A 56,534-nucleotide genomic window follows, 5' to 3' on the forward strand; every position below is an offset into this window, starting at 1 on the left:
GGACCGCCGGGGCGGCGACGGGCGGCTTCGGCGCGTCCACCGGCGGGGTCGGAGCGGCGGGGGTGGGCGGGAGGCTCTTTCTCAGGTCGGCGAGGGCCGTGTCGATCTTCGCCCTGAAGGCGGCCACGTCCGCCTCGGGGAGCTTGCCGTCGGAGGACTTGAAGACGGCGGCCAGCAGATCGGTCACGGGTTGCAACACCCCGGCGACCGTGCCGAGTTGCTGAACCTGCGCGAGCAGCGGATCGGTGCCGGCGATCGACTTCGACCCGGCCCCGGCCGGCGCCGCGACCGGTGGGCGCGCGGGGGCGTCGGCGGCGGTCGCGAGGCCGGGGGAGGCGACCAGCAGGGCGGTGCAGAGGACGGCGGGGACGGCGTGGCGGGTGAAGCGCGTGGAGCGGCGCAACGGATCTCTCCTGTCCGGCGGGGACCTACGGGCGACATGGGACGTGTCCCGGTCCACGTAGCGGCACCCCGCCGGACCCCGCAACCGCAGCGCGTCCACCACTCCCGGGGACACGCCGCGCAACCGGCGTACGCACCGCCCCGACCAGCGCCGATACCGTCACCCCCAGGCGATGCACCGTCAGATGCGCCGGCCCGTCGGCGCCCTCCGGGCCTCCTCAGTCACCGCCCCCGCCACCACCACCGCCGTCCCCGCCGCCGCAGGAGTGGCCGCCGTCCTGGCCGTCGCCCGACCCGTCGTGCCGGTCCTCCGCCCGGTCCAGGGCCTTGCCCATCCGGACGAGGGCCCGGCCCAGGCCGGCCGGCGGGGGCTGCGCCTGCGTGAAGGCCCGGCGCAGCAGCCTGTCCGGCAGCACGGGCGGCCCGTCGAAGACGTACGGCGGCCAGGCGCGGCTGCGCCGGGCCCGCGCCACCAGGCGCCGCCCGGCGGGGGTGGGCCGGTTCGGCCGGACGCGCCCCAGCAGCCGGGCCGCGCGCAGGTCCTGCCCGATCCGGGCCACCTCGGGTCCCCGGGCCAGTTCCGCCAGCACCATCGCCAGGCTCGCCCCGCGCGGGCAGAGCTCCGTCAGGGCCCGCTCCACGGGAACGCTCCCGGTGTCCGCCGGCGCCTCGGCCCGGACCCGGGATCCCGTGACCCGCACGAGGCCCCGCTCCCGCAGCCGCAGCAGCGCGACCTCGGCCACCCGGTGCGGCCCGCCCGCCAGCCGGGCCAGCCCGTAGACGTCCACCCCGGGCCCGTCCGCCCCGTACGCGTCCACCCCGTACCCGTCCGCCCCGTACGCGCTCCATCCCATTCCCCTTGCCCTCGCCATCCCCGTCGCCTCCCCGTTCCCGCTCCCCCGGCGTACGCGCGCCGTGTGCGGGAGATGTCCCGGTGGCGGTCGAGCCAATCCCGCAGGGCCGTATTCAGAGCGGGATCTGAGCTTGCGCCCCGACCCGCGTACCGTTCCGGATCCGCCCCGCAACGTCCCGGGACGTCCGTATAGGGTCCCGGTATGACTGGCTGGACCGCGCCGAGCGCGATCGAGAGAGAACTGCACGGGGCCAAGGAGCGCGGCGACTGGTCCGGCTACCTCGACGCCCTCGCCCGCGCGGAGCTGTTCATCCCGCAGTCCCGCGCCCGGGTCGACGCCGATCCGGGCCAGGCCCGCTTCCACCCGTCCCCCCACGACGGCAGCCTCGCCGTCTGGACGCGGGGCATGCTGCCCGCACCCGACGCCGACACCGTCTTCCTGCGCCAGAGCCTCGCCTGGTTCGCGAACGCCTGGGACGAGCGGGACCCGGCCCACCTCGCCGTGAACCCGGGAACGCCCGCCGAGGCGTACCTCACCACCACGCCGGCCGACCGCGCCCGCTGGCGGGCCCACTGGGACGCCGCCACCACCTGGGGTCCGGAGCCCGGCGGCGTGCACGCCCTGCACACCGGCGGACCGCTGCACGGACCCGTCGCGCACGGACTGGCCGTGGGGGCCCATCTCGCCGTCCTCAACGGGGAGTTCTGGAACGCCCTCGGCTACCACGGCAAGGGCTACACCCGCGAGCGCGAGCGCCTGCGCGGCTCCTGGGGGATCACGGACGCCTCGGGCTGGTTCGACGTGCTGCGGCGCATGCAGAACGCCGAGGTGGTCAGCCCCGTCTGGGAGTTCGCCCTGCGCGTGCGCCGGACGCTCGCCTCCGACTTCGCCGGCCCCGTCGACGTCGAGCACTGGCGGCACGCCGTCGAGTACGGGCTGCGCCGCAGCGCCGAGCAGGCCGTCGAGCCGAAGCTCACCCCGGAGGGCGTGACCATCGCCGAACCGCGTCCCGTCGCCGAGCTCGAAGGGGAGATAGCCGGCGTGCAGCGGCTGATCGGCCGGATCGCCCGCTACGAGCAGCGCTTCCGCGCCGACGGGCTGCTCCCCGAGGGCGGGTGGGTGCGTTCCGTCGCGGGCTGGGACCACGGCCGCGCCTCGCAGATGGCCCGTTGGGGCCTGGGCGCCCGCTACTGCACCGTCGAGGACACCGAGCGGGCCGTCCTCAGGGCGGGCGAGGCGGCACGCGGCAGCTACCGGTCGTGGGCGGAACTCTCCGCCGGATACCTGCTCGGGCGCTGCCTGCACTTCGACGAGGAGGAGTTCGGCGAGTGGTACGCGTCCTCGCTCGCCACGCACCTGACGCTGACCACCGACCCGGCGAGCCCCTGGCTCAACATTCCCTGGCGGTGACCGCCGCCCCCGGGTGAAGCCCGTCGGGCGCCCCGCCTGTTGCTACGGCAGTGCCGCGCGCACCTCCGACCAGGCGTCGACGGCCTCCGCCAAGGGGTCGTCGGCGGGCAGGAAGGGGCGTACGAGGACCATCCACGCGATCAGGCTCTTGATGCGGCGCAGGTGCAGGATCCGCCCGGGCGGCAGGTCGCGCCAGCCGACGGCCAGTGCGGCGGCCTCCCCCGGGGTGAGGTCGATCAGCTCCAGCAGTTCCCGGCACAGGGCCGCCGGGTCACCGCCGGGCCCGGGCCCGAACCGGCGGATCAGGTAGCTGTGCACGGCGGCCAGCTCCGAGGCCCGGGCGAGGTCGGGCGCGCCCTCCGCCTCGGCGCAGCGGTAGCCGGCGGCCAGCGCGATCCGGCCCCAGCGCAGCCGGACCCCGTCGGGCAGGTCCTCGTCCTGCATCCGTGCGCCGGCCAGGGCGCGCAGGGTGCGGGGGTGCGGTTCGTCCAGCAGCGGCGGTCCGGTGGCCAGCCAGGCCTCCAGTTCCGCCAGGGCGTGCCCGTCGGGCGGCACGGAGGTGAGCACCTGGCCGCGGGTGAGCAGCGCGACCATGGGCCCCGTGAGGTGGACCCGTGCGACACGACCGCCGCCGACGGAGGGGACGGTCAGTCCGGCGGCCTCTATCCGGCGCAGCCCGAGGCGCGCTTCCCCGGCGGCGTACACCTGCCCGGGGCGGGCGGCGCCGCCGAGGCACCGTACGAGGCACACGCCGCCCGTGACGTCGGCCCGCTCGACGGAGTACACCTGCAACTCGGTGATGGGCACGCGGACCCCCTTTCCCGGGCGGAGGCTACCGCGTCGGGGCCGCGTGTTCACGCGGTCGCCGGGGTCACGCCCCGGCGGGCTGCTCCAGCACGAGGCGGATCTCGGTGACCTCGTAGCCGCCCCGGTCGAAGGCGGCGGCCATCGGGACGTTCACCACGTCGGTGGTCGCGGTGACGCGCTCGGCGCCCGCCGCGGCGTGGAAGCGGGTGATCTCGCCGAGGACCTCGTCGATCAGGCCCTTGCCGCGCTGCTCGGGGACGACGCCGAGGTAGCCGACGTTGCGGTGGTACGGGGTCGCGGAGGGGATCGCCATCCCGGCGAGGGTGCCGTCGGGGAGGTGGGCCAGGCGCCACCAGGAGCGTTCGCCGGGGCAGTCGAGGTAGTAGGCGAAGTCGGCGCGGGCGAACTCCTCCTCGGTCATGGTGGCGAGTTCCTGCTGGGTGTTCAGGTCGAGGCTGCCGCGGGAGAGCCGGGCGAAGACGTCGAGGAACTCCTCGTCGGTGCCCTCGCGGAAGACGAGGCGGCCGGTGGCCTCGGGGGTTCCGGCGGCGGGGGTCCACTCGTAGCGCAGCCGCTCGACCTCCTGCGTCAGGCCGGCCCGCCGGGTGGCCTCCCGGCGCCAGGCGACGGCCTCGACGAGCGCCGGGTCGGAGCGCCAGTCGCGGGGCAGGGAGATGTTGTGCAGGGGGGCCTTGCCGAAGGCGGCGTGTCCGGCGGCCAGCAGGCCGGCGGTGAGCGCGGCCGGGTCGGCGACGTCCGCGCGGACCTGGAGGCAGTCGAGCGCGACGGGCCGTTCGCTGTCGGCCCGCCCCCACCAGAGGGCGCGGGCGAGGACCTCGCCGTCCTCGTCCTCGGCGAACCAGGTCCACTCGGGGCGGAACCGTCCGGCCGCGCGTTCCTCGCGGATGCGGTCGGGGGTGAGCGGCGGGACCGGGCCGTGGGCCGTGAAGGCGAGGGCGCGGTCGAGGTCTGCGGGGTCTGCTGTGGCAGCGCGGAATGTCATCGGGGTGATGATCACACGGTGGATGTACCCCCACCAGGGGTTTTACGTACGGGCCGGGGCCGGCCCGCGGACGCGCCGGGGGCCGGCCTCCCGTGGGGAGGACCGGCCCTCGGCGGATCGGTGCGCGCCCGGTCTACGACCAGGTGATGAGCCGGCGCGGGTGTTCCAGGACCGCCGCGATGTCGGCCAGGAAGCGGGAGCCGAGCTCGCCGTCGATCAGACGGTGGTCGAACGACAGCGCCAGGGTGGTGACCTGACGGGCCTTCACCTTGCCCTTGTGGACCCACGGCTGGAGCTTGATCGCGCCGACCGCGAGGATCGCGGACTCGCCGGGGTTGATGATGGGCGTACCGGTGTCGACGCCGAAGACGCCGACGTTGGTGATGGTGATCGTGCCCTGCTGCATGTCGGCCGGTGAGGTCTTGCCGTCGCGGGCCGTGGCGACCAGCGACGAAAGTGCCTCGGAGAGCTCCGGCAGCGTCTTGGCGTGCGCGTCCTTGATGTTCGGGACGATCAGGCCGCGCGGGGTCGCCGCGGCGATCCCGAGGTTGACGTAGTGCTTGAGCACGATCTCCTGGGCCGCCTCGTCCCAGGACGCGTTGACGTCCGGGTTGCGGCGGATCGCCACGAGGACGGCCTTGGCGATGAGGAGCAGCGGGTTGATCCGCAGGCCGGCCAGGTCGGGATCGGCCTTGAGCTCGGTGACCAGCTTCATCGTCCGGGTCACGTCGAGGGTGATGAACTCGGTGACGTGCGGGGCGGTGAAGGCGGAGCCGACCATGGCCTGGGCGGTGACCTTGCGGACGCCCTTGACCGGGACACGGGTCTCGCGGGCGGAGGCGTCCACGACGACCGCGACGGCGGGGGCCGGCGCGACCGGCGCCGCGGGGGCGGCCACGGGTGCCGGGGCCACGGCCTGCGGGGTGATCGCCGCGGCGGCCGCGGCGTGCACGTCCTCGCGGGTCACGACGCCGCCCTCACCGGTGGCGACCACCGTGGCCAGGTCGATGCCGAGGTCCTTGGCGAGCTTGCGCACGGGCGGCTTGGCCAGCGGGCGCTCACCCGTCGGCTGCGCCGGTACGGCGACGGCCACGGCCACCGCGGCGGGAGCCGCCGGGGCCGGAGCGGTGCCGTTGCGCGCGGGCGCGCCCTCGGCGGCCTTGCGCGGGCGCCGCTTGGTGGAGGCCGTGGACACGCCGTACCCGACGAGGACGGGCTGGCGCGCCGCGGGCTCCGGCTCGGCGGCCGCGGCGGCCTCCGAGCCCGTCGCGACGGCGGCGGCCACGGGGGCCTCGGCGACCGGGGCCACCTCGTCCGCACCCGTCTCGGCGCCGGTCCGCACCGAGATGATGACCTGGCCGACGTCGACCGTGGTCCCCTCCTCGAAGAGGAGGGCGTGCACGACCCCGTCGAAGGGGATCGGCAGCTCCACGGCCGCCTTCGCCGTCTCGACCTCGCAGACGACCTGCCCGTCGGTGACGGTGTCACCGGGCTGGACGTACCACTTGAGGATCTCGGCTTCGGTGAGGCCCTCGCCCACGTCGGGCATCTTGAATTCGCGGATCGTCATCGGGGCTCTCCTCAGTACGCCAGGGAGCGGTCGACGGCGTCGAGCACCCTGTCCAGGCCGGGCAGGTACTCGTCCTCCAGGCGGGCCGGCGGATACGGCGCGTGGAAGCCGCCGACGCGCAGGACCGGCGCTTCGAGGTGGTAGAAGCAGCGCTCCGTGATGCGGGCGGCGATCTCGGAACCCATGCCGAGGAACACCGGCGCCTCGTGGACGACCACGAGCCGGCGGGTGCGCTCGACGGAGGCCTGGAGCCCGTCGAAGTCGACCGGGGACATCGACCGCAGGTCCACGACCTCGACCGACTTGCCCTCCTCGGCGGCCGCCGCGGCGGCCTCAAGACAGACCTTCACCATGGGCCCGTAGGCGGCCAGGGTGATGTCGGTGCCGGAGCGGGCGACGCGCGCCTTGTGGAGCTCGCCGGGGATGGCCTCGACATCGACCTCGGCCTTGTCCCAGTAGCGCCGCTTCGGCTCGAAGAAGATCACCGGGTCGTCGCTGAGGATGGCCTGCTGGAGCATCCAGTAGGCGTCGCTCGCGTTCGACGGCGAGACCACCTTGAGGCCCGGGACGTGCGCGAACAGCGCCTCGGGGGACTCGCTGTGGTGCTCGACGGCACCGATGCCGCCCGCGTACGGGATGCGGATGACGACCGGCATCTTGATCTTGCCGAGGGCGCGGGCGTGCATCTTCGCGAGCTGCGTGACGATCTGGTCGTACGCGGGGAAGACGAACCCGTCGAACTGGATCTCCACGACCGGCCGGTAGCCGCGCAGGGCCAGGCCGATGGCGGTGCCGACGATGCCCGACTCGGCGAGCGGGGTGTCGATGACCCGCTCCTCGCCGAAGTCCTTCTGGAGTCCGTCGGTGATGCGGAAGACGCCGCCGAGCTTGCCGACGTCCTCACCCATGATCAGGACCTTGGGGTCCGTCTCCAGGGCCTTGCGCAGCGACTCGTTGAGCGCCTTCGCGATCGACATCTTTTCGATGGCCATGGTGGTCACTCCCCACCCTCGAAGGACGCGAGGTACGAGGCGAACTGCGCCCGCTCCTCGTCGACGAGCGCGTGCCCGTCCGCGTAGACGTTCTCGAAGATCGCCATCGTGTCGGGGTCGGGCATGGCCCGTACGACCTCGCGCACGCGCTTGCCGAGGACCTCGCTCTCCGCCTCCAGCTCCTCGAAGAACGCCTCGTCGGCGCCCCCGGAGGCCAGCAGGTGGGCCTTGAGGCGCAGGATCGGGTCCTTCGCCTCCCAGGCCGCGGTCTCCTCGTCGCGCCGGTACTTCGTCGGGTCGTCCGAGGTGGTGTGCGCGCCCATGCGGTACGTGAACGCCTCGACCAGGGTCGGGCCCTCGCCGCGGCGCGCCCGGTCCAGCGCCCAGCGGGTGACCGCGAGGCAGGCCAGGACGTCGTTGCCGTCGACGCGGACGCCCGGGAAGCCGAAGCCCTGGGCGCGCTGGTAGAGCGGCACGCGCATCTGGCGCTCGGTGGGCTCGGAGATCGCCCACTGGTTGTTCTGGCAGAAGAACACGACCGGCGAGTTGTAGACGGCCGAGAACGTGAAGGCCTCCGCGACGTCGCCCTGGCTGGACGCGCCGTCGCCGAAGTAGGCGATGACCGCGGAGTCGGCGCCGTCCTTGGCCACGCCCATGGCGTAGCCGGTCGCGTGGAGGGTCTGCGAGCCGATGACGATCGTGTACAGGTGGAAGTTGTTGATCGTCGGGTCCCAGCCGCCGTGGTTCACACCGCGGAACATGCCGAGCAGGTTGGTCGGGTCAACCCCGCGGCACCAGGCCACGCCGTGCTCGCGGTAGGTCGGGAAGACGTAGTCGTCGTCCCGCAGGGCCCGGCCGGAGCCGATCTGCGCCGCTTCCTGGCCGAGCAGCGAGGCCCACAGGCCCAGCTCGCCCTGGCGCTGGAGGGCGGTCGCCTCACCGTCGAAGCGGCGGGTCAGGACCATGTCGCGGTAGAGCCCGCGCAGGTCGTCGGTGGTGATGTCCGCGACGAAGGGCGCGAACTCCGCGAGGTCCGGATGGTCCGCGACCTCGACCCGTTCTCCTTCGGGCGTCAGCAGTTGTACGAGCTGAGGCTCGGCGTCGTGCGGCTGTGCGGTGGCGGCGGCGGTCTTGCGGGCGCTCGCCGCGCCGGCTGCCCGCTTGGTGCCGCTGCTGCGTCGCGGCTTGCGCGCGGCAGTGCTCTCCACGGTCACGTGTGCTCCTCCGTCGGTCCGGCACCCGGGTTCTCCGGGGTCCAGTGCGGCTCACCTGCATCTGTACCCGCGCACGGGGTGGGTGCGCGTCGAGTACGGGATTCAGGCGTGACAGGTGCCCCGGCGAGTGCCCTGCGCAATGCACGTTACCCAGTGCGCCGTATAACCGCGAAACCCCGTTTGACCTGCGATTTTGCTTGGATATCCAAGTAAATCGGCGGGAGCGCGAACAACCACTGGTCACAGCCTTGCAGGGGGCCGGAACAACGGCACGTTATCCCGGGTAACTCCGGCAGGGAAGGGGTGAGTGTGTGAAACTGACTTCGTGCGCGAAGACGGAAAAATCAAGGTATTCCTCCTGGACGACCACGAAGTGGTACGTCGGGGTGTTCATGAGCTGTTGTCGGTCGAAGACGACATCGAGATCGTCGGCGAGGCCGGTACCGCCGCGGACGCGCTGGTGCGCATCCCGGCGACCCGCCCCGACGTCGCCGTCCTCGACGTGCGGCTCCCGGACGGCAGCGGCGTCGAGGTGTGCCGGGAGGTGCGCTCGCAGAACGAGGACATCAAGTGCCTGATGCTGACCTCGTTCGCCGATGACGAGGCCCTGTTCGACGCGATCATGGCCGGCGCCTCCGGTTACGTCCTCAAGGCGATCCGCGGCAACGAGCTCCTGAGCGCCGTACGGGACGTGGCGGCCGGGAAGTCGCTCCTGGACCCCGTGGCGACCGCGCGGGTGCTGGAGCGGCTGCGCGACGGCAAGAACGGCAAAGGCGACGACCGGCTCTCCAACCTCACCGACCAGGAACGCAAGATCCTCGACCTGATCGGCGAGGGCCTGACCAACCGGGTGATCGGCGAGCGGCTGCACCTGGCCGAGAAGACGATCAAGAACTACGTCTCCAGCCTGCTCTCGAAGCTGGGCATGGAACGCCGCTCCCAGGCCGCCGCGTACGTGGCCCGCCTCCAGGCGGAGAAGCGCGCCTAGGACCTGCCGTCGCCGCGTGCGCCCCACGCCCCTGCCATGACGCACCGTGACGACCCCCCTCGGGGTTCGGGGGCGCTCGGGGGGGCGCCCGACACGGCCGGCGCTGCCCGGGGCGCGCCCGGCCCATTCGGGACCAACGTCCCCGATCATCGGGGCGGGATCCTCTTTCCCGACGCCCTGTCGGTGTCGGAGAGTGGTCGCATGTCCCCAGAGGAACTCCACGCCATCGAACTGTTGCGCCGCGTGCCCTACGGCCGGGTCGCCACCAGCATGCGCGCGCTGCCCTTCCTCGCGCTCGCCCGCCACATCGTGGTGAACGGCAAGGTCGTCCTGAGAATGCACGCCGGTTTCGGCTATCACCAGGCCTGCAACGGGAGTGTCGTTTCGTACGGGGCGGACAACTTCAATTCCCCCGACGACCGTCTGTGGTCGGTGCAGTTCACCGGAACCGCACAGATCGTCGAACCGACCAACGCGGAACTGGAACTATTCGGTCCGGGCCCGCATTTCGTGGACGGGGCGGTCTTCGACCCGGTCTACATGCGCATCGAACCGCAACTCGTCACCGTGCACACCCTGGCCGGGAACATGAGCCGGCAGGAACGGCAGTACCAACACGCACTGTGATCATCGGACGGAACGACCCGCATCGCGGCGGGTACGCGAAGGGCCCGGCGGAAGCAATTCCGCCGGGCCCTTCCCGGTTCCGGTACTCGCCTACTCGACCGGGTTCGCCGGGCCCCCCGTGACGGGGTCGGACGGCTCCTTCGTCGGGGGCTCCTTCGTCGGAGGCTCCTTCGTCGGGGGCTCCTTCGTCGGGGACGACGGATCCACCGACGGGCTCTTGCTCTCCGACGCGCTCGGGCTCGTACTGGCGCTCGCCGTCGGGCCCGTGCTCGGCGTGAACTTGTTGCTCTTGGTCGGGTTCGGCGCGTACGTCTCCTCGTACGTCTTCGAGGTCGACGGGGCCGAGGGGCTCGACTCGGGCTCCGGACTGGTTTCGCCCGACTTGCTCTCCGAGGCCTTCGGCGAGCTCTGGTTCGTGGTCGGGGTCTTGTCCTTGTCGCTGCCGTTGCCGCTCCAGGTCTTGACCGCGTACGCCATCCCGCCCGCGATGGCGAGCACCGCGAGGAGGGCGAACAGGATCATCTTCCAGCGCCCGCCGCCGCGCGGCCGTTCGTCGTAGCCGCCGTAGCCGCCCTGCCCGCCGCCCGGACCACCGGGACCGCCGCCACCGGGGAACGCGGAGCCGTCGTCCGGGTTCAGCGGCGGCACCATAGGCTGCTGGAACTGCGAGGTGGTGGAGTGCGGGGAGTACTGGCCGCCGTTGCCGTTCGGCTGCATCGCGGTGGTGGAAGAGCCGGGCTGGCCGTGCGGGAGGGACATGGTGACCGGACCGGTGTTCCAGGTACCGGTGTTCGCGCCCTGGTCCTGGAGCATCCGGAGCGCGTACTGGACGAGCCCGCGCATCTCCTCGGCGCTCTGGAACCGGTCGTCCGGGTCCTTCGCGAGCGACCGCATGACCAGGCCGTCGAGTTCCTTCGGGATCGAACCGCCCTCGGGCAGCTGCGAAGGCGGCACCGGGGCGTCCTGCACGTGCTGGTAGACCACCGACAGCGGGGTCTCCCCTGTGAAGGGGGGCCGCAGCGCGAGGAGTTCGTAGAGCAGGCAACCGGTCGCGTACAGGTCGCTGCGGTGGTCCACGGCCTTGCCGAGGGCCTGCTCGGGCGACAGGTACTGCGGGGTGCCCATGACCATGCCGGTCTGGGTCATCGTCGACTGCGCGCCGTGCAGGGCGCGGGCGATGCCGAAGTCCATCACCTTCACCGCGCCGGTGTTGGTGATGATGACGTTCGCGGGCTTGATGTCACGGTGCACGATGCCGTGCTGGTGCGAGTAGGCGAGGGCTTCCAGCACGCCCGAGACGATGATCAGGGCCTGCTCGGGGCCGGGGGCCTCGGCGCTGATCAGCAGGTCGCGGATCGTGCGGCCCTCGACGAGCTCCATCACGATGTAGGGGACGACGTTCGGTCCGACCCGGTCCTCGCCCGAGTCGTACACGGCGACCACGGCGTGGTGGTTGAGACCGGCGACCGACTGGGCCTCGCGCGTGAACCGGGCCTTGGACACCGGGTCCTCGGCGAGGTCGGCGCGCAGCAGCTTCACGGCGACGGTGCGGCCCAGGCGCACGTCCTCGGCGGCGAACACCTCGGCCATGCCGCCGCGGCCCAGGCGGTGGGTCAGCCGGTACCGGCCGTCCCCGACGATGCCGCCCGCGCCCCAATGTTCAGGACCGTCAGCCATCCCGGCGCCGTTTCCCTCGGGTTCGGGTGCCATCAGTCCTCGCCGTCGTCTCTCTCGTCCGCTCTAGCGGTGGGCCTCTATCGGGTCCTCATCGGGTGCTCCGACGAACGCTACAGCCTCGGAACCGGTCGCCGTTCGGACAAAGGCACCCCGTCGCCCCGCGGTCACGGAACGGGTACCTGGCTTGACGTGTGCTTGCCCTCCGGCAGACTGGGCGCCACGCGCGCTCAGCCGGACGCGTGGGGACGCAGCCCGAGGGGAAGCAACAGTCATGAGCCAGGACGGCACACAGGGCCGGTACGCAGGCGGCTCTCTGGCCGGTGGCCGTTACCAGCTAAGGGATTTGCTGGGTGAGGGCGGCATGGCGTCGGTCTACCTCGCGTACGACTCCGCCCTCGACCGGCAGGTTGCGATCAAGACCCTGCACAGCGAACTGGGGCGTGAGGCGTCCTTCCGCGAGCGGTTCCGCCGTGAGGCGCAGGCTGTTGCGAAACTGTCGCACACCAATATCGTCTCGGTCTTCGACACCGGCGAGGGCGAGGTCGTCTTCGGCGGGTCCTCCGGCGGCGACAGCACCGTGATGCCCTACATCGTCATGGAATACGTGGAAGGTCAGCCTCTGGGCTCCGCCCTGGAGTCGGACATCCGCCAGTACGGCGCCATGCCCGCGGAGAGGGCGCTGAAGGTGACGGCCGACGTCCTGGCCGCGCTGGAGACCAGCCACGAGATGGGCCTGGTCCACCGCGACATCAAGCCCGGCAACGTGATGATGACCAAGCGCGGCGTCGTCAAGGTGATGGACTTCGGCATCGCCCGCGCCATGCAGTCGGGCGTCACGTCGATGACGCAGACCGGCATGGTCGTCGGCACCCCGCAGTACCTCTCCCCGGAGCAGGCGCTGGGCCGTGGCGTGGACGCGCGTTCCGACCTGTATTCGGTCGGCATCATGCTCTTCCAACTGCTGACCGGACGGATCCCCTTCGACGCGGACTCGCCGCTGGCCATCGCGTACGCGCACGTGCAGGAGGAGCCGGTGGCTCCGTCGACCATCAACCGGTCGGTCACCCCCGCGATGGACGCGCTGGTCGCCCGAGCGCTGAAGAAGAACCCGAACGAGCGCTACCCCACGGCCGCCGCCATGCGCGACGACCTGCTGCGGGTGCTGTCGGCAGGGCAGACGGGAGCGCCGGCGATCGTGCCCGGCACCGTCACCGGGGGCAGCGGCGCGGGCGTGGGCTCCGCCGTGTTCCCGCCCGTCGACTCCGGGTTCCAGGCCCCGCCGCCGCAGTCGCTCCAGCAGCCCTACCAGGCCCCGCACACCCCGACGCCGTCCCCGTACGCGCCGACGCCCGCACCGCAGCACCACCAGGGCGGGTACGCCTACCCGCACACGCCGCCGCCGGCCCAGCAGCAGTACGCCCCGCAGACCCCGGCGCCGTTCACCATCTCCCCGTCGCACACGGGCGGCGCGGGTCCGGCCGGTTCCGCCGGCGGCAGGCGGAACACCCCCGTGGTGGTCGGCGCGATCGTCGTGGCCCTGCTGGCCGTCGGCGGTTTGATCGCGGCGATCTCGATGAACGGCAAGGACGAGGACCCGCAGGCCGGCCCGGGGCCGTCCGCGTCCACCTCCGCTTCCGCGTCCGGCACCGCCAAGGCGGGCTTCAAGGGGCCGGACACCTCGCGCACGATCGACGTCGAGAAGTGCAAGAAGCCGACGAAGTCCTACAAGGACGCGAACAAGGTCATCGCGCCGGACCTGCGGTACAAGAACCTCCGCTCGGTCAAGGAGTGCCTCCAGGCCGCCGGCTGGCGCTACGACATCGAGATGCGGGACGAGGCCGTCTTCGGCCAGGACACCGTCCTGGAGCAGCTGCCCGCGGCCGGTGACGACGTGGCGAAGGACGACACGGAGTTCAAGCTGATCGTCTCCAGCGGCAACCCGCAGTAGGAGAGGCCGTTCCCGGGCCTCCCGGACGGCCCCGCGCGACACACCCGGCATCCCGGGCCACCCCGATGGGCGGCCCGGGATGCCGCTTTTGCCCCACTATGTAAATCTGAGCACGGACCTGCCGCCGTGCGGCCGGTCGCTCCGCCGCTCCGTTCGCCCGTCCGCACGTCCGCCTGCTCGCCCCACCGCATCGCCCTCGGTCTTCCGCATCACCGGATCTCGGTCCTCCGCATCACCGTCCTCGGTCTTCCGCATCACCGGATCCCGGTCTCCGCTTCCACGGTCACCCGGAACGGGAGGGGCCACCCGTGACTCAACGCCTGCGCGTCCCGCACTGGGCGGCCGGAGCGGCGGTCGCCGCCGCGCTGCTGGTCACGGCGCCCGCGAGCGCCGCCCCCGGCGCCCCCGCGGCCGCGGTCACCGCCCGGACGACGGACGTGCCGGGAGGACCCTCCACGGAACTCGCCGGCAGCGCCGCGGGCGAGGGTCGGCAACGTCCCGGGCGACCCGCCGCCGAGCCGGCCTCCGTCGAACCGGCCCGGGCCCCGCGTCCGGCACGACCGGCCCACCCCGTGCGACCGGCCCGCCCCGAGCACCCCGTACGACCCGTGGAGCCGGCCGTTCCGCCCGAGGTGGCCCCCGAGCCGCAGCCGCACGCCGTACCGAGCACGCCCTCCTCCGTCACCGCGATCGGCACCGGGCCGAACGAGCGGGCCGCGGATCTGGCCGCCCACATACTGCCGCTCGGCACCGGGTTGGCCCTGATGGGACTGGGGCTCGGCTTCATGGGGATGCGGCTGCGGCGCGACCGCTGACCCTCGCCCCACCCCGCCCCCACGGCCTGCGAACCCCGGCCGGCCCGGCGCCGGCCCGTTCCCGGGATTCTTGCGATCGGGGGCATACTCGGTATACATACTGAGTATGTCGATTCGCCACGGGCTGCTCGCCCTGCTGGAACGGGGCCCCCGCTACGGCTCCCAACTGCGCTCCGAGTTCGAATCCCGCACCGGCTCCACCTGGCCGCTCAACGTCGGGCAGGTGTACACCACGCTCGCCCGCCTGGAGCGCGACGGACTCGTCGCCCCCGGCGGCGAGGACGCGGCCGGACACACCCTCTACGTGATCACCGACACCGGGAGCGCCGAACTGCGCCAGTGGTACGAGCGCCCCGTCGACCGCACCAACCCGCCCCGCGACGAGCTGTCCATCAAGCTCGCCATGGCCGTCGGCGCCCCCGGCGTGGACATCCGCGCCGTGATCCAGTCCCAGCGGCACGCCACCGTCCAGGCCATGCAGGACTACACCCGGCTCAAGGCCCGCGCCCTCGGCGCCATCGAAAGCGGGCAGGCCGACGAACGCGACGACCTCGCCTGGCTGCTGGTACTGGAGCAGCTGATCTTCCAGACCGAGGCCGAGGCGCGCTGGCTCGACCACTCCGAGGCACGGCTCGTACGGCTCGCCGCCCAAGCCCGCCGGACACCCGCCGAGCCCGCCCCACCCCGGGCCACCGCCACCGAGCCCACAGCCGGCGCCACCGCCGGCCGGCCCCGCACCGCCCGACCGCGGCGGGGCTGACCACCGTTCCAAGGGGGAACCCCTCATGCCCGACCAGCACCACGAACGACCCGTGCTCCAGCTCGACCGGCTCGTCCGCACCCACGGCAGCGGCGCCACCGAGGTGCACGCCCTGCGCGGGATCGACCTCAGCGTCCACCCCGGCGAACTCGTCGCCGTGATGGGCCCGTCAGGATCCGGAAAATCCACCCTGCTCACCCTCGCGGGCGGCCTCGACACACCCACCAGCGGCCGGGTCGTCGTCGAGGGCGTCGACATCACCACCGCGAGCCGCAAGCAGCTCGCGGCGCTGCGCCGGCGCAGCATCGGCTACGTCTTCCAGGACTACAACCTCATACCGGCCCTCACCGCGGCCGAGAACGTGGCGCTGCCCCTCGAACTCGACGGGATGTCCGCCCGCAGGGCCCGCTCCGCCTCGGTGGCCGCGTTGGAGGAGATGGGCCTCGCGCAGCTCGCCCACCGCTTCCCCGACGAGATGTCCGGCGGCCAGCAACAGCGCGTCGCCATCGCCCGCGCCCTGGTCGGGGACCGCCGACTGGTGCTCGCCGACGAGCCCACCGGCGCCCTCGACTCCGAGACCGGCGAGTCCGTCCTCGCCCTGCTGCGCAACCGCTGCGACGCGGGCGCGGCCGGCATCCTCGTCACGCACGAACCCCGCTTCGCCGCCTGGGCGGACCGCGTCGTCTTCCTGCGCGACGGCACCGTCGTCGACGAGACCCTGCGCAGCGGCGCCGACTCGCTGCTCACGGAGCGGACGGCCGGCCTGTGACCTCCCCGTTCAGCTCCTGGTACCACCCCTGGGCCGCGGCCCTGCGCATCGCCCGCCGCGACGCCTGGCGCGCCAAGGGCCGCAGCGCCCTCGTCCTGTCGATGATCGCCCTGCCGATCATCGGCGTGAGCGCCGCGGACCTCACCCTGCGCAGCGGCGAACTCTCGCCCGAACAGACGCTGACCCGGCAGCTCGGCGCCGCCGACGCCCGGATCGGCGAGGCCCACCTCGACGCCCCCCTGTTCCAGCACCCGGACGGCGAGCGCTACGCACCGGTCGGCGGCTACGACGCCTACCGGCCGGGCAAGCAGCCCGACCTGCCCCCGCTGAAGTCCACGGTCCCGGCGGGCGCCAGGGCCGTCGAGGACACCTCCGGCCACTCCAAGGTGCACACCGCGCACGGCATCCTCGCCACCGACCTGCGCGAGCTGGACGTCCACGATCCGGTGACCCGGGGCATCGTCGTCCTCGACCGCGGCCGGTTGCCCGACGGGCCCGGGGAGATCGTCGCCACCAACGCCTTCCTGAAGGCCTCCGGGCTGTACGTCGGCTCCTCGGTCACCCCGCGCGGTTCACCGGTCGCGTACAAGGTCGTGGGGGCGTACGAGCTCCCGTCCTCGCTGAAGGCCGTGGAACTGCTCGCCCTCCCCGGCACCCTGCTCACCCCGCTGGACAGGGCCCTGCAGTCCACCGGGGCGCCCGGGGTGTCGGCCCGGACCTCGTACCTGGTCTCCGTCGGCGGCGATGGTTTCACGTGGAACATGGTCAAGAAGGCCAACACCAAGGGCGCGCTCGTGCTCTCCCGCGCCGTGTCCCTGAACCCGCCCGCCGACTCCGACGTCCCGCTGTTCCGGCAGGAACCGAAGGAACGGTTCGAGCAGCCCGGATCGGGGGGCAGCGTCACCGAGCGGGCCGTCCTGGCCACCGTCGTCGGCCTGACCATGCTGGAGGTGTGCCTGCTCGCCGGTCCCGCCTTCGCGGTCGGCGCCCGGCGCTCGCGCCGCCAGCTGGGGCTGCTCGGCGCGAACGGCGGCGACCGACGGCACATCCGGGCCGTCGTGCTCTCCGGTGGCCTCGTGATCGGCGCCGCCGCGGCCGTCATCGGCACCGCGATCGGCGTGGCCCTCACCGTCGGGCTGAGGCCCGTACTGGAGGAGCAGCTCGGGGCCCGTTTCGGCGGCTTCGACGTCCGCCCGCTGGAGCTCCTCGGGATCGCCCTGCTCGCCGTGCTGACCGGCCTCCTCGCGGCGATCGTGCCCGCCGTCACCGCGTCCCGGCAAACCGTCCTGGCCTCGCTGACCGGCCGCCGCGGCGTCCGACGCGCCAACCGGGTACTGCCCGTCATCGGCCTCGTCGCCGTGGTCGGGGGCGCCGCGCTCGTCCTGTACGGAGCGAACCAGCGGGTCAGTGCCACCGTCGTCGCCGGCGGCAGCGCCATCGCCGAGCTGGGCGTCGTCGCCCTCACGCCGGTACTCGTCGGTCTGTTCGGGCGGCTCGGGCGATGGCTGCCGCTCTCTCCGCGCCTCGCGCTGCGCGACGCCGTCCGCAACCGGGGGCGCACCGCGCCGGCCGTGGCCGCCGTGCTGGCCGCCGTCGCCGGGACCGTCGCGGTCTCCACGTACGAGCACAGCCGTGACATCCAGGCCAGGCACGAGTACGTCGCCCAACTCCCGGCCGCCGCGGGCACGCTGACCGCCGGTGACAACAGCGGACACAAGGACGTCCCGGCCCTGCGCGAGACCCTCACCAGGACGCTGCCGGTCTCCGTGAGGGCCGACGTGGACCGGTTCGTGGTCGGCAACCCGAACTGCGAGAGGAGCGCCTCCGACCCGGGCTGCGGAAGTGTCGAACTCATCACCCCGAAGGAGCAGCGCTGCCCGCTCTTCGAAGCCCCGGGCGGGAGCGACTCCTTCACCCCCGAGCAGGCCCGTGAGCTGCGCAAGGACCCGCGCTGCGCACCGAGGAAGTTCTTCTCGTCCACCGATGTCGTCGTCGCCGACGAGAAACTGATGACCGTGCTCGCGGTCACCGACCCCGCGTCCACCACCGCCCTCAGGAACGGCCGGGCCGTCTCCTTCGACCCGCGCGACGTGAAGGACGGAAAGGTCACCCTGCGGGTCGTCACCGACCAGGCCGCCGCCGACGAGGCGTCCGCGAAGAACGCCGAAATCCCCGGCCAGGACAAGCCGCTCGCCGTGCACACGGCCCCCCGCCCGGACGAGGGCTGGGGCATCCGGCTGGTCGTACCGCCGGCCGCCGCCAAGGCGGCGGGGCTCGCCACCGCCCCCGTCGGCGCCTACTTCAGCCTCGACGGCCCCGCCACCGGCGAGCAACGGCAGAAGCTCGACGGGGAGATCGACCGGATGGGCGCCGACGCCCACCTCAGCATCGAGGAGGGCTACAAGACGGAGAGCACCCTCGGCGTGCTCGTCCTCACCGTCTTCGCGGGCCTGGTCACCATCGGCGCGGCCGGCATCGCGACCGGCCTCGCCCAGGCCGACGCCGAGGCCGACCTCAAGACGCTCGCGGCGGTCGGCGCGGCCCCGCGCGTGCGGCGCACCCTGAGCGGCTTCCAGTGCGGGGTGGTCGCCCTGATGGGCGTGGTCCTGGGATCCGCCGCCGGGATCCTGCCGGCGGTCGGACTGCGGCTCACCCAGGAACGCGAGCAGGAACGCCTGATCCGGCGCGGCGTCGAAATGGGCTACGCCACGCTGAAGGACACCGAGCTGTACGTGCCGATCGCCGTGCCCTGGGCCACGCTGGCCGCACTGCTGATCCTGGTGCCGCTGGGAGCGGCCCTGCTCGCCGCACTGGTCACCCGGTCGAGCGGCGCGCTGGCCCGCCGGGAAGCGGGCTGACACCGGTGGCGGGGGCCGGGCGATGTTCCGGCCCCCGTACAGGGTGGATCACGCTCTCGCGGGGGCACACCGTGTGAGTACGCAGGTGTGCGAGAGAATGACGGCATGGAGATGCCGAGGAGTGAACGGTCGCAGGACAGCCCCCCGAACGTCCTGATCGTGGGACAGGACGGGATGGCGGTCGGCGGCGCCGATGACGAGTCGCGCGAGGTCCCGGTGACGGAGATGGTCGAACAGCCCGCCAAGGTCATGCGGATCGGCAGCATGATCAAGCAACTCCTGGAAGAGGTACGTGCCGCACCTCTCGACGAGGCGAGCCGGGTCCGGCTCAAGGACATCCACGCCGCCTCGGTCAAGGAGCTCGAAGACGGCCTCGCCCCCGAGTTGGTCGAGGAACTGGAGCGCCTGTCCCTGCCGTTCACCGAGGAGGCCATTCCCTCCGAGGCGGAACTGCGGATCGCTCAGGCGCAGTTGGTGGGCTGGTTGGAGGGTCTCTTCCACGGGATCCAGACGGCCCTGTTCGCGCAGCAGATGGCGGCGCGGGCCCAGTTGGAGCAGATGCGCCGCGCTCTGCCGCCCGGCGGTTCGCACGAGGACGACGAGGACGGCCCGCACGGCGCGGTCCGCTCCGGCCCCTACCTCTGACCTCCGACGAGCACCGAGCACCACACCGGCGGGGCCGGGGCGACCGCGCCCCGGCCCCGCCGCCGTTCCGGGCCCGGCCCCGGGCGGCCCCGGGCGGCCCCGGGCGGGCCCGGGCCGCCGCGCCGCCCGTGGGTGGGACCGGTAAGGGCGCCGTAAGCAGGGGCGGACGGGGTGGCGCGGGGCCCGCATACTCGGGGCATGAGCTACGACGCGATCGTCCTCGCCGGCGGCGCCGCGCGCCGCCTCGGCGGGGCCGACAAGCCCGGCCTGCGCGTCGGCGGCCGGGCCCTGCTGGACCGGGTCCTCGACGCGTGCGCCGAGGCCGGGACCACCGTCGTGGTCGGCGACCGACGGGCGACGTCCCGCCCGGTGCGCTGGGCCCGCGAGGACCCGCCCGGCGGCGGCCCGGTGGCCGCGCTGGACGCCGGGTTGCGGGCCACGACGGCCGAGCTGGTCCTGGTGCTCTCCGCCGACCTGCCCTTCCTCGACCGGGACACCGTCCGTGCGCTGCTGGCCGCCGACGGGGCCGACGGGGCGCTGCTCCGGGACCCCGACGGGCGGAACCAGCCGTTGGTCGCGGCCTACCGGGCCGAGCCGCTGCGCCGCGAGATCGCCCTGCTGGCCACCGAGCACGGCGGCCTGTCCGGGCTGCCGCTGCGCGCGCTGACCGGCGAGCTCGATCTGACGTCCGTCCCCGCCGCTGCGCCACTCGCCTCCTTCGACTGCGACACCTGGGAGGACCTGGCGGCGGCCCGCGCCCGGATCAGGGAGCATGGGACCGTGCTGGAGCAATGGATCAACGCCGCCAAGAACGAGCTCGGCATCGACGTCGACGTCGACGTCACGGCCCTGCTCGACCTCGCCCGTGACGCCGCCCACGGCGTCGCCCGACCCGCGGCTCCGCTGACGACCTTCCTCGTCGGCTACGCGGCCGCCCGCGCCGAGGCGCAGGGCGCCGACCCGGCGCAGGCCGTCCTCGACGCCTGCCACCGGACCGCCGAGCTGGCCCTGCGCTGGGCCGAGGAGGCGCAGCCCGCCGATCCCCAGGAGAGCGGCTCAGGATGACCCGTACCGACGCCGACGGCGCCCTGGACGAAGCCCTTGCCCTGGTCAGCCGCGATGCCCGGGCCCACGCCGCGGAGGGCCACCGGGCCACGGCCTGGCCGCAGGCCCGGACGGTGGCCGTCCGGGCCGGCTCCGGCGTACGCGGCAGCAGCCACCGGGTCACGCTCCCGGACGCACTGGGCGAGGTGCTGGAGGCCCCCCTGGAGGCCCTGAGCGACCTGCCCTCCTTCGACACCTCCGCCATGGACGGATGGGCCGTCGCCGGCCCCGGCCCCTGGCGGATGCGCGCCGGTGGGGTCCTGGCCGGGACGGAGCCGCCGGCGGCCCTCGCGGACGGCGAGGCCGTCCGGATCGCCACGGGCGCCCGGATCCCGGCGGACACCAGCGCCGTGATCCGCAGCGAGCACGTCCGCGAGGCCGGCGCCCAGTTGTACGCCGAGCGACCCGTCGGCACCGGCCAGGACATCCGCCCGCGCGGCCAGGAGTGCCGCTCCGGGGACCTGTTGCTGCCCGTCGGTTCCCTCGTCACCCCGGCCGTCCTCGGCCTGGCCGCGGCGGCCGGGTACGACGAGCTGGTCACCCGGCCCCGACCCCGCGTGGAGATCCTCGTCCTCGGCGACGAACTGCTGGCCGAGGGCCGCCCCCACGACGGCCTGATCCGCGACGCCCTCGGACCCATGCTCGGTCCCTGGCTGACCCGGCTCGGCGCGCAGGTCACCGGCACGCGCCGGCTCGGGGACGACCCGGCCGGCGCGGAAGCCCTGTACGAGGCCGTCACCGGCTCCACCGCGGACCTCTTGATCACCACCGGCGGCACCGCCTCCGGGCCCGTCGACCACGTGCACCCCGTGCTGGCCCGTGCCGGCGCCGAACTGCTCGTGGACGGGGTCGCCGTGCGCCCCGGGCACCCGATGCTCCTGGCCCGCATCGGCGACCGGGCGCAGGGGCGCCACGTCGTCGGCCTGCCCGGGAACCCGCTGGCCGCCGTGTCCGGGCTGCTGACCCTCGCCGAGCCCCTGCTGCGCGCCCTCGCGGGCCGCCGGCAGCGGCCGCGCTACACGGTGCCGGTGCAGGGGGACGTGCCCGGCCACCCGCACGACACCCGGCTCGTGCCGGTGCTGCTGACCGACGAACATGCCGTGCCGCTGCGGTACAACGGCCCGGCGATGCTGCGCGGCGTGGCCGCCGCCGACGCGCTGGCCGTCGTACCGCCGCACGGCGCACGATCCGGGCAGGACCTCGAAATCCTCGACCTGCCCTGGGCTTCGGGGGGATGTTTCACGTGAAACTTCACGGCCAGGACGCCATGGCGCGCGGCGCGGACGAGAAGCTCGTCTCGCGCCGCATCAAGCTGCCCAAACGCGTCGTCGAGAAGCCGCTGCGGCAGGTGAGCCGGCGGCTGCTGATGGCCCTGTTCGTCCTGTGCCTGACGGTCCTGATCGTCTGGCTCGACCGCGACGGGTACCACGACAACGCGAACGGATCGGTCGATCTCCTCGACTGCGTCTACTACGCGACCGTCACCCTGTCCACGACGGGATACGGCGACATCGTCCCGTACAGCGACACCGCGCGGCTGGTCAACATCCTGCTGATCACCCCGCTGCGGGTGCTGTTCCTGATCATCCTGGTCGGCACCACCCTGGAAGTGCTCACGGAACGCACCAGGGAAGAATGGCGGCTGAGTCGCTGGAGGAAGAACTTGCGTGAGCACACGGTCGTCGTCGGCTTCGGTACGAAGGGCCGCTCGGCGCTGCAGACGCTGCTGGCCACCGGCCTCAGCAGGGAACAGGTCGTCATCGTCGACCCCAGCGCCAAGGTCATCGACATCGCCAACGCGGAGGGGTTCACGGGCGTGGTCGGCGACGCCACCCGCTCGGACGTCCTGCTGCGGGCGGAGATCCAGAAGGCCCGTCAGATCGTCATCGCCACCCAGCGGGACGACACGGCGGTCCTCGTGACGCTGACGGCACGCCAGCTCAACCGGGGCGCGAAGATCGTCGCGGCGGTCCGCGAGGAGGAGAACGCGCCGCTGCTGAAGCAGTCCGGCGCGGACGCGGTCATCACCAGCGCGAGCGCGGCCGGACGGCTCCTCGGGCTGTCCGTGCTCAGCCCGAGCGCGGGCACCGTGATGGAGGACCTCATCCAGCAGGGCAGCGGCCTCGACCTGATCGAACGGCCCGTCAACAAGTCCGAGGTGGGCCGGAGCGTGCGGGAGACCGACGACCTGGTGGTGAGCGTGCTGCGCGGCCACCGCCTGCTCGCCTACGACGACCCGCACGCGAGCCCGCTGCAGTTGACCGACCGGGTCATCACCATCGTGCGTGCCACGCGCCCGCTCTCGCCGCAGGCCACGCTCGGCCCGGCGGAGTAGGACGGCGGCGGGTCGGCTCGGGTCCTCGCCGTCCGCGGCCGGCGCCGGCGCGGCGGCCCGTTGGCGTGCCGGTCCACGTGCTGGGCCGCGCGGGCGGGTTCGCGTAGCCTCCGGGCCATGCATGCGATCACGATCGAGCAGCCCGGTGGCCCCGAGGCCCTCGTCTGGGCCGACGTACCCGATCCGGTGGCCGGCGAGGGGGAGGTGCTCGTCGAGGTCGCGGCGAGCGCCGTGAACCGCGCCGACGTCCTCCAGCGACAAGGTTTCTACGATCCGCCGCCCGGCGCCTCGCCCCACCCCGGCCTGGAGTGTTCCGGCCGCATCGCCGCCGTCGGGCCGGGAGTGTCCGGCTGGTCGGTCGGCGACGAGGTGTGCGCGCTGCTGTCCGGTGGTGGGTACGCGCAGCGGGTGGCCGTGCCGGCCGGGCAGCTCCTGCCGGTGCCGGAGGGCATCGACCTGGTGAGCGCCGCCGCGCTGCCGGAGGTCGTCGCGACGGTGTGGTCCAACGTGTTCATGGTCGCCGGGCTGCGTCCCGGCGAGACCCTGCTCGTCCACGGCGGCTCCAGCGGGATCGGCACGATGGCGATCCAGCTCGGCAAGGCGGTCGGCGCACGGGTCGCGGTGACCGCGGGCGGCAAGGAGAAGCTGGCGCGCTGCGCGGAGCTCGGCGCGGACGTCCTGATCGACTACCGCGAGCAGGACTTCGTGGAGGAGCTGCGGTCCGCGACGGGCGGTGCCGGGGCGGACGTGATCCTCGACATCATGGGCGCGAAGTACCTGGCGCGGAACCTGGACGCGCTCGCCGTCAACGGGCGGCTCGCCGTGATCGGGATGCAGGGCGGGGTGAAGGCCGAACTGAACCTCGGCATCCTGCTCGCCAAGCGGGCCGCGATCACCGCCACCTCGCTGCGGACCCGCCCCCTGGAGGAGAAGGCCGCCATCATCGCGGCCGTACGGGAGCACGTGTGGCCGCTGGTGGCTGCGGGACGGGTGCGTCCCGTGGTGCACGCGACGTACCCGATGGCCGAGGCCGCGGAGGCCCACCGGGTGCTGGAGTCCAGCGCCCACGTCGGCAAGCTGCTGCTGACCGTGTAGCCCCCCACGGCCGGGCGGGAAACGGGGTTCACGGCCGGGCGGGGTGGGGGTCCCGCCCGGCCGTGGTTCCCGGGGCCGCCGCCCCGGGAGTTCTTCGCCCGCCGCTGCGGCGGGTCGTACCCGCCGGATCCTGCCGGGACCGCGGGGTACGACACCGCGGCCCCGGCCGCCGGGATCCGGACGGGCGGTTCAGAGGCTGCGGAGCAGCACCGCCGGGTTCTCCACGCAGTCGGCGACGTACCGCAGGAAGCCGCCCGCCGTGCCGCCGTCGCAGACCCGGTGGTCGAAGGTCAGCGACAGCTGGACGACCTTGCGCACGGCCAGCTCCCCCTGGTGCACCCACGGCTTGGGGATGATCCGGCCCACGCCGAGCATCGCGGCCTCGGGGTGGTTGATGATCGGCGTGGAGCCGTCGACCCCGAACACCCCGTAGTTGTTGAGAGTGAACGTCCCGCCCGTGAGGTCGGACGGCGCCAGCTTGCCCGCCCGGGCGAGCTCGGTCAGCCGGGCGAACTCGGCCGACAGGGACTCCGGGCTGCGGTCCTGCGCGTCCCGGACCACCGGGACCATGAGCCCGCGCCCGGTCTGCGCGGCGAAGCCGAGGTGCACGGCCGGGAGCCGGACGATCTCGTTCGCCGCGAGGTCGACGGTGGAGTTGAGTTCCGGGTACTTGGCGAGCGCGGCCGTACAGATCCGGGCGAGCAGCGCGAGGACCGAGATCTTCGGGCCGTCCACGGCGTTCATCGCGGCCCGGGCCGCCATCAGTTCGGTGGCGTCCGCGTCGACCCAGCAGGTGGCCTCGGGGATCTCGCGGCGGCTGCGCGAGAGCTTCTCGGCGACGACCCCGCGCAGCCCCTTGAGCGGGATCCGCTCGCCCTGGGCGGCGGGACGGGGCGCCGCGTCGGACGCCGCGGGCACATGCTCCGGGGCGACCGCCGCGGAGGCGCCCGCGAGGGCCGCCTCGACGTCGGCCCGCAGGATCAGGCCCTCCGGGCCGGAGCCGTGCAGCGCCCGCAGGTCGAGCCCGTTGTCCCGGGCCAGCTTGCGCACCAGCGGCGAGATCACCGGAACGGGCCCGACGGCCACGGGAGCCGCAGGGGCCACGGCCGCCGGAGCGGCAACGGCCACGGCGGCAGGGGCGGCCGGGACCGCGGCCGACGCCGTGCCCGCCGGCCGGACCCGGCGGCGCCGCGCCGGCCGGGAGTGGTCCGTGCCGTAGCCGACCAGGACGTTGCCCGACCCGGAAGCCGTCTCCGCCGGCTCGGGCTCCGGCATGGTGCCCGAGCCGACCGCCACCGTGATCAGCGGGGCCCCGACCGGGAGCTCCGTGCCCTCCTCACCGAAGCGCGCGGTGACCACGCCCCCGTACGGGCAGGGGACCTCGACCATCGCCTTGGCGGTCTCGACCTCGACGACGGGCTGGTCGATCTCGACCACGTCGCCCACGGCCACCAGCCAGCGGACGATCTCCGCCTCGGTCAGCCCCTCCCCGAGGTCGGGCAGCTTGAACTCCAGTACCTGCGGCATCAGTTCTCCCACTGCAGGCGGGCCACGGTGTCCAGGATCCGGTCCACACCGGGCAGGTGGTGCTTCTCCAGCATCGGCGGCGGGTACGGGATGTCGAAGCCCGTCACGCGCAGCACGGGCGCCTCCAGGTGGTGGAAGCAGCGCTCCGTCACGCGGGCGGCGATCTCCGCGCCCGGTCCGCCGAAGCCGCCGGCCTCGTGGACCACGACCGCGCGCCCGGTACGGCGCACGGAGGCCACGACCGTCTCCTCGTCGAACGGGACGAGCGAGCGCAGGTCCACGACCTCCAGGTCCCAGCCCTCCTCGCGGGCCGCCTCGGCCGCCTCCAGACAGACCGGCAGCGACGGCCCGTAGGTGATCAGCGTGGCGCTCGTGCCCGCCCGGCGGACCAGCGCCTTGCCGATCCCGGGGACCTCGTCCGGGGCGTCCGGCGACCACGGCGACTTCGACCAGTACAGCCGCTTGGGCTCCAGGAAGACCACCGGGTCGTCGCTCGCGATCGACGCGCGCAGCAGCCCGTACGCGTCCTCGACCGTCGCCGGGGTGACGACCGTCAGGCCGGGCGTGGCGACGTAGTACGCCTCGGAGGAGTCGCAGTGGTGCTCGACGCCGCCGATGCCACCGCCGTACGGGACGCGGATGGTGATCGGCAGCGGCATCGCGCCCCGGGTGCGGTTGCGCATCTTCGCCACGTGCGAGATGAGCTGCTCGAAGGCCGGGTACGCGAACGCGTCGAACTGCATCTCCACGACCGGCCGCAGCCCGTACATGGCCATGCCGACCGCGGTGCCGAGGATCCCGGCCTCCGCGAGCGGGGTGTCCGTCACGCGGTCCTCGCCGAACTCCTTCACGAGGCCGTCCGTGATCCGGAAGACCCCGCCCAGCGCCCCGACGTCCTCGCCCATGACGTGGACCGTCGGGTCCTCGGCCATCGCGTCGCGCATGGCCCGGGTGAGGGCCTGCGCCATCGTCGCGGGCTTCACCGCCCGCTGTGCCACCGTGCTCACGCCTCTTCCTCGGCTTCCAGTTCGGCGCGCAGCAGGTCGGCCTGCTCGCGCAGTCGTCCGGTCTGCTCCGCGTAGACGTGCGCGAAGAGGTCCATCGGGTCCACGACCGGTTCGGCGTTCATCCGCTCGCGCAGGTTCGCGGCCATCTCCTCGGCCGCGTCGCGCGCTTCCCGGATGCCGTCCTCGTCGAGGATCCCGCGGGCGGTGAGCTCGCGCTCCAGCAGTTCGACCGGGTCGTGCGCCTTCCAGGCCTCCACCTCGGCGTCGGTGCGGTAGCGGGTCGCGTCGTCGGCGTTCGTGTGGGCCTCCATCCGGTACGTGACGGCCTCGATGAGGGTCGGGCCGCCGCCGGTGCGGGCGCGCTGGACGGCCTCGGTGAGGACCTCGTGCATGGCCGCGACGTCGTTCCCGTCGACCAGCCGGCCGGGCATCCCGTAGCCGACGGCCTTGTGGGCCAGCGTCGGCGCCGCGGTCTGCTTGGCGAGCGGGACGGAGATGGCGAAGCCGTTGTTCTGGACCAGGAAGACCACCGGGGCCTGCCAGACGGCCGCGAAGTTCAGCGCCTCGTGGAAGTCGCCCTCGCTGGTGCCGCCGTCACCGACCATGGCCAGCGCGACGACCTCGTCCCCGCGCAGCCGGGCGGCGTGGGCGACGCCCACCGCGTGCGGCAGCTGGGTGGCGAGGGGGGTGCACAGCGGGGCTATCCGGTACTCGCGCGGGTCGTAGCCGGTGTGCCAGTCGCCCCGCAGCAACGTGAGGGCCTGTACGGGGTCCAGCCCGCGCGCCACGGCCGCCAGGGTGTCCCGGTAGCTCGGGAAGAGCCAGTCCTGCTCCTCCAGGACCAGGGCGGCCGCGATCTCGCAGGCCTCCTGGCCGACGGTGGACGGGTACACGGCGAGACGGCCCTGCCGGGTCAGCGCGGTGGCCTGCGCGTTGTAGCGGCGGCCTCGCACGAGTTCGGCGTAGTACCGGCGCATCAGCACCGGATCGAGGCGGTCGGCCGCCTCGGTGCCCAGCACCCGGTACGGCTCGGGGTCCGGAAGCAGCGCGGCTGCGTCCGTACGGGGCCTCCAGGCGGGCGGCGGGGTTGCACGGTGGGACGCACCGGCACCGGGCAGCTCTTGGACCGTCATGGCGGCGTACACCTCCTCGTGGGAAGCGGGCAGGGAGTGCCCCGGATGTGAGGCCCCTCACCAACCGATTGTTCGGTTGCCCGGGCAATTTGGCTACAGGCGGCTCCAGGCTGTGGACAAACTGGCGCCGGGGCCGTGGGATGGGTGCAGGACGTCCAGGAGAGGGAGGCATCGGGCAATGCCGGATGAACAAATGGCCGGAGCGGGTTCGACGCCGGTCCCGCCGGGGGCGGCCCCCGGCGCCCCTCCGGTGCCTCCCCGCCCCCTGGATCCGATCGACCGGTCGATCATGCGGCTGCTCCAGGCGGACGGCCGGGCCTCCATACGCTCGGTGGCCGAGCAGGTCCACGTGTCGCGGGCCAACGCCTACGCCCGCATCAACCGGCTCATCGACGACGGGGTGATCCGCGGGTTCACGGCCCGGGTGAACCACGAGAGGGCCGGTCAGGGCGCCTCCGCCTACATCACCCTGAAGATCGTCCAGAACTCGTGGCGGACGGTGCGCGAACAACTGCGCGAGCTGCCCGGCGCGGCGCACATCGCGCTGGTCAGCGGGGATTTCGACGTACTGCTGCTCGTCCACACCCCGGACAACCGGACCCTGCGCGAGCTGGTGCTGACGCGCCTCCAGTCCATCCCGGAGGTCCTCTCCACGCGCACGCTGCTGGTCTTCGAGGAGACGGACCTCCTCGACCCGGGGCCGGCCGCCGGCCCGGCCCTCGCGGAGGAGTGAACCGCCCGCCCCGCCCGCCCACCGGTACGACTGGTCCGACCGGGTGGTGCGAGGGGGCGGCCGGGTGGCGAGAGGGGCGGCCGAGCGCACGAACGCGCCCCCGGGGGATCCCCGGGGGCGCGTTCGTGTCCGGGGACGGCTCGTCGCCGCCGCGGCCCTACGGAGTCGCGCGGAGCCCGTCGAAGGCCATGTGGACCACCGCGTCGGCGAGCTGCCCGTGGTCCGCGCCGGGGTGCGGGCGGTACCACTCCACGAGCGAGTTCACCATGCCGAACAGCAGGCGCGTGGCGAGCCGGATGTCCACGTCGGCGCGCAGGTCGCCGTCGGCGGCGGCGGCCTTCAGCAGGTCGGCCACCCGGTGGTCGAACTCGCGGCGCCGCTCCAGCGCCCAGCGTTCGGTGCGGGTGTTGCCGCGGACCCGCAGCAGCAGGGTCACGTACGGCAGTTCGCCGAGCAGCACCTCGACCGTCCGCCGGGTCACGTACTCGACGCGTTCGACCGCCCGACCGCGTACGGCGCCGGGTTCGTCGAGGACGGCGAAGAGGCCGTCCAGGGCTCGGCTCACGGCCCGCAGCAGCAGCTCCTCCTTGCCCGCCACGTGGTGGTAGATGGAGGACTTGGAGATTCCGGCCGCCTTGGAGAGGTGCTCCATCGAGGTGCCGTCGTAACCCCGCTCGATGAAGACCTGCACGGCCACGGAGAGCAGCGTCTCCGGGGTGTAGGTGTCCCGCCTGACAGTGGTCATGCCGTGTCCTCCCCCTCGTCGTCCGCGCCCGCCGCGTAGCCCAGCCTGAACAGCGCCAGCGAGGGCGCGTAGCGGCCGCCGGGACAGCGTTCGTCCAGGTTGTGCAGCAGGTCGTAGGCCCAGTCCGGGCCGAGCCGCTCGTGCCAGGCGGACGGACCCAGCGGGTAGTTGACGCCGAGCGTCATCGCGGTGTCGATGTCCTCGGCGTCCGCGACGCCCCGCGCCACGGCGTCGGCGGTCAGGTCGATCAGCATGGCGACGGTCCGGGCGACGATCATGCCGGGGACGTCGCCGATGACGGACACCTTCTTGCCCAGCTTCTGGAAGAGCCCGACGGCCTCGGCCAGGGTCCGAGCGCTGACGTCCTCGCTCGCCGAGAGCGCGATCCGGGTGGCGCCCCGGTAGTCCAGGGCGAGGTCGAAGTAGACGACGTCGGTGAACTCCACGGAGGTCTTGCCGTCCGCGAGCACCAGCTGGCCGTCTCCGGGCAGCTGGATGTACGGCCCACCGTGCCCGGTGGCCGTCACCGCGATCCCGGCCTCCTCGATGAGCTCGGCAAGCTCCGCCGCCGGCCCGAGGTCGCCGACGACGGTGACCTTGTCCGGCGCCTCCTCGGGGCCCGCCGTGTGCGGCTCGGGGAGCGGGGCGTCCTCCCCGTACGCGAACCAGCCCTGCCCGGACTTCCGGCCGAGCCGGCCCGACTGGACCAGCCGGCGCTGGGCGAGCGAGGGGGTGAACTTGGGGCTCCGGAAGAACGAGTCCCAGACGGAACGGGTGACGGCCTCGTTGACGTCCTGGCCGATCAAGTCCGTGAGCTGGAAGGGACCCATCCGGAAGCCGCCGCTCTCGCGGAGCACGGCGTCGATGGTGGCCGGATCGGCTCCCCGTTCCTCGTACACCGCGAAGGACTCCGCGTAGAACGGTCGGGCGATCCGGTTGACGATGAACCCGGGGGTGTCGGAGCAGCGGACCGGGGTCTTGCCCCAGCCGAGGACCGTGCCGTAGGCGCTCTCGGCCACGTCGGGGTCGGTCGCGTGGCCGCTGACGACCTCGACGAGCGGCAGCAGCGGCGCGGGGTTGAAGAAGTGCAGGCCGAGGAAGCGGCCGGGGTGGCGGAGGCCGGCCGCGAGCTCGGTGACGGAGAGCGAGGAGGTGTTGGTCGCCAGCACCGCCTCCGGCGCGATCACCCCTTCGAGGGCGGCGAAGAGAGTTCGCTTGACGGTGACGTCCTCGACGACGGCCTCGATGACGAGGGCCGATCCGGCGAGGTCGGCGAGCGTGCCCGCCGCGCCGATCCGGCCGATGGCCTCCTCGGCCTCGGCACGGTCCAGCCGGCCCTTGGCGGCCATCCGTTCGACACGGTCGCGCACGAGCCCCGCGCCGGCCTCGGCGAAGGCGGGGTCGATGTCGTGGAGCAGCACGCGGTGACCCGCGAGGAGGGCGACCTGGGCGATGCCCTGCCCCATGGTGCCGGCGCCGATGACCGCCACAGTGCGGGACCGCTCGATTGCTGTCATGTCCTGATCCTCCCGCACCGACTTATCCACAGGCCTGCCGGGCCCTCTTGTCCCGACCGATCGTTCGGTTACTCTAACTCCAGTCTGCTCTTCTTCACCCGCCCCTGCCTGATCTCAGCCTGCGAAACCAGCCTGATCTTGCCCGGCTCAACGAGGAGTTGGTCCCTGATGGCCGCCGAGCTCACCCTCCCCCAGCTGTCCGAGAAGCACCGGCCCACCCTGGACCAGGCGCTGGCTGCCATCCGCAGTCGCGCCTACTGGTCCCCGCACCCCGAACACCCCAAGGCCTACGGGGAGACCGCCCCGGCCGACGGGCTCGCCGCCTTCGAGGCCGTCCGCGGTACCCGCTTCGCACTCGACCAGCCCGGCACCGACGGCTGGACGGGCGGCGAGGTCTCCCCGTACGGCCCGGAGCTGGGCGTCGAGTACCCGCACGCCGACCCGGACGTGCTGCTGCCCGCGATGCGGGCCGGCGCGGGCGCCTGGCGGGACGCCGGGCCCGAGGCCCGCGCCCTGGTCTGCATCGAGATCCTGGCCCGGATCGGCGCGCGGACGCACGAGTTCGCGCACGCGGTCATGCACACCAGCGGCCAGGCCTTCATGATGGCGTTCCAGGCCGGCGGCCCCCACGCCCAGGACCGCGGCCTGGAGGCCGTGGCCTACGCGTACGAGGAGCAGACCCGCGTACCCGGCCGGGCCGACTGGTCGAAGCCCCAGGGCAAGCGGGACCCGCTGGAGCTCGACAAGACCTTCACCGCCGTCCCCCGGGGCATCTCCCTGATGATCGGCTGCAACACCTTCCCCACCTGGAACGGCTACCCGGGCCTGTTCGCCTCGCTCGCCACCGGCAATCCCGTGCTGGTCAAGCCGCACCCGCGGGCCGTCCTGCCGCTGGCGCTCACCGTCAAGGTGGCCCGGGAGGTCCTCGCCGAGTCCGGTTTCGACCCGAACCTGGTGGCCCTCGCGGTCGAGCGCCCGGGCGAGGGCATCGCGAAGACCCTCGCGCTGCGCCCCGAAATCAAGATCATCGACTACACCGGCTCGACGGAGTTCGGGGACTGGCTGGAGGCCAACGCCCGCCAGGCCCAGGTCTACACGGAGAAGGCGGGCGTCAACACCGTCGTCCTCGACTCCACCTCCGACTACAAGGGGATGCTCTCCAACCTGGCGTTCTCGCTGTCCCTGTACAGCGGCCAGATGTGCACCACCCCGCAGAACCTGCTGATCCCGCGCGACGGCATCGCGACGGACGCCGGCCACAAGTCGTACGACGAGGTCGTCGCCGACCTCGCCGCCTCGGTCGGCGGCCTGCTGGGCGACGACGCCCGGGCCAACGCCCTCCTCGGCGCCCTGGTCAACCCGGACGTCAAGAGCCGCCTGGAGGCCGCCGCATCCCTCGGCGAGGTGGCCCTGGCCTCCCGCGAGGTGGTCAACCCGGAGTTCCCGGACGCCGTGGTGCGCACCCCGGTCGTGGTCAAGCTGGACGCCGCCAAGCCGGACCCCGAGGCGGCCTACCTCTCGGAGTGCTTCGGCCCGGTCTCCTTCGCGGTCGCGGTGGACTCCACCGCCGACGCCCTGGAGCTGCTGCGCCGCACGGTGCGGGAGAAGGGCGCGATGACGGTGGGCGCGTACACGACGTCACCGGACACCGAGCGCGCCATCGAGGAGGTCTGTCTGGAGGAGTCGGCGCAGCTCTCGCTGAACCTGACCGGCGGGGTCTACGTCAACCAGACCTCGGCCTTCTCCGACTTCCACGGCTCCGGCGGCAACCCGGCGGCGAACGCCGCCCTGTGCGACGGCGCGTTCGTCGCGAACCGCTTCCGCGTGGTGGAGGTCCGCCGCCAGGCGTGACCCGCTCGGGCCGCCCTGTCGACCGGGGCGGCCCCGTGCCGCCCCGGCCCACCTCCGCGAGCCTGCCGGGCGCGGTCGACATGCTGCTGATGACCGTCCGGAGCGTCCGGGGCGTCCGCGGGGAACAGGGCCACGTCAACCCACGGGCGGTCCTCGCTGCGGCTCCACGACCCCGCGGCCCCGGGCTCGGCCCCGCTCCGGCCGGCCCTCCTCGTCACGGCCGGGCCGGACCGCCCCAGTGGAAGAGGGTCATGGCCACGCTGGTGGCCAGGTTGTAGCTGGAGACCTGCGGGCGCATCGGCAGGGAGACGAGGTGGTCCGCCCGGGCCCGGAGCTCGGGTGAGATCCCGTGGCGCTCGGAGCCGAAGGCCAGCAGGGCGTCGTCCGGGAGGGCGAGGTCGCGGATGTCCGCGCCCTCCGGGTCGAGCGCGTACAGCGGCCCGGCCGGCAGTTCGTCCAGGGCGAGCCGTTCGACCGTGGTGGCGTAGTGCAGCCCTGCGCCGGCCCGCACCACGTTGGGGTGCCAGGGGTCGAGGTCACCACGGGTGACCACGCCCGTGGCGCCGAACCCGGCGGCGAGGCGGACGACGGCGCCCACGTTGCCCAGGTTGCGCGGGTTGTCGAGGACCACGACCGGCGCGGGCCGGGGCAGCCGCTCCAGTGCCGCCCGCCCGGCGGCCCGGTCGGGCCGGACGGCGAGCGCGGCGACGCCGGTGGGGTGGACGCGGGGCAGCAGGTCGCCCAACGGGGCGGACCGCACCAGCCGTCCCACCTCCGGGGCGACGTCCGGAGCGAGCTCGGCGGCCAGGGCCCGTACGGCGTCGGGGTCGTCGGCGACGACCGCCCGGATCTCGGCGCCGAAGCGCAGGGCGTGCTTCAGCGCGTGGAACCCGTCGAGCAGGACCACGGCGTCCTGCCCCGCGGTCTCCCGCCACTGCCGCACGCTCTCGTCGGGACTCCGCTGCTCGCTCATGCGCCGACCCTACGACGCCGCGGACGGGGCGCCGGCCCCGGAGGCGCCCACGGCCCCGCCCCGGGTTCAGCGCGGCAGCGCGCCGGGGTCCGCCCCGACCGTCGGCGCCTGCGGATCCTCCGGGGCCCGGAGATCCCGCGGACCCTCCCGGTCCACGCCGTCCACGCCCACGCCGTCCGAGGGCTCCCGCGCCCCCGGTACCGGCACCCGCCGCCCCCGCCCCCGTCCGGGGCGCAGCGCCGCGGCCCGCGCGCCGAGCCACACCAGGAAGGCCGTCGGCAGGAACACCGCGTCGGCGGCGATCATCGCCAGGGAGAAGAACGGCAGGCCCAGCAGCACCGCGATGCCGGCGTGCTCCAGCATCATGACCGCCAGCAGCACGTTCTTCACGCGCCGGTCGAACAGCGTGAACGGGAAGGCGACCTGCACCGCCACGGTCCCGTACGTCAGCAGCATCACCAGCGTTCCGCTGCCCGCCAGCAGCCCGGACAGCCCCGGCCACGGGGTGAAGTAGTCCAACCCGAGCGGGTAGTACAGCGCGGTCCCGTCCTGCCAGCGGGACCCCTGGATCTTGTACCAACCCGCCGTCGCGTAGATCAGGCACACCTCCGCCATGATCACCAGCATTCCGGCGTTGTGCAGGACGTTCGCCAGCACGTCCAGTACCGCCCGGGCGTCGCCCCGCGGCTCGAACCGGTCGACCAGCCACCACAGCCCGAGCCCCACCCACAACGCGGCGAAGGCCGACAGCCAGCCGGTGCTGAACCGCCCGGTCAGCGCGCCGTACGCGAGGAGCGCGCCCAGCACTCCCCAGAGCACCGGGCCCGCCGCGCCCACAGAGGCCGAACCCCGCAGGCGGACCCGACGCGCGTCCAGCGACCACACCTGCGCGCAGCGGGTGAGGACCAGGTACATCGCCATCAGGTGGATGACGTTGTCCCCGCCGTCGCCCATGAAGACGCTGCGGTTCTGCAGGGACAGCACGCCGACCATGAAGACCACGGACGTCGCCCGCGTGCGCCAGCCGAGCATCAGCAGCAGGCTCGCCAGCACGGAGACGATGTGGACCAGCTCGAACCAGAGCGTCGAGTCCGACCACATCAACACCGTGAACGCCCTGTTCGAGGCGATCAGCCGCTCGGCCAGCTGCCAGCTCCAGGGGCTGTCGGGCCCGTACAGCTCGTGCCGGTTCGGGAACTCCCGCAGCAGGAAGAACAGCCAGGTCCCGGCGAAACCGATGCGGACGACGGCGCTCTGGTACGGGCCCAGCGCCCGCCCGGTCACCTTCGCCAGGGCGGCGGCCGCGCGGGCCCGGGGCCCCGCCCGCTTCACACCGTCCACCACGGCAGCTCCCGGTAGTAGGTCTGGGTGTCGGTCTTCTCGGTGCTCCAGCTCGGCGCCGCGACGGCGGTGGTCGCCGAGCGCAGCTGGACGCGCACGATCCGGTCGCCGTCCCGCCCGCCGGTCGGAACGGTGTTCCCGCCGCCTCCGGTGAGCCGGTGCAGGGCGATCCGGCGCAGGTACTCCTCGGAGAGGGCGCCGCGGTCACCGTTCGGGCGGTTGTTCTCGTCGTGGGAGCCCGTGAAGAAGTCCCAGGCCCGGCGCAGCTCGTTCTGCTCCGTGTGGCTCGGCAGCAGGCTGTGCCGGATGGCCATTCCGTCCTCGGCGGACAGGTCGCGCCAATCGCCGGCGACGACCTCGCCCGAGGAGCTGCGGACCTCGGCCCGCACCTGCACGGAGATGTTCTGTTGGAGGGGGTTCGGGGCGAAGAGCTTCCAGTTCTGTTCGAACTCGGGGTAGACCCACCCGTCGACCAGGTCCGCGTGCTGCTTGCTCATCGTGTTCGAGGGCGCCACGTGCAGGAAGATCAGCGCCAGGTGCAGGCAGGCGGCGACGCCGACGGCCGCCAGGCCCAGGGCCGCCACGACCCGGTACGCCGTCGGCAGGCCCGCGATCCCGGGGATCCGGGGCGGGGCGTCCGGCCCGCCGGAGCCGTCGTCCGCCGGGTCGGGGGGTGCCGGAACGGCCGTCGGAAGTGCTCCTTCCGCAGGCTCGTGCTCGTTCGAAAACATCCCGCCCCGATCATCCGGCGTCCACAGGGTTGCCCACAGAGGTTGACACCCTACGGGCCGCCGTCTCACCATTGAAGAGGATGAACCGAACGATCGGTCGGTCGGGCGGACGGCAGAATCTGACAGGGAGCCGAGATGGTCGCAGTGACCCCGGAATCGGGCCCGGGCACGGCAGCGGCGGCAGGCGCGACGGGCGTCGTCGAGGAGGACCTCGCCGCACTCGCCGCGGCCTTCGACGCCGCGGTGGCGGCGGACGAGCGCGTCGAGCCGCGCGACTGGATGCCCGACGAGTACCGCGCCTCGCTGGTCCGGCAGATGGCCCAGCACGCCCACTCCGAGATCATCGGCATGCAGCCCGAGGCCAACTGGATCACCCGGGCGCCGTCGCTGCGCCGCAAGGCGATCCTGATGGCCAAGGTGCAGGACGAGGCCGGGCACGGCCTCTACCTCTACAGCGCCGCCGAAACGCTCGGCACCAGCCGCGACGAACTGCTCGACAAGCTGCACTCGGGCAGGCAGAAGTACTCCTCGATCTTCAACTACCCCACCCTGACCTGGGCGGACGTCGGCGCGATCGGCTGGCTCGTGGACGGCGCGGCGATCACCAACCAGGTGCCGATCTGCCGCTGCTCCTACGGCCCGTACGCCCGCGCCATGGTCCGCATCTGCAAGGAGGAGTCCTTCCACCAGCGCCAGGGGTACGAGCTGCTCCTCGCCCTCTCGCAGGGCACCGAGGCCCAGCACGCGATGGCGCAGGACGCCGTGGACCGCTGGTGGTGGCCCTCCCTGATGATGTTCGGCCCGCCCGACGACGAGTCGGTCCACTCCGCCCAGGCGATGGCCTGGCGGATCAAGCGCCACTCCAACGACGAGCTGCGCCAGCGCTTCGTGGACATCGCCGTCCCCCAGGCCGAGTCCCTGGGCCTGACCCTGCCCGACCCCGACATCAAGTGGAACGAGGAGCGCGGGCACCACGACTTCGGCGCCATCGACTGGTCGGAGTTCTGGAACGTGCTCAAGGGCAACGGCCCGTGCAACGAGCAGCGGATCAGCCAACGCCGCACGGCGCACGAGGAAGGCGCCTGGGTCCGCGAAGCAGCAGCGGCCTACGCCGAGAAGCACACCAGCACCGGACGAGAGGTACAGGCATGACGCAGAACTGGCCCCTGTGGGAGGTGTTCGTGCGCTCGCGCCGCGGCCTCTCGCACACGCACGCGGGAAGCCTGCACGCCCCGGACGCGGAGATGGCCCTGCGCAACGCCCGCGACCTCTACACGCGGCGCGGCGAGGGCATCTCGATCTGGGTCGTGCCCTCCACGGAGATCATCGCCTCCTCCCCGGACGAACGGGACCCGTTCTTCGCCCCGTCCGCCGACAAGCCCTACCGCCACCCGACCTTCTACGACATCCCCGAGGGGGTGCGTCACCTGTGAGCAGCACCGGCACCACCCTCACCGGCTCCACCGCCGCGGCCGCGCTCGCCCTCGGTGACGACGCGCTGATCCTCTCCCACCGCCTGGGCGAGTGGTCCGGTCACGCCCCCGTCCTGGAGGAGGAGGTGGCCCTGGCCAACATCGCCCTCGACCTGCTCGGGCAGGCGCGCGTCCTGCTGTCCATGGCGGGCGACGAGGACGAGCTGGCCTTCCTGCGCGAGGAGCGGTCCTTCCGCAACCTCCAGCTGGTGGAACAGCCCAACGGCGACTTCGCCCACACCATCGCCCGGCAGCTCTACTTCTCCTTCCACCAGCACGAGCTGTACGGCGCGCTGGCCTCCGGGGACGGCCCGTTCGCCCCGCTCGCGGCCAAGGCCGTCAAGGAGACCGCCTACCACCGCGACCACGCCGAGCAGTGGACCCTGCGCCTCGGCGACGGCACCCCGGAGAGCCGCCGTCGGATGCGGGCCGGGCTCGACTCCCTCTGGAAGTACACCGGCGAGATGTTCCGGCCCGTCGAGGGACTCGGCCTGGACGGGGCCGCCCTGGAGGACCGCTGGCTGGCCGCCGTGGGCGACGTACTGGAGCGGGCCGGTCTCGCGCTCCCCGAAGGGCCGCGCACGGGAGCCTGGGCCGCCGGCGCGGGCCGCGAGGGACTGCACACGGAGTCGTTCGGACGGCTGCTCGCCGAGATGCAGCACCTGCACCGCAGCCACCCGGGAGCGTCCTGGTGACCGGGACCGCCGGGGCGCTGGGCATGACCCGCCTGGAGGCGGAGCTGGCCGAGCTCGCCGGTTCCGTCCCCGACCCCGAACTGCCGGTGCTCACGCTCGCCGAGTTGGGCGTGATGCGCGGTGTCCGGATGCACGAGGACGGCCACGTCGAGGTCACCCTCACCCCGACCTACACCGGCTGCCCGGCGATCGAGGCCATGTCGGCCGACATCGAGCGGGTCCTGACCGGCCACGGAATCCCCGAGGTCCGGGTCGTGACCGTCCTCGCCCCGGCCTGGTCGACCGATGACATCAGTGCCGAGGGCCGCCGCAAGCTGGCCGAGTTCGGCATCGCGCCGCCCCGCCCGCACGCCGCCGGAGGGCCGGTTCCGCTGACCCTGTCGGTGCGCTGCCCCCACTGCGGGTCCACCGACACCGAACTGCTCAGCCGGTTCTCCTCCACCGCGTGCAAGGCGCTGCGCCGCTGCGTCTCCTGCCGCGAACCGTTCGACCACTTCAAGGAGCTGTAGATGGCCGTGTCTGTGCCCTCGGCGGACCCGGGCCCCACGCGCCCCGCGCGCCACGGCGCCTTCCACGCGCTGACGGTGGCGGCGGTCGAGCGGCTCACCGACGACTCGGTGGCGCTCACCCTCGCCGTGCCCCCGGAACTGCGCGAGGAGTACCGGCACGCGCCCGGCCAGCACCTCACCCTGCGCCGCACCGGAGCCGAGGGCGGCGCCCGCCGCACCTACTCGATCTGCTCCCCCGCCCCCACCGCCGCCGGCCCGGGTCCCGCGTCGCTGCGGGTCGGGGTACGGCTCGTGGAGGGCGGCGAGTTCTCCACGTTCGCGCACAAGGAGATCACCGCCGGGGACGTGCTCGACGTGATGGTCCCGGCCGGCCGCTTCGTACTGGAGCCCACCGCCGCCCCGGCCGCCGCGCACTACGCGGCCATCGTCGGCGGCAGCGGGATCACCCCGGTCCTGTCGATCGCCGCGAGCCTGCTGGCGGCCCGCCCCGACGCCCGCTTCTGCCTGGTCCGCAGTGACCGTTCGGCCGCCTCGACGATGTTCCTGGACGACGTCGCCGACCTCAAGGACCGCTACCCCGACCGCTTCCAGCTGGTGACCGTGCTGTCCCGCGAGGAGCAGGAGGCCGGACTGCCGTCCGGCCGGCTCGACCAGGAACGGCTGACGGCGCTGCTCCCCGCGCTGCTGCCGGTCGCCGAGGTGACGGGCTGGTTCCTGTGCGGACCGTACGGGTTGGTCCAGGGCGCCGAGCGGGCCCTGGGCGGACTCGGCGTCGCCCGCACCCGGGTGCACGAGGAGATCTTCCACGTCGAGGACACCGCGCCGCAGGCTCCCGCCCCGATCTCCGCGCCCGCCCACGGCCGCGTCACCGCCCGGCTCGACGGCCGGTCGGGAACCTGGCCCGTCCAGGACGGCGAATCCCTGCTGGATGCCGTGCTGCGCGGTCGCGCGGACGCGCCGTACGCCTGCAAGGGCGGCGTGTGCGGCACCTGCCGGGTGTTCCTGGTCGCGGGCGAGGTGCGGATGGAACGCAACTTCGCGTTGGAGGCCGACGAGACGGACGCCGGGTTCGTACTGGCCTGTCAGTCCCACGCGGTGAGCGAGGAAGTGGAGATCGACTTCGACCGCTGATCGCGGAACCGCTGCCCCACGGATGCGCGAGGCCGTCGATCGGTGGCACCGTGGAACCCGGGCCCACCGGACGAGCCGGACGGCCCGGGCCCACCCCCTGTGCATTTCCTTCCGCCTGCCTTATCTTGACGGACCGTCAGATATGCGAACGGGACCGAACCGGTGCACGCGGGAGGACAGGCAGTGGACTTCACCTTCACCGAGGAACAGCAGGCGGCCGTCGAGGCGGCCAAAGCCGTGTTCGCGGATGTCGCCCCCGACGGCGTGCCCAGCCCCGCGCTCACCCCGGGTGCCGTCGCCGATGAGTTCGACCGGCCGCTGTGGGGCAGCCTGGCGGGCTCCGACCTGCTGAGCCTCGTCCTCGCCGAGGAACACGGCGGCGCCGGCCTCGACACCATCACCCTGTGCCTGGTGCTGCGGGAGGCCGCGAAGGTGCTGGCCCGGGTACCGCTCCTGGAACACTGCGCCACCGCCATGGCCGTTCAGGCCCACGGCGGCGCCGAACTGGCCTCCGCCCTGCTGCCCGACGCCGGACGCGGCAGCCTGGTCCTCACCGTCGCCGCTCACGGCCGCACCGGCCACGACCCCGCCGAACTCTCCGTCACCGCCCGGCGCGACGGCACCGAATGGACCCTGGACGGGGTGCAGACCTCCGTGCCCTGGGCGCACAGCGCCGACTGGATCGCCGTACCCGCCCACCGGGGCGACGGCGAGGCCGTCCTCGCGCTCCTCCCGCGCACCGCCGACGGGCTCACCCTCGCCGACCAGTACTCCACCAGCGGGGAGCGGCTCGCGGAGCTCACCCTCGACGGGGTCCGCGTGCCCACGACCCACCTCATCGAAGCCCCCGGCGCGTGGGAGCGGCTCCGCCAACTCCTCGCCACCGGAACCTGCGCCCTCGCGCTCGGCCTCGGCGAGAGCGTCCTCACCATGACCAGCCAGTACACCGGCAAGCGGGAGCAGTTCGGCTTCCCCGTGGCGACCTTCCAGGCCGTCGCCGTGCAGGCCGCCGACCGCTACATCGACCTGCGCGCCATGGAGGTCACCCTCTGGCAGGCCGCCTGGCGGCTCGACGCCGCGACCGACGGGGCGGGCGGCCCGCTGCCCAGCTCCGGAGACGTGGCCGTCGCCAAGATCTGGGCCTCGGAGGGCGTACGCCGGGTCGTGCAGACCGCCCAGCACCTGCACGGCGGGTTCGGCGCCGACACCGACTACCCGCTGCACCGCTTCCACGCCTGGGCGAAGCAGTTGGAGCTCCAACTCGGCCCGGCCGCGGCGCACGAGGAGGCCCTGGGCGACCTGCTGGCCGCCCACCCCCTCGCCTGAGCCGGCCCGCGCGCGAGCCGGCACCGGGGCGACGCGCGCCTCAGAGCACGAAGGCCGGGTTCCCGTTGTCCGTCACCATCGGGCGCCCGGCACCTTCCCAGGCCTGCATCCCGCCGTCCACGTTCACGGCGTCGATGCCCTGACGCACCAGGTACTGGGTGACCTGGGCAGAACGGCCGCCGACCCGGCACATCACGTGCACCCGGCCGTCCTCCGCGATGGCCTCGGTGAGCTCGCCGAAGCGCGCCACGAAGTCACTCATCGGAATGTGCAGCGCGCCCTCGACGTGCCCGGCCGCCCATTCGTCGTCCTCGCGGACGTCCAGGACAAAGCCTTCGGAGGGCACCGCGGCGGCGTCCACCGAGGGAAGCGGTCCGAAGTTCATAGCTGTCGCCTTCTCTCTTCGCGGATCTGGCCTGCCAACCTACCCGGCGAGGGCCTTCAGCTCCGCCTCGCGCTCGGAGACCTGGGCGAGCAACTGCTCCGCGATCTCCTCCAGCAGCCGGTCCGGGTCGTCCGGGGCCATCCGCAGCATCGAACCGATCGCGCTGTCCTCCAGATCCCGGGCCAACACCGCGAGCAGCTCCTTGCGCCGGGCCAGCCACTCCAGCCGGGCGTACAGCTCCTCGCTCTCGCTCGGCCGCACGGCCTCCGGCGCGGGACCGGCCGCCCATTCCTCGGCCAACTCGCGCAGTACCTGCTCCTCGCCGCGCCCGTAGGCGGCGTTGACGCGCGCGATGAACGTGTCGCGACGCTCCCGCTCGGCCTCGTCCTGGGCGAGGTCCGGGTGCGCCTTGCGGACCAGCTCCCGGTAGAGCCGACGGACCTCCTCGGAGGGGCGCACCCGCTCCGGGGGCCGCACGGCCCGGCCGGTGAGCATCGCGGAGGCGTCGTCCGAGATCCCGTCCGAGTCCAGCCAGTCGTGGAACAGCTCGTCGACTCCGGGCATGGGCATCACCAGCGAGCGCGCCTCACGGGCCAGCCGCAGGTCCTCGGGGTCCCCGCTGCGCGCGGCCTTCGCTTCCGCGATCAACGCGTCCAACTCGTCGAGCCGTGAGTACATCGGCCCGAGCTTCTGGTGGTGGAGGCGGGAGAAGTTCTCGACCTCGACCCGGAAGGTCTCGACGGCGATCTCGAACTCGATGAGGGCCTGCTCGGCGGCCCGCACGGCCCGGTCCAGCCGCGCCTCGGGCCGCTCGTCGGCGGAGCCCGGGGGAGCCGCAGGGGTTTCGGAGGCCTCGGACGCGCCGGGGCCGGGGTGCTCGGGGTGCTCGGTCTGCTCGCTCACCCGGCCAGCCTACGGCCCGTCCGCCCGGACGGTGTTTCACGTGAAACACCGTCCGGTTTCACGTGAAACATCCCCCGAGCTCCAGGCGGGACATCGCCGGAAACCCACGTGGGACATCGCCCGCGTTCCGCCCACGCCTCCACCCCGGCCCCCCTGACCTCTGTTCCTGTGCGACGCCGCGGGTCAGACCCCGGCCTCCGCCGCGATCCGCCCGGTCCGGACGGCCGCCACCAGATCCGCGTGGTCGGCCTCGGTCCGGTCGGCGTACGCCACCGCAAAGGTGGCCATGGCCTCGTCCAGCTCCTCGTTCTTGCCGCAGTAACCGGCCAGCAGTCGCGGATCGGCGCTGTGCGCGTGCGCCCGCGCCAGCAGGGCACCGGTCATCCGCCCGTAGTCGTCGAACTCCGCGACGGACAGCGCCGCCGGGTCCACGCTGCCCTTGCGGTTGCGGAACTGGCGGACCTGGAAGGGACGCCCCTCCACCGTGGTCCAGCCCAGCATGATGTCGGACACCACCTGCATCCGCTTCTGCCCCGCCACCACCCGCCGGCCCTCGTGCTCCTCCGCGGCCGCGTGGAAACCCAGCCCGGGCAGGTACGGCAACAGCACGGACGGCCGCGCCTCCTTCACCTGGAGCACCAGCGGGTCCCCCCGGTGGTCGAGCAGCAGCACCACGTACGAACGCGTGCCGACGCTGCCCGTACCCACCACCCGGAACGCCACGTCCTGGATCGCGTAGCGGGCCAACAGCGGCAGCCGGTCGCCCGACAGGGTCTGCAGGTACGGGCCCAGCGAGGCCGCCACCGCGGCCGCCTCCGCGTCACCGACGCGGCGCAGCACCGGCAGCGCGTCGACGAAGCACCGGCCCCCGTCGGCGCCGATCTCGGTGGACCTGGCGGCGAACCGGGCGGAGGTGTTGTTGCGGGCCTTCGCGGAGACCCGCTCCAGCGTGCCCAGCAGGTCCCGTGCGTCGGTGTGCGAGACGAGTTCCTCGTCCGCGATGGCGTTCCACGCGTCGATCGCCGGGAGCTTCGCCAGCAGCCGCATGGTCCTGCGGTACGCGCCCACCGCGTCACGCGCCGCCGCCCGGCAGGTGTCCTCGTCCGCGCCCGCGACCCTTCCGGCCAGCACCAGGGAGGTGGCCAGCCGTTTCACGTCCCACTCCCACGGTCCGACGACGGTCTCGTCGAAGTCGTTGAGGTCGATGACGAGCCGGCCGCCGGCGTCCCCGTACAGACCGAAGTTGGCGGCGTGGGCGTCGCCGCAGATCTGCGCCGCGACACCGGTCACCGGGCCGCCGGACAGGTCGTGCGCCATCAGCCCGGCCGCTCCGCGCAGGAACGCGAAGGGGTTCGCGGCCATCCGACCGACCCGTATCGGGGTCAGTTCGGCAACCCTGCCCTCGTTGGACTCCTCAACGGCCCGCACGGCGTCGGGCCGTCCGGCGGGTGCCTCGAACCGGGCGTGCGCCGCACGCGGCACGCGACCGCGCAGGGCCTTGCCCGCCTTCTTCGGCGAACCGGCCACCGACCGGGGCGCGAAGCCCTCGACCGGCGGTATCCGACCGCCCCCGGGGCCCGCCGCCGTGATCGCGGTCGCGACCGCGTCGACTCTTGCGCCCACCGCGTTCTGCTCCGGTACCGTCACCATTCGCGCCGCCCCCGCACCTGTCGCTCCATGTCGGCCGATCCGGCCGACTCCACGTCGGCCCGGCCGTTTTCGGCCCGACCGTATCTAGAGGCCGGCGTCCCTGGCCAGCAGGGCCGCCTGCACCCGGTTGTCGCAGCCCAGCTTGGCGAGGATCCGGCTCACGTACGTCTTCACGGTGGCCTCGCTCATGTGCAGCCGCCGGCCCGCGTCCGCGTTGGACAGGCCCTCCCCGAGCAGGGCCAGCACCCCGCGTTCGCGTTCGCTCAGCTCCGCCACGCGCCGACGGGCCGCCTCGCCCCGGCCGGCGGCCCGGCCGGTCGCCAGCTGGTCGACCACGTGTCGGGTCGCCGAGGGGGAGAGGTAGGCGTCCCCGGCGGCGGCGGCCCGGACCGCGCCGATGAGCTCGCCCGGCGCCGAGTCCTTCAGCAGGAACCCCGCGCCGCCCTCACCGAGGGCCCGCAGCACGTTCTCCTTCTCCCCGAACGTGGTCAGGATCAGGGCCCGCACGTCCGGTGCGGCCCGTCCCAACTCTCCCAGCGCGGTCAGTCCGTCCATGACCGGCATCTGGATGTCGAGGAGCACCACGTCGGGCGTGTGGGAACGCGCGAGCTCCACCGCCTCCCGCCCGTTGGCACCCTCCGCGACGACCTCGATGTCCGGCGCCGAGGTCAGGATCATCCTGATGCCCGCCCGGATCAGTGGCTCGTCGTCAGCGATCACCACTCTGATCACCTTGGCTGTCACCCGCGCTCCTACTGCTTGACCTCGTACGCCTGCTTCTCGACGAGCTTGCCGTCCTTGAAGCAGAACCGGAACACGTCGTCGGTGGACAGGTCGTCCGAGTCGTCCTCCGACAACAGCGCCAGGCAGTCCGACCCCTCGGGCCTGGGCGGCCCCTTCCGGTCGAGGCCCGACGTCATGATGCTGTCCCCGGAGGGCAGCCGGTCACGGACGGCCTTCTCCGTCTCGCCGACGCGCACCGCGTCGTACTCCTCGCCGCTGATCATCGCCTTGTTCGCGGAGCTCACCAGCAACGCCACCCCGGCCCCCATGACGATCACCAGCAGCACCAGCGCCGCGACGGCGATCCCGCACCCCAGGGCCCAGCCCGCGGGCCGACTGCGCAACGGCGTCGCCAGTTCCCGGTCGACCGCCGCCCAGTCGAGGGGCGGTGCGCCCTTGGCCGCCGTCGCCAGGGCCTGCGACCGCTGCCCGAAGTCGTCGGCGACGTCGTCGACGACACCGGCCGGCTCCGCGCCGTACGGGAGCACCCCTGCGACCCGGAATCCCCCGCCCTCGGCGGCCGCCGCGTGCACCATCCCGCCGACCAGCCGGGCCCGCTCCCGGAGCCCCGTGAGCCCCTGACCGCCGGACACCACCTCCCCGGCCCCGGGGCCGGACGCGGGCCCGTTGGCGATCTCCACCACCAGGGAGTCGTCCTCGTACCGCAGTTCCACGGTGATCGCGGCGCCCGGAGCGTGCTTGTAGGCGTTGGTCAGCCCCTCCTGCACGATCCGGTACGCGGCGTGGTCGCAGGCCGCCGCGAGGGAACGGGGGTGCCCCGTCACCGAAAGACGTGCGTCGGTCCCGGCGGCCCGCGCCGCCTCCACGATCCCGCCGATCCCGGCGACCCCGCGCGCCGCGGGCTGCGCCTCCTCCGCCGGTAGCGGCGCCTCCACCCCGTCGCGCAGGATGCCCACGACCTCGCGCAGTTCGTGCATCGCCGCCACCGAGGCCTGCCGCAGCACTCCCACGGCCTCGCGCTGCCGGTCGGTGATCGCGGGGTCGACCTCCAGCGCGCCGGTGTGCACCGAGATCAGTGCGAGTTGGTGGCCCAGGCTGTCGTGCATGTCCTGGGCGATCCGCTGCCGCTCCCGCAGTCGGGCCTGCCCGGCCACCATCGTCCGCTCGCGCACGAGCTGGGCGTTGCGCTCCTGAAGGGCGCTCAGCAAGGTCCGGCGCTGGTGCCAGTAGCGGCTGGCCAGGCCGGGCATGACCGTCGACGCAAGGAACATCAGCGTGGAGAACACGATCACCAGCAGGGGGCGCAGCTGCGACCACTGGTCGATGAGGCTGATGCCCACTTCCGCGACGAAGGCCACGACGAAGACGGCCAACGCCCGGCCGACGCCGACGATCCGGCGGCCCGCGGACCAGCCCAACACGATCGTCACGAGGAACACACCGGGCAGCAGCCCACTGGCCGCGGCGCCCACGATCAGGGTCGTCGCGGGCAGGCGCCGTCGCAGCAGGGTCAGGGCGACCACGAGGACGGCGGCCGCGACCGTCTTCACCGCGGAGCTCCGACTGAGTTCGTCGACCCCCACGCCGAGCAGCGCTATCGCCGCGGCGAGCGTCAGGTCCCCCGCCAACGTGCTCCGGGACCAGGGCTCCGGCCCCTTCAGCCAGTCCCAGCCCGCCCGCGCTCTCGCCCTCGTATCCACGCCAGCGACCCTAGACACCCGTCGCCCCCCGGTGCTGCCTCCTTTCGTCGCGTCCCGCGCGACGAAAGTCGGAAGGTGGTCGGATCGGTGGCCGACAATGCAGGAAGCCCCGATCCGGATTCCGGATCGAGGCTTCCTCGATGTGGGCGAGGGGGGATTTGAACCCCCACGTCCCGAAGGACACTGGCACCTGAAGCCAGCGCGTCTGCCGTTCCGCCACTCGCCCGAGCAGCACCCCAGCGGTTCTTCCCTTTCGGGCCGTTCCCCTGGCGACGTCGAAAGATTAGCACGTCGAACGGGGTGGAATCACATCGCTTTCCCGGCCCCCCCGAGGGCGGACCGGACGGCCCCTCCCGCAGTCCGCTCCGGGTGCGGGACACTGTCACCTGAGCACCCCTACGATCCCTTGTGAGGACCAACACTCCTGCGCACGGGACCGAAGGGGAACCAGCCGAATCCGCCACGCGTGGATACGATCAGTAAGCAGTACAGGGCGACAACGACGGAGGAGGTGCCCCATGGGAGTTCTGAAGCGGTTCGAGCAGCGACTCGAAGGTCTGGTGAACGGCACCTTCGCCAAGGTGTTCAAGTCCGAGGTCCAGCCGGTCGAGATCGCCGGAGCCCTCCAGCGGGAGTGCGACAACAACGCGACCATCTGGAACCGCGAGCGGACCGTCGTCCCGAACGACTTCATCGTGGAGCTCAGCGCCGGGGACTACGAGCGCCTGAGCCCCTACTCCGGGCAGCTCGGCGACGAGCTCGCGGGCCTCGTCCGCGACTACGCCAAGCAGCAGCGGTACAGCTTCATGGGCCCGATCAAGGTCCATCTGGAGAAGGCCGACGACCTCGACACCGGTCTGTACCGGGTGCGCAGTCGTACGCTGGCTTCCAGTACCTCCCAGGACGGACCCCAGGCCGGGCCTCAGGCCGGACAGCAGGGCGGCTACGGCTACCCGCCGGTCGGCGCCCCGCCCATGCCCGCCGGACCGCCTCCGGGCGGACCCGGCAACCGCCCGGGCCAGGGCGCACCGGCTCCCACCGGCGCCCCCGGCACCACGCGCCGCTGGATCGAGATCAATGGCACACGCCACCAGATCTCGCGCTCCACGCTCGTACTCGGCCGAAGCACCGAGGCCGATGTGCGGATCGACGACCCCGGCGTATCGCGCCGGCACTGTGAGATCCGGACCGGAACACCCCCGACGATCCAGGATCTCGGGTCCACCAACGGCATCGTGGTGGACGGACAACACACCACCCGCGCTACGCTCCGCGACGGCTCGCGGATCGTCGTGGGCAGCACCACCATCATTTACCGGCAAGCCGAAGGGTGAAGCGGGGGCAATGTCAGAGCTGACCCTGACGGTCATGCGGTTGGGTTTCCTGGCCGTTCTGTGGCTGTTCGTCATCGTGGCCGTTCAGGTCATCCGCAGCGACCTGTTCGGCACGAGAGTGACGCAACGCGGCTCGCGCCGCGGCGGCGCCACCAGTGCGCCGCAGCAGACCGGGCGGCAGTCCGCACCACCCCAGCAGCGCCAGCGCCGGGGTGCGCCGACCAAACTCGTCGTCTCCGAAGGCACCCTCACGGGCACCACGGTGGCCCTCGCCGGCCAGACGATCACGTTGGGCCGGGCCCATGACTCCACGATCGTGCTGGACGACGACTACGCCTCCAGCAGGCATGCCAGGATCTACCCCGACCGTGACGGCCAGTGGATCGTCGAGGATCTCGGGTCCACCAATGGCACGTATCTCGACCGGACCCGGCTGACCACCCCGACGCCCATTCCGCCGGGTGCCCCGATCCGCATCGGCAAGACCGTCATCGAGCTGCGGAAGTAGTACGAGAATGAGCGAGCGGAGCGAGCGAGCCGCAGCGGTCCGTCCCACCGGGGACACGGACGCGAGCGCGCTCCCGACCGGAGGGTGGGCAGTGTGGCTCGTCGAGACCGGTTGTACCCGGAGGCAGCGTCGACAGGGCAGGTGCGTATGAGTCTGTCCCTGCGTTTCGCCGCCGGATCGCACAAGGGCATGATCCGAGAGGGCAACGAGGACTCCGGCTACGCCGGTCCCCGGCTCCTCGCGATCGCCGACGGCATGGGCGGCCAGGCCGCCGGCGAGGTCGCCAGCTCCGAGGTGATCTCGACCCTCGTCCAGCTCGACGACGACGTGCCGGGCTCCGACATCCTCACCGCGCTCAGCGTGGCCGTGCAGCGGGCCAACGACCAGCTGCGCGTGATGGTCGAGGAGGACCCGCAGCTGGAGGGGATGGGCACCACGCTCACCGCCCTCCTGTGGACCGGTCAGCGCCTCGGGCTCGTCCACGTCGGTGACTCGCGCGCCTACCTGCTCCGCGACGGCGTCCTCACCCAGATCACCCAGGACCACACCTGGGTGCAGCGCCTCGTCGACGAGGGGCGCATCACCGAGGAGGAAGCCACCACCCATCCGCAGCGTTCCCTCCTCATGCGGGCGCTCGGCAGCGGCGACATCGTGGAGCCCGACCTCTCGATCCGCGAGGTCCGGGCCGGTGACCGCTACCTCATCTGCTCCGACGGACTGTCCGGCGTCGTCTCCCACCAGACCATGGAGGAGACCCTCGCCGACTACCACGGCCCCAACGAGACGGTGCAGTCCCTGATCCAGCTCGCCCTGCGCGGCGGCGGTCCGGACAACATCACCTGCATCGTCGCCGACGTCCTCGACACCGACAGCGGCGACACCCTCGCCGCCCAGCTGAACGACACCCCGATCGTCGTCGGCGCGGTCGCCGAGAACCAGCACCAACTCTTCGACGGCGGCAACGCCATGCAGACGCCGGCCGGTCGCGCCTCGGGCCTCGGCCGTCAGGCCGGTCCGCCCGCCGGTTCCTTCGGCCCTCCCGGCAGCGGTGAGGCCCCGGGCTACGGATACCCCGACCAGAACCCGGGCGGCGGCGGCTACGGCAGCTTCGGCGAACCCGACGCCTACGAAGCCGACGCGCAGTACGAGGACACGTACGACCGACCCCGCAGGCGCCGCAGCAAAGGGCGCAAGTGGACCACCCGGACCCTGATCCTGCTGATCGTGGCCGGGGTCGTCGGTGGTGGGTTGTACGCGGCGCACCGCTGGACGCAGACCCAGTACTACATCGGCGTCAAGGGTGAGCACGTCGCGCTGTACCGCGGCATCAGCCAGAACCTGGCCTGGATCCACCTCTCGAAGGTGGAGACGGATCACCCCGACATCGAACTGAAGTACCTGCCGTCCTTCAAGCGCAAGCAGGTCGAGGCCACCATCACCGCGGGCAGTCTCGACGGCGCCCGCAAGAAGGTCGACGAGCTCGGCACCCAGGTCGCCGCCTGCAAGAAGGACGAGGCCCGCCGCGCCGCCGAGGCGCAGAACAACCAGACGCCCGGCCCCGTTCTGACTCCCGCGGAGCAGACGATGGCCGGTCTGTGCGAAAAGCAGTAGAGATACGCGGGCACAGGGGGCCTGCCACACCATGAGCGTTGTCACCAACACGACCACCATCGGCGCCATCGAGGCACCGAGCCGGCGGAACACCGAGCTCATGCTGCTCGTCTTCGCCGTGGTCATCCCGATCTTCGCGTACGCCAACGTCGGCCTGGCGATCCACGGCAAGCTGCCTCCGGGCATGCTGCTGTACGGGCTCGGCCTCGGTGTGCTCGCCGGCATCGCGCACTTCATCGTGCGCCGCTACGCGAAGTACGCCGATCCGCTGCTGCTGCCGATCGCCACCCTGCTCAACGGTCTGGGCCTCGTCCTCATCTGGCGGCTCGACCAGTCCGAGCGGTTGCAGAAGCTCGCCAAGCGCAACTTCGGCGCCTTCTCGGAGTCGGCGCCGCGGCAGATGATGTACACGGCGATGGCCATCGCCCTGTTCGCCGTGGTGCTGCTGGTCCTCAAGGACCACCGGGTGCTCCAGCGGTTCACGTACATCTCCATGGCGAGCGCCCTGGTCCTGCTGATCCTTCCGGTCATCCCCGGTCTGGGCGCGGACGTCTTCGGCGCCAAGATCTGGATCAGCGTCGGTGGCTTCTCCATCCAGCCCGGCGAGTTCGCGAAGATCGTCATCGCGGTGTTCTTCGCGGGCTACCTCATGGTCAAACGCGACGCCCTGGCCCTGGCCAGCCGGCGTTTCATGGGGCTCTACCTGCCGCGCGGACGCGACCTGGGCCCGATCCTGATGATCTGGGCGATGAGCCTGCTCGTCCTGGTCTTCGAGAACGACCTCGGCACCTCGCTGCTGTTCTTCGGCATGTTCGTGATCATGTTGTACGTGGCCACCGAGCGGACCAGTTGGATCGTCATCGGTCTGCTCATGTCGGTCGGCGGCGCCGTGGTCGTCGCCTCCTTCGCGAGCCATGTCCAGGCACGTGTCGACGCCTGGCTCGACCCCTTCGGCTGCTACGCGACGTCGGGAGCCTGTGAGCAGGTCGGACAGTCGATCATGAGCTTCGGTTCCGGCGGCGTCCTCGGCACCGGCTGGGGACAGGGCAACTCCGACCTGATCGGCTTCGCCGCGAACTCCGACTTCATCTTCTCCACCGTCGGCGAGGAACTCGGCCTCACCGGCGTCATGGCCTTCCTCCTGCTGTACGGCCTGATCATCGAGCGCGGCGTCCGCACCGCCCTGGCCGCCCGTGACCCCTTCGGCAAGCTCTTCGCCATCGGGCTGTCCGGCGCCTTCGCCCTGCAGATCTTCGTCGTCGCGGGCGGAGTCATGGGCCTCATCCCCCTCACCGGCATGACCATGCCCTTCCTCGCGTCGGGCGGTTCCTCGGTCCTCGCGAACTGGGTGCTCATCGCGATCCTCATCCGGATCAGCGACACGGCACGCCGACCCGCCCCGGCCCCCGCTCCGTCCCCCGACTCCGAGATGACCCAGGTGGTCCGCCCGTCATGAACAAGCCCCTGCGCCGCATCTCGCTGTTCTGCGGGCTGCTCGTCCTCGCGCTGCTGATCCGGACCAACTGGCTGCAGTACGTCCAGGCCGAGGACCTCAGCACCCGCAAGGAGAACCGCCGGGTACTGATCGCCCAGTACGCGACCGAGCGCGGCAACATCGTCGTCCAGGGCGGGGAGCCCATCACCGGCTCCGCCGAGACCGACGGCAGTGACTTCAAGTTCAAGCGGACCTACACCGACGGCCCCCTGTGGGCGCCCGTCACCGGCTACGCCTCGCAGGTCTTCGGCTCCACCCAGTTGGAGAACATCGAGGACGGCATCCTCACCGGCAACGACGACCGGCTGTTCTTCGACCGCACCATCGGCATGTTCACCGGTGAGAAGAAGCAGGGCGGCAACGTCGTCACCACGCTGAACACCGCCGCCCAGAAGGCCGCCTTCAACGGACTCGGCAACCGCAAGGGAGCCGTCGCCGCCATCGACCCGCGCACCGGCGCCATCCTGGCCCTGGCGAGCACCCCGTCCTACGACCCGTCCAGCTTCGCCGGGTTCTCCGAGGCGGACGGCAAGGCCTGGAACGACCTGAACGCCAGCCCGGACAAGAACCTGGTCAACCGCGCCCTGCGCGAGACCTACCCGCCGGGTTCCACCTTCAAGGTGGTCACCGCCGCCGCCGCGCTGGAGAACAACGTCGTCACCGACGTCAACGCGCCGACCGACACCCCCGAGCCGTACATCCTGCCCGGCACCCGAACCCCGATGGTCAACCACGCCAAGGGATGCGAGAAGGCCAGCCTCAACTTCGCGCTTGAGGTGTCCTGCAACTCGGTCTTCGCGAGCCTGGGCGACAAGGTCACCCGCGACAAGATGGTGCAGACCGCCGAGAAGTTCGGCTTCAACGACACCATCGACACCCCGGTCCGCGCCTTCGCCAGCGTCTACGACAAGACCATGGGCAGGGACGGCAACGCCCAGAGCTCCATCGGCCAGTTCAACACCGCCGCCACGCCCCTGCAGATGGCCATGGTCTCCGCCGCCATCGCCAACGACGGCAAGCTGATGAAGCCGTACATGGTCGACCAGCTGACCGCGCCCAACCTCGACGTGATCGAGAAGCACTCGCCGCAGGAGATGAGCCGCCCCCTCTCCGCCGCGAACGCGCAGAAGCTCCAGCAGATGATGGTCAACGTCGTCGACAAGGGCACCGGTGGCAACGCCAAGATCAAGGACGTCGTCGTCGGCGGCAAGACCGGTACCGCCCAGCACGGCGAGAAGAACGCCAAGCGCCCCTACGCCTGGTTCATCTCCTACGCGGAGAACCCCGACGGCACCTCGCCGGTCGCGGTCGCCGTGGTCATCGAGGACAGCGGCGCCGACCGCGAGGACATCAGCGGTGGCGGTCAGGCGGCACCCGTCGCCAAGGCCGTCATGGAAGCCGTACTGAAGAGCAAGCGATGACAACCGGCGGCAGGGTCCGAGCACTCGGTACCGGTCCGATATCAGCCTGTGGTCACGAACGGATCACCGACGATCGGCCGGTAGCCTTGCCGCGAACAGCACACCGCCGGACCACACACGGGTGCGGTCGGGACTGACGGAGAGGGCTGCAAACGTTATGGAAGAGCCGCGTCGCCTCGGCGGCCGGTACGAGCTGAGCCACGTGCTCGGCCGTGGTGGCATGGCCGAGGTCTACCTCGGTCACGACACCCGGCTCGGCCGTACCGTCGCCGTCAAGACCTTGCGCGCCGACCTCGCCCGCGACCCGTCCTTCCAGGCCCGGTTCCGCCGCGAGGCCCAGTCGGCCGCGTCGCTCAACCACCCGGCGATCGTCGCCGTGTACGACACCGGCGAGGACTACGTCGACAACATCTCCATCCCGTACATCGTGATGGAGTACGTCGACGGCTCGACCCTGCGCGAGCTGCTGCACTCCGGCCGCAAGCTGCTGCCGGAGCGCACCCTGGAGATGTGCATCGGCATCCTCCAGGCCCTTGAGTACTCGCACCGCGCCGGCATCGTGCACCGCGACATCAAGCCCGCCAACGTGATGCTGACCCGGACCGGACAGGTCAAGGTCATGGACTTCGGCATCGCCCGCGCCATGGGCGACTCCGGCATGACGATGACGCAGACGGCCGCCGTGATCGGCACCGCCCAGTACCTCTCCCCGGAGCAGGCCAAGGGCGAGCAGGTCGACGCGCGCTCCGACCTCTACTCCGCGGGCTGCCTGCTGTACGAGCTGCTGTGCGTGCGGCCGCCGTTCGTCGGGGACTCCCCGGTGGCCGTGGCCTATCAGCACGTCCGCGAGGAGCCGCAGCCCCCGTCGAACTTCGACCCCGAGATCACGCCCACGATGGACGCCATCGTCCTCAAGGCACTGGTCAAGGACCCCGACTACCGCTACCAGTCCGCCGACGAGATGCGGGCCGACATCGAGGCCTGCCTCGAAGGCCAGCCCGTCGCCGCCACCGCCTCCATGGGCGCGGCCGGGTACGGCTACCCCGACCAGGGCGGCTACGGACACCAGGGCTACGACCAGCCCACCACCGCACTGCGCTCACCCGACTCCGGGCAGACCTCGATGCTCCCGCCGATGCCCCCGGGCGACAACGGTTACGGGGACCAGGGGCACGGGGCCAGCTACGACCAGGGCGGCCACGGCCGCCGTCAGAAGAAGAGCCGGGCCTCCACGATCCTGCTCGTCCTCGCCGGGGTCCTGGTCCTGGTCGGCGCGATCCTGATCGGCCAGGCCCTCTTCAACAAGACGGCCGACAACCGGTCCACCGTGCCCAAGTTCATCGGCGAGACCCTCGAAGCGGCGCAGAGCCGGGCCCCGAACGCGGGCCTCACGGTGGTCAAGGCGGGTGACGAGCCCTGTGACAACCAGCCGAAGGGCAACATCTGCTCCCAGGTGCCGGCGCCCGACCTGAAGGTCGACAAGGGCACCGAGGTCAAGGTGAAGGTCTCCTCGGGCGCTCCCAAGGTCCCGGTGATCGACGTGGTGCGGATGAAGTACGAGCTCGCCGAGTCCACCCTGAAGGCGAAGAACTTCCAGGTCGAGAAGGAACTCAAGGAGTCCGACTCCAGCAGCCCCGGCATCGTCCTGGAGCAGAGCCCCAAGAGCGGGACCGAGGCCGAGAAGGGTTCGGTCATCAAGCTGATCGTCTCCAAGGAGATCTCCAAGGGCACCGTCCCCGACCTCGCGGGGAAGACCAAGGAAGAAGCGATCAAGGCGCTCACGGCCGCCAAGCTCAAGCTCGGCAGCACCACCGAGGTCGACCAGCCCGGGGCAGCGCCCAAGACGATCGTCCAGCAGCAGTACCCGGCGGGCGAGCAGCTCGCCAAGGACACCCCGGTCAACGTCAGCATCGCCAAGGCGGCAGCGGCGCCGACCCCGGTGCCGCTGCTCTTCGGCCGGACCGTGGCCCAGGCCAAGGACGACCTCAAGCGGGCCGGCCTGGTCTTCGGCTCGGTCCTGTCCGGCCCGGCGGACGACAACGCCACGGTCCTGCAGTCCGACCCCACGGCGGGCACCCCACAGCCGGCGGGCACCGTCATCAACGTCCACACCTCGCCCGGCAGCGGTCAGGGCGGACAGCAGGGCGGCGGTAACGGCAACGGCGGCGGGTTCATCGGCGGCCTGGGCGGCCGCTGACCACCCGCGTGACCCCGTACGAACGAAGGCCCGGCCCCTCTCCGCGGAGAGGGGCCGGGCCTGTTTCACGTGAAACAGCCGGCCCGTGAATCGGCCGTCCCGTGGATCAGCCGGCCCGTGGATCAGCCGGCCCGTTTCACGTGAAACACCGTCCTGGTGCGGGCCTCAGCGGAGCTCCGCCGGCAGGCTCCGCTTGTCGTCCACCTTCTCGGTCCGCACGAGCTCGCCCCACACGATGTAGCGGTACTTCGAGGTGTAGACGGGCGTGCACGTGGTCAGCGTGATGAAGCGCCCGGGGGCCGTCCTGCCCGACTCCTTGGGGACCGGGCTGATGACGTCCACGTTGTACTTCGAGGTCTGTCGCAGCTCGGCGAAGACCTTGTACACGTACCAGGTGTCACGGGTCTCGAAGACGATCGGGTCGCCGCTCTTCACCTTGTCGATGTTGTGGAACTTCGCCCCGTGCCCGTCGCGGTGGGCCGCCAGCGAGAAGTTGCCCTTCTCGTCCCAGGGCAGGGCGGACTTCACGGGCTCGGTGTAGTAGCCGGCGACCCCGTCGTCCAGGATGTCCGGCGCGGTACCCGGCTTGACCAGTACCTCGCCGTTCCTCATCGCCGGTACGTGCAGGAACCCGATGCCGTCCCCGGTGTCGAGGGCGCCCGGCTCGGCGGGCGCGCCGGGCTTGCCGGCGGGGGGCGCCGGGCTCTCCTGCCACAGCTGACGGATCTCGTCGCCGCGCGCCGAGGCCTCACGGTCCGCGAGGACGTTCGTCCACCACAGCGAGTACGCCACGAACAGGGCCAGGACCAGGCCCGTCGTGATCAGGAGCTCTCCCAGCAGGCTCAGGAACCCGGCGATCACGCCGCGGTTTCGGGGCGGCGGTGCGGAGCGGCGGCGGGCACGAGACACTGCGGATTCGTCCTTACGGGCTGTTCAGCGCGGGCGGTGCGCCCTGGCTGCGGGGGCGTTCTTCGGTCATCCTGCCCCATACGATCATCCGGTAGGTGCTCGTGAACTCGGGAGTGCAGGTCGTGAGGGTGATGTACCGCCCCGGGCCGGTGAATCCGGAGCCGTCGGGCACGGGCTTGATCACGGAGACGTTCGTCGGGGGAGTCTGCGGCAGGATCGAGGTCATCTCGTACGTGTAGAACGCGTCCCGCGTCTCCACGACGATCGGATCCCCGGGCGCCAGCCTGTTGATGAAACGGAAGGGTTCGCCGTGCGTGTTCCGGTGTCCGGCCACCGCGAAGTTCCCCTGCGGGTCGGACGGCATCGCGGTCTTCAGCGCGCCCTCGCCGTAGTGCCCGACCATGCCCCGGTCCAGCACCTTCGGCTTGCTGATGCCCTCCGCGACCGGCACCTTCAGGTCGAGCTTCGGAATGTGGAGGATCGCGAACCCCTGCCCCGGCTCGAAGGCGCCCACCGGGGGCGCCGCCCCCTGGCCGGCCTGCGCCGGGTCGGGGGCGCGCTCCCAGGTTTGCCGCAGGGAGCCGGCGGCCCCGTCCGCGGTCCGCTGCGCCAGCAGGTTCGTGTACCAGAGCTGGTACGTGACGAACAGCAGCATCACCAGGCCGACGGTGATGAACAGCTCACCGATCGCCCGGCTCAGCACCACGACCGGGCCCCCGGAGCGCGGGCGGGCGCGTCTGCGGCCCCGCCCGCCCCGCCGGCGCGCCCGGGCGTGCGAGCGCTTCGCGGCCTCCTGGGCGGCCCTGCGCCGCGCGGCCCGGCCCTCGGTGGGCGCGGACGGCGCGACCGTCGTCACGCGACGGCCTTGCCCACCACCGGGGCCAGCCCCACCGAGCGCTCCACGGCTCCCGCGTCCCCGCAGCGGACCAGCCAGTTCGCGAGCATCCGGTGCCCCCACTCGGTCAGTACCGACTCGGGGTGGAACTGAACGCCCTCGACGTCGTGCTCCCGGTGCCGCAGGCCCATGATGATCCCGTCCTCGGTGCGCGCCGTGACCTCCAGCGCGTCGGGGAGGGTGAGGGGCTCGGCCGCGAGCGAGTGGTAGCGGGTCGC

Annotated in this window: 49 protein-coding genes, 1 tRNA gene and 2 pseudogenes (1 of these 52 running past the window's edge); 27 read left to right on the forward strand and 25 right to left on the reverse strand. The window is 72.6% G+C overall.

Features of this window, described 5'->3' with window-relative positions:
* Together ACZ58N_RS18460 and ACZ58N_RS18465 are read right to left on the reverse strand one after the other, a co-directional pair.
* Positions 1-403, reverse strand: a pseudogene (locus ACZ58N_RS18460) (hypothetical protein); the annotation flags it as partial.
* Between the two features lie 217 nt (positions 404-620).
* On the reverse strand, positions 621-1,256 hold the full coding sequence (locus tag ACZ58N_RS18465) for a TIGR04222 domain-containing membrane protein (protein WP_471160675.1): 636 nt from the start codon (positions 1,254-1,256) through the stop codon (positions 621-623).
* A gap of 201 nt (positions 1,257-1,457) precedes the next feature.
* Here ACZ58N_RS18465 and ACZ58N_RS18470 point away from each other — a divergent pair, with 201 nt between their 5' ends.
* Positions 1,458-2,666 carry a DUF1266 domain-containing protein gene (locus tag ACZ58N_RS18470; RefSeq protein WP_471160678.1) on the forward strand — a complete coding sequence of 403 codons (1,209 nt, stop codon included), beginning with the start codon at positions 1,458-1,460 and terminating at the stop codon, positions 2,664-2,666.
* A 42-nt stretch (positions 2,667-2,708) separates the two neighbouring features.
* Here ACZ58N_RS18470 and ACZ58N_RS18475 read toward each other — a convergent pair whose 3' ends face one another.
* The 5 genes from ACZ58N_RS18475 to pdhA (ACZ58N_RS18495) all read right to left on the reverse strand — a co-directional run bounded on the left by ACZ58N_RS18475 (position 2,709) and on the right by pdhA (ACZ58N_RS18495) (position 8,252).
* Positions 2,709-3,473, reverse strand: a complete 765-nt coding sequence (locus tag ACZ58N_RS18475) for a hypothetical protein (RefSeq protein WP_471160681.1) — start codon at positions 3,471-3,473, stop codon at positions 2,709-2,711.
* A gap of 64 nt (positions 3,474-3,537) precedes the next feature.
* Positions 3,538-4,476, reverse strand: a complete 939-nt coding sequence (locus ACZ58N_RS18480; RefSeq protein WP_471160684.1) for a GNAT family N-acetyltransferase — start codon at positions 4,474-4,476, stop codon at positions 3,538-3,540.
* A 133-nt stretch (positions 4,477-4,609) separates the two neighbouring features.
* Entirely contained in the window at positions 4,610-6,046 is a 1,437-nt protein-coding gene (locus tag ACZ58N_RS18485) for a dihydrolipoamide acetyltransferase family protein (RefSeq protein WP_471160687.1), read from the reverse strand.
* Between the two features lie 11 nt (positions 6,047-6,057).
* Positions 6,058-7,038, reverse strand: coding sequence for an alpha-ketoacid dehydrogenase subunit beta (locus tag ACZ58N_RS18490; protein ID WP_471160690.1), 981 nt, complete (start codon positions 7,036-7,038; stop codon positions 6,058-6,060).
* A gap of 5 nt (positions 7,039-7,043) precedes the next feature.
* Positions 7,044-8,252 (reverse strand): pyruvate dehydrogenase (acetyl-transferring) E1 component subunit alpha, encoded by a 1,209-nt coding sequence (gene pdhA / locus ACZ58N_RS18495; protein WP_471160693.1) that lies wholly within the window; start codon positions 8,250-8,252, stop codon positions 7,044-7,046.
* Positions 8,253-8,577: 325 nt separating this feature from the next.
* Between pdhA (ACZ58N_RS18495) and ACZ58N_RS18500 the strand changes: the two genes are divergently transcribed.
* Positions 8,578-9,240: a response regulator gene (locus ACZ58N_RS18500; protein ID WP_383987124.1), complete on the forward strand. Its 663-nt coding sequence runs from the start codon at positions 8,578-8,580 to the stop codon at positions 9,238-9,240.
* A 201-nt stretch (positions 9,241-9,441) separates the two neighbouring features.
* The gene (locus ACZ58N_RS18505; RefSeq protein ID WP_389699857.1) at positions 9,442-9,867 is read left to right on the forward strand and encodes a pyridoxamine 5'-phosphate oxidase family protein; all 426 of its coding nucleotides are present in this window, start codon (positions 9,442-9,444) and stop codon (positions 9,865-9,867) included.
* A 90-nt stretch (positions 9,868-9,957) separates the two neighbouring features.
* Here ACZ58N_RS18505 and ACZ58N_RS18510 read toward each other — a convergent pair whose 3' ends face one another.
* Positions 9,958-11,577: a protein kinase domain-containing protein gene (locus tag ACZ58N_RS18510; protein ID WP_471160696.1), complete on the reverse strand. Its 1,620-nt coding sequence runs from the start codon at positions 11,575-11,577 to the stop codon at positions 9,958-9,960.
* Between the two features lie 238 nt (positions 11,578-11,815).
* On the opposite strand from ACZ58N_RS18510, the gene ACZ58N_RS18515 reads away from it, so the two are divergent.
* The 10 genes from ACZ58N_RS18515 to ACZ58N_RS18560 all read left to right on the forward strand — a co-directional run bounded on the left by ACZ58N_RS18515 (position 11,816) and on the right by ACZ58N_RS18560 (position 23,873).
* Positions 11,816-13,492, forward strand: coding sequence for a protein kinase domain-containing protein (locus tag ACZ58N_RS18515; protein WP_471160699.1), 1,677 nt, complete (start codon positions 11,816-11,818; stop codon positions 13,490-13,492).
* 308 nt (positions 13,493-13,800) lie between these two features.
* Positions 13,801-14,307 carry a hypothetical protein gene (locus tag ACZ58N_RS18520; protein WP_471160702.1) on the forward strand — a complete coding sequence of 169 codons (507 nt, stop codon included), beginning with the start codon at positions 13,801-13,803 and terminating at the stop codon, positions 14,305-14,307.
* 106 nt (positions 14,308-14,413) lie between these two features.
* On the forward strand, positions 14,414-15,067 hold the full coding sequence (locus ACZ58N_RS18525) for a PadR family transcriptional regulator (protein WP_471160705.1): 654 nt from the start codon (positions 14,414-14,416) through the stop codon (positions 15,065-15,067).
* A gap of 25 nt (positions 15,068-15,092) precedes the next feature.
* Entirely contained in the window at positions 15,093-15,836 is a 744-nt protein-coding gene (locus ACZ58N_RS18530) for an ABC transporter ATP-binding protein (protein WP_471160708.1), read from the forward strand.
* A gap of 101 nt (positions 15,837-15,937) precedes the next feature.
* Positions 15,938-18,694, forward strand: a complete 2,757-nt coding sequence (locus ACZ58N_RS18535; protein ID WP_471160826.1) for an ABC transporter permease — start codon at positions 15,938-15,940, stop codon at positions 18,692-18,694.
* Between the two features lie 105 nt (positions 18,695-18,799).
* Positions 18,800-19,339: a bacterial proteasome activator family protein gene (locus tag ACZ58N_RS18540; protein WP_281211160.1), complete on the forward strand. Its 540-nt coding sequence runs from the start codon at positions 18,800-18,802 to the stop codon at positions 19,337-19,339.
* 198 nt (positions 19,340-19,537) lie between these two features.
* A complete protein-coding gene (locus ACZ58N_RS18545) occupies positions 19,538-20,404 on the forward strand; it encodes an NTP transferase domain-containing protein (protein WP_471160712.1) in 867 nt (288 codons plus the stop codon).
* Positions 20,401-21,690 carry a molybdopterin molybdotransferase MoeA gene (locus ACZ58N_RS18550; protein ID WP_471160714.1) on the forward strand — a complete coding sequence of 430 codons (1,290 nt, stop codon included), beginning with the start codon at positions 20,401-20,403 and terminating at the stop codon, positions 21,688-21,690. Before ACZ58N_RS18545 ends, ACZ58N_RS18550 begins: the two co-directional genes overlap by 4 nt.
* Positions 21,678-22,778 (forward strand): potassium channel family protein, encoded by a 1,101-nt coding sequence (locus tag ACZ58N_RS18555; protein ID WP_471160717.1) that lies wholly within the window; start codon positions 21,678-21,680, stop codon positions 22,776-22,778. The genes ACZ58N_RS18550 and ACZ58N_RS18555 overlap by 13 nt, the downstream gene beginning before the upstream one ends.
* Positions 22,779-22,895: 117 nt before the next feature.
* Entirely contained in the window at positions 22,896-23,873 is a 978-nt protein-coding gene (locus ACZ58N_RS18560; RefSeq protein ID WP_471160720.1) for an NAD(P)H-quinone oxidoreductase, read from the forward strand.
* Between the two features lie 189 nt (positions 23,874-24,062).
* Here the strand turns inward: ACZ58N_RS18560 and ACZ58N_RS18565 are convergent, their stop codons facing one another.
* The 3 genes from ACZ58N_RS18565 to pdhA (ACZ58N_RS18575) are packed head-to-tail and all read right to left on the reverse strand — an operon-like array spanning position 24,063 to position 27,540.
* Positions 24,063-25,400 (reverse strand): dihydrolipoamide acetyltransferase family protein, encoded by a 1,338-nt coding sequence (locus tag ACZ58N_RS18565; protein WP_471160722.1) that lies wholly within the window; start codon positions 25,398-25,400, stop codon positions 24,063-24,065.
* Positions 25,400-26,368, reverse strand: a complete 969-nt coding sequence (locus ACZ58N_RS18570) for an alpha-ketoacid dehydrogenase subunit beta (RefSeq protein WP_385690900.1) — start codon at positions 26,366-26,368, stop codon at positions 25,400-25,402. Before ACZ58N_RS18570 ends, ACZ58N_RS18565 begins: the two co-directional genes overlap by 1 nt.
* 35 nt (positions 26,369-26,403) lie before the next feature.
* Positions 26,404-27,540 carry a pyruvate dehydrogenase (acetyl-transferring) E1 component subunit alpha gene (gene pdhA, locus ACZ58N_RS18575; RefSeq protein WP_471160724.1) on the reverse strand — a complete coding sequence of 379 codons (1,137 nt, stop codon included), beginning with the start codon at positions 27,538-27,540 and terminating at the stop codon, positions 26,404-26,406.
* 178 nt (positions 27,541-27,718) lie between these two features.
* Between pdhA (ACZ58N_RS18575) and ACZ58N_RS18580 the strand changes: the two genes are divergently transcribed.
* Positions 27,719-28,273, forward strand: coding sequence for an Lrp/AsnC family transcriptional regulator (locus ACZ58N_RS18580; RefSeq protein ID WP_471160726.1), 555 nt, complete (start codon positions 27,719-27,721; stop codon positions 28,271-28,273).
* A gap of 157 nt (positions 28,274-28,430) precedes the next feature.
* Here ACZ58N_RS18580 and ACZ58N_RS18585 read toward each other — a convergent pair whose 3' ends face one another.
* Positions 28,431-29,018: a TetR/AcrR family transcriptional regulator gene (locus tag ACZ58N_RS18585; RefSeq protein WP_281209349.1), complete on the reverse strand. Its 588-nt coding sequence runs from the start codon at positions 29,016-29,018 to the stop codon at positions 28,431-28,433.
* Positions 29,015-30,535 carry a 3-hydroxyacyl-CoA dehydrogenase gene (locus ACZ58N_RS18590; protein ID WP_471160728.1) on the reverse strand — a complete coding sequence of 507 codons (1,521 nt, stop codon included), beginning with the start codon at positions 30,533-30,535 and terminating at the stop codon, positions 29,015-29,017. The genes ACZ58N_RS18585 and ACZ58N_RS18590 overlap by 4 nt, the downstream gene beginning before the upstream one ends.
* Positions 30,536-30,703: 168 nt before the next feature.
* Here ACZ58N_RS18590 and paaN point away from each other — a divergent pair, with 168 nt between their 5' ends.
* Positions 30,704-32,386, forward strand: coding sequence for a phenylacetic acid degradation protein PaaN (gene paaN, locus ACZ58N_RS18595; RefSeq protein ID WP_471160731.1), 1,683 nt, complete (start codon positions 30,704-30,706; stop codon positions 32,384-32,386).
* A 214-nt stretch (positions 32,387-32,600) separates the two neighbouring features.
* Here paaN and ACZ58N_RS18600 read toward each other — a convergent pair whose 3' ends face one another.
* The 3 genes from ACZ58N_RS18600 to ACZ58N_RS18610 form a co-directional block, all read right to left on the reverse strand.
* On the reverse strand, positions 32,601-33,359 hold the full coding sequence (locus tag ACZ58N_RS18600) for a TrmH family RNA methyltransferase (RefSeq protein ID WP_471160733.1): 759 nt from the start codon (positions 33,357-33,359) through the stop codon (positions 32,601-32,603).
* A 66-nt stretch (positions 33,360-33,425) separates the two neighbouring features.
* Positions 33,426-34,703, reverse strand: a complete 1,278-nt coding sequence (locus tag ACZ58N_RS18605; protein WP_471160736.1) for an HTTM domain-containing protein — start codon at positions 34,701-34,703, stop codon at positions 33,426-33,428.
* Positions 34,688-35,431, reverse strand: coding sequence for a DUF5819 family protein (locus ACZ58N_RS18610; protein ID WP_471160738.1), 744 nt, complete (start codon positions 35,429-35,431; stop codon positions 34,688-34,690). The genes ACZ58N_RS18605 and ACZ58N_RS18610 overlap by 16 nt, the downstream gene beginning before the upstream one ends.
* A 135-nt stretch (positions 35,432-35,566) precedes the next feature.
* Here ACZ58N_RS18610 and paaA point away from each other — a divergent pair, with 135 nt between their 5' ends.
* From paaA to ACZ58N_RS18640, 6 genes are all read left to right on the forward strand, one after another.
* Complete coding sequence (gene paaA, locus ACZ58N_RS18615; protein WP_471160741.1) at positions 35,567-36,583, forward strand: 1,2-phenylacetyl-CoA epoxidase subunit PaaA; 1,017 nt, start codon at positions 35,567-35,569, stop codon at positions 36,581-36,583.
* On the forward strand, positions 36,580-36,864 hold the full coding sequence (paaB, locus tag ACZ58N_RS18620; RefSeq protein WP_281209342.1) for a 1,2-phenylacetyl-CoA epoxidase subunit PaaB: 285 nt from the start codon (positions 36,580-36,582) through the stop codon (positions 36,862-36,864). The genes paaA and paaB overlap by 4 nt, the downstream gene beginning before the upstream one ends.
* Positions 36,861-37,598, forward strand: coding sequence for a 1,2-phenylacetyl-CoA epoxidase subunit PaaC (gene paaC / locus ACZ58N_RS18625; protein ID WP_471160745.1), 738 nt, complete (start codon positions 36,861-36,863; stop codon positions 37,596-37,598). The genes paaB and paaC overlap by 4 nt, the downstream gene beginning before the upstream one ends.
* A 23-nt stretch (positions 37,599-37,621) precedes the next feature.
* Complete coding sequence (paaD, locus tag ACZ58N_RS18630) at positions 37,622-38,107, forward strand: 1,2-phenylacetyl-CoA epoxidase subunit PaaD (RefSeq protein ID WP_471160830.1); 486 nt, start codon at positions 37,622-37,624, stop codon at positions 38,105-38,107.
* Entirely contained in the window at positions 38,108-39,238 is a 1,131-nt protein-coding gene (locus ACZ58N_RS18635) for a 2Fe-2S iron-sulfur cluster-binding protein (protein ID WP_471160748.1), read from the forward strand.
* Between the two features lie 183 nt (positions 39,239-39,421).
* Positions 39,422-40,564 carry an acyl-CoA dehydrogenase family protein gene (locus tag ACZ58N_RS18640; protein WP_471160751.1) on the forward strand — a complete coding sequence of 381 codons (1,143 nt, stop codon included), beginning with the start codon at positions 39,422-39,424 and terminating at the stop codon, positions 40,562-40,564.
* 40 nt (positions 40,565-40,604) lie between these two features.
* Here ACZ58N_RS18640 and ACZ58N_RS18645 read toward each other — a convergent pair whose 3' ends face one another.
* The 6 genes from ACZ58N_RS18645 to ACZ58N_RS18670 form a co-directional block, all read right to left on the reverse strand.
* On the reverse strand, positions 40,605-40,949 hold the full coding sequence (locus ACZ58N_RS18645) for a rhodanese-like domain-containing protein (RefSeq protein ID WP_362875172.1): 345 nt from the start codon (positions 40,947-40,949) through the stop codon (positions 40,605-40,607).
* A gap of 39 nt (positions 40,950-40,988) precedes the next feature.
* Entirely contained in the window at positions 40,989-41,852 is an 864-nt protein-coding gene (locus ACZ58N_RS18650; protein ID WP_471160754.1) for a J domain-containing protein, read from the reverse strand.
* Positions 41,853-42,035: 183 nt separating this feature from the next.
* A complete protein-coding gene (locus ACZ58N_RS18655) occupies positions 42,036-43,502 on the reverse strand; it encodes a DUF2252 domain-containing protein (RefSeq protein ID WP_471160757.1) in 1,467 nt (488 codons plus the stop codon).
* 84 nt (positions 43,503-43,586) lie between these two features.
* Positions 43,587-44,234, reverse strand: a complete 648-nt coding sequence (locus ACZ58N_RS18660) for a response regulator transcription factor (protein ID WP_471160833.1) — start codon at positions 44,232-44,234, stop codon at positions 43,587-43,589.
* 20 nt (positions 44,235-44,254) lie between these two features.
* Positions 44,255-45,946: a sensor histidine kinase gene (locus ACZ58N_RS18665; RefSeq protein WP_471160760.1), complete on the reverse strand. Its 1,692-nt coding sequence runs from the start codon at positions 45,944-45,946 to the stop codon at positions 44,255-44,257.
* A 143-nt stretch (positions 45,947-46,089) separates the two neighbouring features.
* A tRNA-Leu gene (locus ACZ58N_RS18670) sits at positions 46,090-46,172 on the reverse strand.
* Between the two features lie 292 nt (positions 46,173-46,464).
* Here ACZ58N_RS18670 and ACZ58N_RS18675 point away from each other — a divergent pair.
* From ACZ58N_RS18675 to pknB, 6 genes are all read left to right on the forward strand, one after another.
* The gene (locus tag ACZ58N_RS18675) at positions 46,465-47,280 is read left to right on the forward strand and encodes an FhaA domain-containing protein (RefSeq protein WP_471160763.1); all 816 of its coding nucleotides are present in this window, start codon (positions 46,465-46,467) and stop codon (positions 47,278-47,280) included.
* A 10-nt stretch (positions 47,281-47,290) separates the two neighbouring features.
* Positions 47,291-47,788: an FHA domain-containing protein FhaB/FipA gene (locus ACZ58N_RS18680; protein WP_266575716.1), complete on the forward strand. Its 498-nt coding sequence runs from the start codon at positions 47,291-47,293 to the stop codon at positions 47,786-47,788.
* Between the two features lie 147 nt (positions 47,789-47,935).
* The gene (locus ACZ58N_RS18685; protein WP_471160766.1) at positions 47,936-49,399 is read left to right on the forward strand and encodes a PP2C family protein-serine/threonine phosphatase; all 1,464 of its coding nucleotides are present in this window, start codon (positions 47,936-47,938) and stop codon (positions 49,397-49,399) included.
* A gap of 31 nt (positions 49,400-49,430) precedes the next feature.
* Positions 49,431-50,855 (forward strand): FtsW/RodA/SpoVE family cell cycle protein, encoded by a 1,425-nt coding sequence (locus ACZ58N_RS18690; RefSeq protein WP_471160769.1) that lies wholly within the window; start codon positions 49,431-49,433, stop codon positions 50,853-50,855.
* Positions 50,852-52,315 (forward strand): peptidoglycan D,D-transpeptidase FtsI family protein, encoded by a 1,464-nt coding sequence (locus ACZ58N_RS18695; protein WP_471160772.1) that lies wholly within the window; start codon positions 50,852-50,854, stop codon positions 52,313-52,315. Before ACZ58N_RS18690 ends, ACZ58N_RS18695 begins: the two co-directional genes overlap by 4 nt.
* Before the next feature lie 157 nt (positions 52,316-52,472).
* Positions 52,473-54,512, forward strand: coding sequence for a Stk1 family PASTA domain-containing Ser/Thr kinase (gene pknB, locus ACZ58N_RS18700; RefSeq protein ID WP_471160775.1), 2,040 nt, complete (start codon positions 52,473-52,475; stop codon positions 54,510-54,512).
* A 165-nt stretch (positions 54,513-54,677) separates the two neighbouring features.
* Here pknB and ACZ58N_RS18705 read toward each other — a convergent pair whose 3' ends face one another.
* The 3 genes and pseudogenes from ACZ58N_RS18705 to ACZ58N_RS18715 all read right to left on the reverse strand — a co-directional run.
* Positions 54,678-55,421 (reverse strand): class E sortase, encoded by a 744-nt coding sequence (locus tag ACZ58N_RS18705; RefSeq protein ID WP_471160778.1) that lies wholly within the window; start codon positions 55,419-55,421, stop codon positions 54,678-54,680.
* A 13-nt stretch (positions 55,422-55,434) separates the two neighbouring features.
* A pseudogene (locus tag ACZ58N_RS18710) lies at positions 55,435-56,133 on the reverse strand (class E sortase); the annotation flags it as partial.
* A gap of 140 nt (positions 56,134-56,273) precedes the next feature.
* On the reverse strand, positions 56,274-56,534 hold the 3' end of the coding sequence (locus ACZ58N_RS18715; RefSeq protein WP_389699889.1) for an aminodeoxychorismate/anthranilate synthase component II. Its footprint extends 378 nt past the window's final position; the window shows 261 of its 639 coding nt (coding positions 379-639); its start codon lies off the right edge, out of view; the stop codon is at positions 56,274-56,276.

The sequence above is a fragment of the Streptomyces sp. NPDC040432 genome, assembly GCF_055595445.1.

Coding starts and splice junctions, on each gene's coding strand:
- ACZ58N_RS18465 (WP_471160675.1), bottom strand. CDS start 1,256: ATGGGATGGAGCGCGTACGGGGCGGACGGGTACGGGGTGGACGCGTAC.
- ACZ58N_RS18470 (WP_471160678.1), top strand. CDS start 1,458: ATGACTGGCTGGACCGCGCCGAGCGCGATCGAGAGAGAACTGCACGGG.
- ACZ58N_RS18480 (WP_471160684.1), bottom strand. CDS start 4,476: ATGACATTCCGCGCTGCCACAGCAGACCCCGCAGACCTCGACCGCGCC.
- ACZ58N_RS18485 (WP_471160687.1), bottom strand. CDS start 6,046: ATGACGATCCGCGAATTCAAGATGCCCGACGTGGGCGAGGGCCTCACC.
- ACZ58N_RS18490 (WP_471160690.1), bottom strand. CDS start 7,038: ATGGCCATCGAAAAGATGTCGATCGCGAAGGCGCTCAACGAGTCGCTG.
- ACZ58N_RS18505 (WP_389699857.1), top strand. CDS start 9,442: ATGTCCCCAGAGGAACTCCACGCCATCGAACTGTTGCGCCGCGTGCCC.
- ACZ58N_RS18510 (WP_471160696.1), bottom strand. CDS start 11,577: ATGGCACCCGAACCCGAGGGAAACGGCGCCGGGATGGCTGACGGTCCT.
- ACZ58N_RS18515 (WP_471160699.1), top strand. CDS start 11,816: ATGAGCCAGGACGGCACACAGGGCCGGTACGCAGGCGGCTCTCTGGCC.
- ACZ58N_RS18525 (WP_471160705.1), top strand. CDS start 14,414: ATGTCGATTCGCCACGGGCTGCTCGCCCTGCTGGAACGGGGCCCCCGC.
- ACZ58N_RS18530 (WP_471160708.1), top strand. CDS start 15,093: ATGCCCGACCAGCACCACGAACGACCCGTGCTCCAGCTCGACCGGCTC.
- ACZ58N_RS18535 (WP_471160826.1), top strand. CDS start 15,938: ATGATCGCCCTGCCGATCATCGGCGTGAGCGCCGCGGACCTCACCCTG.
- ACZ58N_RS18540 (WP_281211160.1), top strand. CDS start 18,800: ATGGAGATGCCGAGGAGTGAACGGTCGCAGGACAGCCCCCCGAACGTC.
- ACZ58N_RS18545 (WP_471160712.1), top strand. CDS start 19,538: ATGAGCTACGACGCGATCGTCCTCGCCGGCGGCGCCGCGCGCCGCCTC.
- ACZ58N_RS18550 (WP_471160714.1), top strand. CDS start 20,401: ATGACCCGTACCGACGCCGACGGCGCCCTGGACGAAGCCCTTGCCCTG.
- ACZ58N_RS18555 (WP_471160717.1), top strand. CDS start 21,678: ATGTTTCACGTGAAACTTCACGGCCAGGACGCCATGGCGCGCGGCGCG.
- ACZ58N_RS18560 (WP_471160720.1), top strand. CDS start 22,896: ATGCATGCGATCACGATCGAGCAGCCCGGTGGCCCCGAGGCCCTCGTC.
- ACZ58N_RS18565 (WP_471160722.1), bottom strand. CDS start 25,400: ATGCCGCAGGTACTGGAGTTCAAGCTGCCCGACCTCGGGGAGGGGCTG.
- ACZ58N_RS18570 (WP_385690900.1), bottom strand. CDS start 26,368: ATGGCGCAGGCCCTCACCCGGGCCATGCGCGACGCGATGGCCGAGGAC.
- pdhA (WP_471160724.1), bottom strand. CDS start 27,540: ATGACGGTCCAAGAGCTGCCCGGTGCCGGTGCGTCCCACCGTGCAACC.
- ACZ58N_RS18580 (WP_471160726.1), top strand. CDS start 27,719: ATGCCGGATGAACAAATGGCCGGAGCGGGTTCGACGCCGGTCCCGCCG.
- ACZ58N_RS18585 (WP_281209349.1), bottom strand. CDS start 29,018: ATGACCACTGTCAGGCGGGACACCTACACCCCGGAGACGCTGCTCTCC.
- ACZ58N_RS18590 (WP_471160728.1), bottom strand. CDS start 30,535: ATGACAGCAATCGAGCGGTCCCGCACTGTGGCGGTCATCGGCGCCGGC.
- paaN (WP_471160731.1), top strand. CDS start 30,704: ATGGCCGCCGAGCTCACCCTCCCCCAGCTGTCCGAGAAGCACCGGCCC.
- ACZ58N_RS18600 (WP_471160733.1), bottom strand. CDS start 33,359: ATGAGCGAGCAGCGGAGTCCCGACGAGAGCGTGCGGCAGTGGCGGGAG.
- ACZ58N_RS18610 (WP_471160738.1), bottom strand. CDS start 35,431: ATGTTTTCGAACGAGCACGAGCCTGCGGAAGGAGCACTTCCGACGGCC.
- paaA (WP_471160741.1), top strand. CDS start 35,567: ATGGTCGCAGTGACCCCGGAATCGGGCCCGGGCACGGCAGCGGCGGCA.
- paaB (WP_281209342.1), top strand. CDS start 36,580: ATGACGCAGAACTGGCCCCTGTGGGAGGTGTTCGTGCGCTCGCGCCGC.
- paaD (WP_471160830.1), top strand. CDS start 37,622: ATGACCCGCCTGGAGGCGGAGCTGGCCGAGCTCGCCGGTTCCGTCCCC.
- ACZ58N_RS18635 (WP_471160748.1), top strand. CDS start 38,108: ATGGCCGTGTCTGTGCCCTCGGCGGACCCGGGCCCCACGCGCCCCGCG.
- ACZ58N_RS18645 (WP_362875172.1), bottom strand. CDS start 40,949: ATGAACTTCGGACCGCTTCCCTCGGTGGACGCCGCCGCGGTGCCCTCC.
- ACZ58N_RS18655 (WP_471160757.1), bottom strand. CDS start 43,502: ATGGTGACGGTACCGGAGCAGAACGCGGTGGGCGCAAGAGTCGACGCG.
- ACZ58N_RS18675 (WP_471160763.1), top strand. CDS start 46,465: ATGGGAGTTCTGAAGCGGTTCGAGCAGCGACTCGAAGGTCTGGTGAAC.
- ACZ58N_RS18680 (WP_266575716.1), top strand. CDS start 47,291: ATGTCAGAGCTGACCCTGACGGTCATGCGGTTGGGTTTCCTGGCCGTT.
- ACZ58N_RS18685 (WP_471160766.1), top strand. CDS start 47,936: ATGAGTCTGTCCCTGCGTTTCGCCGCCGGATCGCACAAGGGCATGATC.
- ACZ58N_RS18690 (WP_471160769.1), top strand. CDS start 49,431: ATGAGCGTTGTCACCAACACGACCACCATCGGCGCCATCGAGGCACCG.
- ACZ58N_RS18695 (WP_471160772.1), top strand. CDS start 50,852: ATGAACAAGCCCCTGCGCCGCATCTCGCTGTTCTGCGGGCTGCTCGTC.
- pknB (WP_471160775.1), top strand. CDS start 52,473: ATGGAAGAGCCGCGTCGCCTCGGCGGCCGGTACGAGCTGAGCCACGTG.